Annotated in this window: 47 protein-coding genes and 4 pseudogenes (1 of these 51 running past the window's edge); 25 read left to right on the top strand and 26 right to left on the bottom strand. The window is 66.1% G+C overall.

The genetic code is table 11. The features are described 5' to 3' along the window. From AC1DD3_RS17145 to AC1DD3_RS17155, 3 genes and pseudogenes are all read left to right on the top strand, one after another. Positions 1-149: pseudogene (locus tag AC1DD3_RS17145) on the top strand (DUF222 domain-containing protein); the annotation flags it as partial. A gap of 39 nt (positions 150-188) precedes the next feature. Further along, positions 189-667: pseudogene (locus AC1DD3_RS17150) on the top strand (M24 family metallopeptidase); the annotation flags it as partial. A gap of 379 nt (positions 668-1,046) precedes the next feature. Beyond that, entirely contained in the window at positions 1,047-3,410 is a 2,364-nt protein-coding gene (locus AC1DD3_RS17155; RefSeq protein ID WP_476882141.1) for a SulP family inorganic anion transporter, read from the top strand. Between the two features lie 25 nt (positions 3,411-3,435). Here AC1DD3_RS17155 and AC1DD3_RS17160 read toward each other — a convergent pair. The 3 genes and pseudogenes from AC1DD3_RS17160 to AC1DD3_RS17170 form a co-directional block, all read right to left on the bottom strand. Next, positions 3,436-3,734: pseudogene (locus tag AC1DD3_RS17160) on the bottom strand (dihydrodipicolinate synthase family protein); the annotation flags it as partial. Further along, entirely contained in the window at positions 3,731-4,747 is a 1,017-nt protein-coding gene (locus AC1DD3_RS17165) for an NAD-dependent epimerase/dehydratase family protein (RefSeq protein WP_230121026.1), read from the bottom strand. The pseudogene AC1DD3_RS17160 and the gene AC1DD3_RS17165, both read right to left, overlap by 4 nt. Before the next feature lie 28 nt (positions 4,748-4,775). Continuing rightward, a complete protein-coding gene (locus AC1DD3_RS17170; protein ID WP_476882142.1) occupies positions 4,776-6,302 on the bottom strand; it encodes a Gfo/Idh/MocA family protein in 1,527 nt (508 codons plus the stop codon). 185 nt (positions 6,303-6,487) lie between these two features. On the opposite strand from AC1DD3_RS17170, the gene AC1DD3_RS17175 reads away from it, so the two are divergent. Next, positions 6,488-7,501, top strand: a complete 1,014-nt coding sequence (locus AC1DD3_RS17175; protein ID WP_230121023.1) for a LacI family DNA-binding transcriptional regulator — start codon at positions 6,488-6,490, stop codon at positions 7,499-7,501. A gap of 21 nt (positions 7,502-7,522) precedes the next feature. Here AC1DD3_RS17175 and AC1DD3_RS17180 read toward each other — a convergent pair whose 3' ends face one another. Further along, entirely contained in the window at positions 7,523-8,113 is a 591-nt protein-coding gene (locus AC1DD3_RS17180; protein WP_476882143.1) for a TetR/AcrR family transcriptional regulator, read from the bottom strand. 121 nt (positions 8,114-8,234) lie between these two features. Here AC1DD3_RS17180 and AC1DD3_RS17185 point away from each other — a divergent pair, with 121 nt between their 5' ends. Both AC1DD3_RS17185 and AC1DD3_RS17190 read left to right on the top strand, forming a co-directional pair. After that, positions 8,235-9,515, top strand: coding sequence for an MFS transporter (locus tag AC1DD3_RS17185; RefSeq protein WP_230121019.1), 1,281 nt, complete (start codon positions 8,235-8,237; stop codon positions 9,513-9,515). Continuing rightward, positions 9,516-12,056: a beta-glucosidase gene (locus AC1DD3_RS17190; RefSeq protein ID WP_476882144.1), complete on the top strand. Its 2,541-nt coding sequence runs from the start codon at positions 9,516-9,518 to the stop codon at positions 12,054-12,056. 93 nt (positions 12,057-12,149) lie between these two features. On the opposite strand, the gene AC1DD3_RS17195 is transcribed toward AC1DD3_RS17190, so the two are convergent. Beyond that, on the bottom strand, positions 12,150-12,845 hold the full coding sequence (locus AC1DD3_RS17195) for a FadR/GntR family transcriptional regulator (RefSeq protein ID WP_230121016.1): 696 nt from the start codon (positions 12,843-12,845) through the stop codon (positions 12,150-12,152). A gap of 80 nt (positions 12,846-12,925) precedes the next feature. Between AC1DD3_RS17195 and AC1DD3_RS17200 the strand changes: the two genes are divergently transcribed. Continuing rightward, the gene (locus tag AC1DD3_RS17200) at positions 12,926-14,257 is read left to right on the top strand and encodes an alpha-hydroxy acid oxidase (protein WP_290369798.1); all 1,332 of its coding nucleotides are present in this window, start codon (positions 12,926-12,928) and stop codon (positions 14,255-14,257) included. Between the two features lie 20 nt (positions 14,258-14,277). Here AC1DD3_RS17200 and AC1DD3_RS17205 read toward each other — a convergent pair whose 3' ends face one another. Both AC1DD3_RS17205 and AC1DD3_RS17210 read right to left on the bottom strand, forming a co-directional pair. Continuing rightward, complete coding sequence (locus AC1DD3_RS17205; protein ID WP_230121014.1) at positions 14,278-14,931, bottom strand: ArsR/SmtB family transcription factor; 654 nt, start codon at positions 14,929-14,931, stop codon at positions 14,278-14,280. A 76-nt stretch (positions 14,932-15,007) separates the two neighbouring features. Next, complete coding sequence (locus tag AC1DD3_RS17210; protein WP_476882145.1) at positions 15,008-16,219, bottom strand: acetoin utilization protein AcuC; 1,212 nt, start codon at positions 16,217-16,219, stop codon at positions 15,008-15,010. A gap of 120 nt (positions 16,220-16,339) precedes the next feature. Here AC1DD3_RS17210 and AC1DD3_RS17215 point away from each other — a divergent pair, with 120 nt between their 5' ends. Then, positions 16,340-17,773, top strand: coding sequence for a TrkH family potassium uptake protein (locus AC1DD3_RS17215; protein ID WP_230121010.1), 1,434 nt, complete (start codon positions 16,340-16,342; stop codon positions 17,771-17,773). Next, a complete protein-coding gene (locus tag AC1DD3_RS17220; protein ID WP_230121008.1) occupies positions 17,766-18,452 on the top strand; it encodes a potassium channel family protein in 687 nt (228 codons plus the stop codon). The genes AC1DD3_RS17215 and AC1DD3_RS17220 overlap by 8 nt, the downstream gene beginning before the upstream one ends. 179 nt (positions 18,453-18,631) lie before the next feature. Here the strand turns inward: AC1DD3_RS17220 and proC are convergent, their stop codons facing one another. From proC to AC1DD3_RS17245, 5 genes are all read right to left on the bottom strand, one after another. Further along, positions 18,632-19,465 carry a pyrroline-5-carboxylate reductase gene (proC, locus tag AC1DD3_RS17225; protein ID WP_230121007.1) on the bottom strand — a complete coding sequence of 278 codons (834 nt, stop codon included), beginning with the start codon at positions 19,463-19,465 and terminating at the stop codon, positions 18,632-18,634. Between the two features lie 496 nt (positions 19,466-19,961). After that, complete coding sequence (locus AC1DD3_RS17230; protein WP_230120999.1) at positions 19,962-20,954, bottom strand: Ppx/GppA phosphatase family protein; 993 nt, start codon at positions 20,952-20,954, stop codon at positions 19,962-19,964. Between the two features lie 80 nt (positions 20,955-21,034). Beyond that, positions 21,035-21,484, bottom strand: a complete 450-nt coding sequence (locus tag AC1DD3_RS17235; RefSeq protein WP_230120997.1) for an SseB family protein — start codon at positions 21,482-21,484, stop codon at positions 21,035-21,037. A gap of 183 nt (positions 21,485-21,667) precedes the next feature. Then, entirely contained in the window at positions 21,668-24,406 is a 2,739-nt protein-coding gene (gene topA, locus AC1DD3_RS17240) for a type I DNA topoisomerase (protein WP_230121455.1), read from the bottom strand. Between the two features lie 126 nt (positions 24,407-24,532). Then, positions 24,533-25,228 carry an ArsR/SmtB family transcription factor gene (locus AC1DD3_RS17245; protein WP_230121456.1) on the bottom strand — a complete coding sequence of 232 codons (696 nt, stop codon included), beginning with the start codon at positions 25,226-25,228 and terminating at the stop codon, positions 24,533-24,535. Between the two features lie 286 nt (positions 25,229-25,514). On the opposite strand from AC1DD3_RS17245, the pseudogene AC1DD3_RS17250 reads away from it, so the two are divergent. Further along, positions 25,515-26,567, top strand: a pseudogene (locus tag AC1DD3_RS17250) (MFS transporter); the annotation flags it as partial. 141 nt (positions 26,568-26,708) lie between these two features. On the opposite strand, the gene AC1DD3_RS17255 reads toward AC1DD3_RS17250, so the two are convergent. Beyond that, positions 26,709-28,346, bottom strand: a complete 1,638-nt coding sequence (locus AC1DD3_RS17255; RefSeq protein WP_230121457.1) for a DUF7059 domain-containing protein — start codon at positions 28,344-28,346, stop codon at positions 26,709-26,711. 42 nt (positions 28,347-28,388) lie between these two features. Between AC1DD3_RS17255 and AC1DD3_RS17260 the strand changes: the two genes are divergently transcribed. The 4 genes from AC1DD3_RS17260 to AC1DD3_RS17275 all read left to right on the top strand — a co-directional run bounded on the left by AC1DD3_RS17260 (position 28,389) and on the right by AC1DD3_RS17275 (position 31,483). After that, positions 28,389-28,949, top strand: coding sequence for a hypothetical protein (locus tag AC1DD3_RS17260; protein WP_230121458.1), 561 nt, complete (start codon positions 28,389-28,391; stop codon positions 28,947-28,949). Positions 28,950-29,154: 205 nt separating this feature from the next. Continuing rightward, positions 29,155-30,312, top strand: coding sequence for a PheS-related mystery ligase SrmL (srmL, locus tag AC1DD3_RS17265; RefSeq protein WP_476882146.1), 1,158 nt, complete (start codon positions 29,155-29,157; stop codon positions 30,310-30,312). Positions 30,313-30,400: 88 nt separating this feature from the next. Next, positions 30,401-30,844 carry a hypothetical protein gene (locus AC1DD3_RS17270; RefSeq protein ID WP_230119343.1) on the top strand — a complete coding sequence of 148 codons (444 nt, stop codon included), beginning with the start codon at positions 30,401-30,403 and terminating at the stop codon, positions 30,842-30,844. Positions 30,845-30,913: 69 nt separating this feature from the next. Then, a complete protein-coding gene (locus tag AC1DD3_RS17275) occupies positions 30,914-31,483 on the top strand; it encodes a hypothetical protein (RefSeq protein ID WP_230119344.1) in 570 nt (189 codons plus the stop codon). Between the two features lie 50 nt (positions 31,484-31,533). On the opposite strand, the gene trhO is transcribed toward AC1DD3_RS17275, so the two are convergent. Next, the gene (gene trhO, locus AC1DD3_RS17280; protein ID WP_230119345.1) at positions 31,534-32,427 is read right to left on the bottom strand and encodes an oxygen-dependent tRNA uridine(34) hydroxylase TrhO; all 894 of its coding nucleotides are present in this window, start codon (positions 32,425-32,427) and stop codon (positions 31,534-31,536) included. Positions 32,428-32,578: 151 nt separating this feature from the next. On the opposite strand from trhO, the gene AC1DD3_RS17285 reads away from it, so the two are divergent. Together AC1DD3_RS17285 and AC1DD3_RS17290 are read left to right on the top strand one after the other, a co-directional pair. Further along, positions 32,579-33,271, top strand: coding sequence for a GNAT family N-acetyltransferase (locus AC1DD3_RS17285; protein ID WP_230119346.1), 693 nt, complete (start codon positions 32,579-32,581; stop codon positions 33,269-33,271). A gap of 90 nt (positions 33,272-33,361) precedes the next feature. Beyond that, entirely contained in the window at positions 33,362-35,758 is a 2,397-nt protein-coding gene (locus tag AC1DD3_RS17290; protein WP_230119347.1) for a DEAD/DEAH box helicase, read from the top strand. On the opposite strand, the gene AC1DD3_RS17295 is transcribed toward AC1DD3_RS17290, so the two are convergent. The 7 genes from AC1DD3_RS17295 to ssd form a co-directional block, all read right to left on the bottom strand. Continuing rightward, positions 35,755-36,123, bottom strand: a complete 369-nt coding sequence (locus AC1DD3_RS17295; RefSeq protein ID WP_230119348.1) for an Rv3654c family TadE-like protein — start codon at positions 36,121-36,123, stop codon at positions 35,755-35,757. The genes AC1DD3_RS17290 and AC1DD3_RS17295 overlap by 4 nt on opposite strands. Further along, complete coding sequence (locus AC1DD3_RS17300) at positions 36,120-36,518, bottom strand: TadE family type IV pilus minor pilin (protein ID WP_476882147.1); 399 nt, start codon at positions 36,516-36,518, stop codon at positions 36,120-36,122. Before AC1DD3_RS17300 ends, AC1DD3_RS17295 begins: the two co-directional genes overlap by 4 nt. A gap of 80 nt (positions 36,519-36,598) precedes the next feature. Continuing rightward, positions 36,599-36,883 carry a DUF4244 domain-containing protein gene (locus AC1DD3_RS17305; RefSeq protein ID WP_230119349.1) on the bottom strand — a complete coding sequence of 95 codons (285 nt, stop codon included), beginning with the start codon at positions 36,881-36,883 and terminating at the stop codon, positions 36,599-36,601. Between the two features lie 239 nt (positions 36,884-37,122). Beyond that, on the bottom strand, positions 37,123-37,737 hold the full coding sequence (locus AC1DD3_RS17310) for a type II secretion system F family protein (protein ID WP_230119350.1): 615 nt from the start codon (positions 37,735-37,737) through the stop codon (positions 37,123-37,125). Between the two features lie 105 nt (positions 37,738-37,842). Further along, complete coding sequence (locus AC1DD3_RS17315; protein WP_230119351.1) at positions 37,843-38,748, bottom strand: hypothetical protein; 906 nt, start codon at positions 38,746-38,748, stop codon at positions 37,843-37,845. Beyond that, the gene (locus AC1DD3_RS17320) at positions 38,745-40,082 is read right to left on the bottom strand and encodes a TadA family conjugal transfer-associated ATPase (RefSeq protein ID WP_230119352.1); all 1,338 of its coding nucleotides are present in this window, start codon (positions 40,080-40,082) and stop codon (positions 38,745-38,747) included. The genes AC1DD3_RS17315 and AC1DD3_RS17320 overlap by 4 nt, the downstream gene beginning before the upstream one ends. 59 nt (positions 40,083-40,141) lie before the next feature. Then, positions 40,142-41,488, bottom strand: coding sequence for a septum site-determining protein Ssd (ssd, locus tag AC1DD3_RS17325; RefSeq protein WP_354962158.1), 1,347 nt, complete (start codon positions 41,486-41,488; stop codon positions 40,142-40,144). A gap of 282 nt (positions 41,489-41,770) precedes the next feature. Here ssd and AC1DD3_RS17330 point away from each other — a divergent pair, with 282 nt between their 5' ends. Both AC1DD3_RS17330 and AC1DD3_RS17335 read left to right on the top strand, forming a co-directional pair. After that, positions 41,771-43,579: a bifunctional 3'-5' exonuclease/DNA polymerase gene (locus tag AC1DD3_RS17330; protein WP_230119353.1), complete on the top strand. Its 1,809-nt coding sequence runs from the start codon at positions 41,771-41,773 to the stop codon at positions 43,577-43,579. 246 nt (positions 43,580-43,825) lie between these two features. Next, entirely contained in the window at positions 43,826-44,023 is a 198-nt protein-coding gene (locus AC1DD3_RS17335) for a YegP family protein (RefSeq protein WP_230119354.1), read from the top strand. A gap of 72 nt (positions 44,024-44,095) precedes the next feature. Here the strand turns inward: AC1DD3_RS17335 and AC1DD3_RS17340 are convergent, their stop codons facing one another. The 3 genes from AC1DD3_RS17340 to AC1DD3_RS17350 form a co-directional block, all read right to left on the bottom strand. After that, positions 44,096-44,773, bottom strand: a complete 678-nt coding sequence (locus AC1DD3_RS17340) for an NUDIX hydrolase (protein WP_230119355.1) — start codon at positions 44,771-44,773, stop codon at positions 44,096-44,098. Beyond that, on the bottom strand, positions 44,770-45,606 hold the full coding sequence (gene nth, locus AC1DD3_RS17345; protein WP_476882160.1) for an endonuclease III: 837 nt from the start codon (positions 45,604-45,606) through the stop codon (positions 44,770-44,772). The genes AC1DD3_RS17340 and nth overlap by 4 nt, the downstream gene beginning before the upstream one ends. Positions 45,607-45,739: 133 nt before the next feature. Further along, positions 45,740-47,332: a hypothetical protein gene (locus AC1DD3_RS17350; RefSeq protein ID WP_230119356.1), complete on the bottom strand. Its 1,593-nt coding sequence runs from the start codon at positions 47,330-47,332 to the stop codon at positions 45,740-45,742. 396 nt (positions 47,333-47,728) lie between these two features. Here AC1DD3_RS17350 and acs point away from each other — a divergent pair, with 396 nt between their 5' ends. The 5 genes from acs to AC1DD3_RS17375 all read left to right on the top strand — a co-directional run bounded on the left by acs (position 47,729) and on the right by AC1DD3_RS17375 (position 53,952). Continuing rightward, the gene (gene acs / locus AC1DD3_RS17355; RefSeq protein ID WP_476882161.1) at positions 47,729-49,741 is read left to right on the top strand and encodes an acetate--CoA ligase; all 2,013 of its coding nucleotides are present in this window, start codon (positions 47,729-47,731) and stop codon (positions 49,739-49,741) included. Positions 49,742-49,906: 165 nt separating this feature from the next. Beyond that, positions 49,907-51,217, top strand: coding sequence for an ABC transporter substrate-binding protein (locus tag AC1DD3_RS17360; protein ID WP_476882148.1), 1,311 nt, complete (start codon positions 49,907-49,909; stop codon positions 51,215-51,217). Positions 51,218-51,233: 16 nt separating this feature from the next. After that, positions 51,234-52,205, top strand: coding sequence for a carbohydrate ABC transporter permease (locus tag AC1DD3_RS17365; protein WP_230119358.1), 972 nt, complete (start codon positions 51,234-51,236; stop codon positions 52,203-52,205). After that, positions 52,202-53,113, top strand: a complete 912-nt coding sequence (locus AC1DD3_RS17370) for a carbohydrate ABC transporter permease (protein ID WP_230119359.1) — start codon at positions 52,202-52,204, stop codon at positions 53,111-53,113. The genes AC1DD3_RS17365 and AC1DD3_RS17370 overlap by 4 nt, the downstream gene beginning before the upstream one ends. Positions 53,114-53,169: 56 nt before the next feature. Then, the gene (locus AC1DD3_RS17375; RefSeq protein ID WP_230119389.1) at positions 53,170-53,952 is read left to right on the top strand and encodes a DeoR/GlpR family DNA-binding transcription regulator; all 783 of its coding nucleotides are present in this window, start codon (positions 53,170-53,172) and stop codon (positions 53,950-53,952) included. A 52-nt stretch (positions 53,953-54,004) separates the two neighbouring features. Here AC1DD3_RS17375 and AC1DD3_RS17380 read toward each other — a convergent pair whose 3' ends face one another. Together AC1DD3_RS17380 and AC1DD3_RS17385 are read right to left on the bottom strand one after the other, a co-directional pair. Next, positions 54,005-55,024, bottom strand: a complete 1,020-nt coding sequence (locus tag AC1DD3_RS17380) for a LacI family DNA-binding transcriptional regulator (RefSeq protein ID WP_476882149.1) — start codon at positions 55,022-55,024, stop codon at positions 54,005-54,007. 14 nt (positions 55,025-55,038) lie between these two features. Continuing rightward, on the bottom strand, positions 55,039-56,241 hold the full coding sequence (locus AC1DD3_RS17385) for a Gfo/Idh/MocA family protein (RefSeq protein ID WP_476882150.1): 1,203 nt from the start codon (positions 56,239-56,241) through the stop codon (positions 55,039-55,041). A 224-nt stretch (positions 56,242-56,465) separates the two neighbouring features. Here AC1DD3_RS17385 and AC1DD3_RS17390 point away from each other — a divergent pair, with 224 nt between their 5' ends. Continuing rightward, positions 56,466-57,410: a carbohydrate ABC transporter permease gene (locus AC1DD3_RS17390; RefSeq protein WP_230119390.1), complete on the top strand. Its 945-nt coding sequence runs from the start codon at positions 56,466-56,468 to the stop codon at positions 57,408-57,410. Positions 57,411-57,422: 12 nt separating this feature from the next. After that, a protein-coding gene (locus tag AC1DD3_RS17395) for a carbohydrate ABC transporter permease (RefSeq protein ID WP_230119362.1) crosses the window boundary here: on the top strand, positions 57,423-57,671 show its 5' end (the start). 654 nt of this gene lie beyond the right edge of the window; 249 of the gene's 903 nt are visible here — the first part of the coding sequence; its start codon is at positions 57,423-57,425; its stop codon lies off the right edge, out of view.

Raw genomic sequence — 57,671 nt, forward strand, 5'->3', positions numbered from 1 at the left:
ACGGCGTCCTCCTCTGCACCCACCACCACCACCTCATCCACAAAGAACAATGGCAAATCCACATCACCACCGGCATCCCCTGGTTCATCCCCCCACCCCACATCGACCCCACCCAAAAACCCCGACGCAACCACCACCACCGAACATAAGACGCTGCCCACCCGGCACCCAGCCCAAAGCTTCGTCGCTTACCGATTGGCCGCAGGGCAATGCTGGTGGCCTGCGCCAGGCGTGACGGCCTCGTGGCCAATGCGACCCGCTGTGTCCGCTTCGATGCGTCCAGCCCCGAGGAACGGGACGCTGAGGCCAGAATCGCTGCAGTCGACGCGGACGTCTTCGCTACCACGGTGCCAGGGGGCCGGGCTGGCCGGCATATTCACGGAAATCCAGTCGGCTTACGTCCGCCACGGCTTCGGTCCGGAGCAGTGGGAACTGCATCACCAAGGCGGTCCGGCAGGGTATGCCGGGCGCGATCCGGGTCACGGCAGGCGCAGGGTATGCCGTGGTGGTCAACCAGCCCTTCACTTGGAACCCGTCCGGTCCGGGCGTGAAAATCGAGGACACCATCCAGCTGACCGGCAACGGGCTCAATGTCCTGACTGCACACCCGCGCTGGCCGTCCGCTCCGGCTGACGGCATCGAAAGACCGCTGACGCTGCAGTTGTGAAGCTCATTTTGCGGCTGCGAGGCCAGGCACGGGCAGAATTTTTTTGCGGCGGGGAACCGTCAGATGAGCTGAATTACTAACTTGACTTGATTTTGTTCCTGAATTCCGAGGCGAAGCCCGACCATCCCCATGCGCCTACTCCTCATCTGCCGTCCACCCCGGAACCACGGCAGGAAGCCATCGGGCAAGCGATGAAGCCGCCTTCACCGAACCCGAGGTGGCGGCGCCTCTCATCACGTCAAAAGGAGCCGTTCACACTTTATTAAGCCCGGGTTTACGGCTTCACTCGGGTGTTTCTTCTCACGATGGAGACCCTTGCGGCCCTCACAGCGGCATCAATAGCGTGGACAAGGACCCGCCAAACGAGCCAAGGACTGAAATGCCCTCAACAGCCGCCACGGATCCAATCCCCCTACACACCGGAAGCCGAATTCCCCTACGAACCGTCCTCACATCCGGACTCCGCTGGGACTTGCCAGCGTCCCTGGTGGTGTTCCTCGTTGCGGTTCCGCTGTCGCTTGGCATCGCCGCGGCCTCCGGCGCCCCGGTTATGGCCGGCCTGATCGCTGCAGCCATCGGAGGCATCGTGGCCGGCACCCTCGGAGGATCGCCCCTGCAGGTCAGCGGCCCGGCCGCAGGACTCACCGTCATCGTCGCCGGTCTCATCGACCAGTTCGGCTGGCCAGCCACCTGCGCCATCACCGCGGCCGCCGGAGTTCTTCAGGCCCTGCTCGGCTTTGCACGAGTTGGCCGCGTGGCACTGGCCATCGCCCCCGTCGTCGTCCACGCCATGCTGGCCGGAATCGGCATCATCATCGTCCTGCAGCAGGCGCATGTCATGCTCGGCGCCGAGGCCGGCGAATCAGCATGGCAGAACGTCAAGGCCCTTCCGTCCACCATCGCCTCGCTGGACCACCAGGCCGCTGTCCTCGGCGTCACCGTCATCCTCCTTGTGCTCGGCTGGAAGCACATGCCGGCCGCCGTGCGCCGGGTCCCCGCGCCACTGGTGGCAGTGGTCGCCGCCACGGCTCTGTCACTGCCTTTCAAGTCCGACGTCGACCGGATCACCTTTGACGGGTCGCTGCTGGACGCAGTGTCGTTGCCTCAGCTGCCGGGCGGACACTGGGGGGCCGTTGCGGTCGGCGTCATTACTATCGCCCTGGTAGCAAGCGTGGAGTCGCTGCTCTCCGCCGTCGCCGTGGACAGGATGCACCACGGCGCCCGGACGGATTTCAACCGTGAACTCCTCGGCCAGGGAGCCGCGAACGTAACGTCCGGAATGCTGGGCGGCCTGCCCGTCACTGGTGTGATCGTGCGCAGCGCGACAAACCTTGAAGCAGGGGCACGGACCCGCAAGTCGGCCGTCCTTCACGGCATCTGGGTCCTCGTCTTCTCGCTCCTTCTTGCGGGGGTTATCGAACTGGTTCCGGTGGCCGTCCTCGCAGGCCTGCTCATCATTATCGGCATGCGGCTGGTGAAGGTGGCTGACTTCAAGACCGCCCGCATGACCGGCGACCTGGCGGTGTATGCCGTCACGCTTCTCACCGTGGTGTTCGTCAACCTCCTCGCAGGCGTGCTCACCGGACTCGCCCTGGCCGTGGCGCTCGTCCTGTGGCGCGTGGTCCGGGCCAGCATCCACGCGGAACCTTTGGGCGAGAGGGACGAACGGCGCTGGCGGGTGGTCATTGACGGCTCCTGCAGCTTCCTCTCCCTTCCCCGCCTGAGCCATGTGCTGGCTTCAGTCCCGTCGGAGTCACACGTGACCGTGGAGCTTGAGGTGGACTTCCTTGATCACCCCGTCCACGACACCTTGGAGGCCTGGCGCCGGCGGCACGTCAGCAACGGCGGCACCGTGAAGATCGAGGAAAGCGGTACAGCCACACTGCACGATGCCCAGGCCGGCCCTCCGGCGCGTGGCAGCTCGCGTTCCGCCCTCCGCTGCGGCTTTGCCCCGTGGCACAGCTGGCAGCAGCATGAACGGCCGGCCCACGCGGGCGCGGCGGCCGAGGCTCCAGCTCCGCTGCGTCCGGTACTCGAGGGCGTGGACAACTACCACCGGCGCCACGCGCACCTGCTCCGTCCCCACGTGCAGGAACTGTCCACAGCCCAGAACCCCGACACCTTGTTCCTGACCTGCGCAGATTCCCGGCTGGTGCCGAACCTGATCACGAGCAGCGGCCCCGGCGACCTGTTCACCGTCCGGAACGTCGGCAACGTGGTGGGAAACGACCGGCTCGATCCCTCGGTTGAAGCAGCTCTGGACTTCGCGCTCAACGAACTTTCCGTCAGGTCCGTGGTCATCTGCGGGCACTCAGGCTGCGGTGCCATGACGGCCCTGCTGGCTGAGCCCGCAGCGGGTTGGGACACGAAGGCCGGTGACGGTCGGGAAGAGGCCGGGCGCAGCCCCGTCGACGCCTGGCTCGATCACGCCCGGCCCAGCCTGGCCGCATTCCGCGCCGGCCATCCGGTACAGGCCGCCGCGGCAAACGCGGGATATGGAGAGGTGGACCAACTGGCAATGGTCAACGTGGCCGTCCAGCTTGAGCAACTGCAGCGCCATGCCGACGTTCAGGCGGCACTCCGGTCCGGCGAGCTGCACCTCACCGGGCTGTTCTACGACATCGCCACAGCCCAGGTTCTGCAGGTCACCCCGGCCGGTATCAGCCATCTGGATCCGCTGCCGCGGAGTGACGACGGCGGTCAACTCACCGGGTCTGCAGCGGCGCCCGCGTTGAGTAGCTAAGCGTTGACTAGCTGAAGCTGAATCCAAGTCCGTCGACGCCAGCCACTTCGGCAGCCCGGGTTGCCGAAGTGGCGTGCCCCAGCGGTCCGCCCGCTCCGGCAACGACCGGCACCCGGCCGGCAACGACCTCGACGGCGGCTGCCACCACAGTGCCCACTTCGTCGATGCCCAGCGCGTGGAACTCGCCCGTGCCGCAGGCGGCGAATACTCCAGCGGGTCCGAACGGCAGCCGGGAGCTGATGTGTTCCTTCAGGACGGCCACGTCCACGGTGCCGTGGGGGCGAACGGGGTGACAGGGAAGAAAAGTACGCCGTCGAACTTCATGGTGTCTCCTTGAGTCCGGTTCCTGCCGTGGCCATGGCCGTGGGGGCCTCATCGTTGAGGCGTGGTGGGGCTGGGTTTCCTAGTGCCGGGTCACCTAGTCCTGGGTTTCCTAGTGCTGGATTTCTCAGTTCTGTCCGCCAGCTCCGTGTGGGCTCCCAGCCGAGCAGTTCCCGGGCTTTTGCGATGGAAAAGGCAGGGCGCGTGCCGGTCAGGGCTGCTGCCAGTCCGGCACTGCCGGGGAGGAAACGCGGGATGAGTTCCGCCAGGGGCTCGGTGGCGAGGGCGTCTGCCGCGCCCACAAAGAACGTCTGGCCGTTGGGGATGGAGTCCATTTTTTGCAGGAGCAGGCCCAGGAAATCGGCCACGTCGCGGGCATCGACGTAGTTGAACAGAGCGGGTGCGGCGAGAACGGGGTCGGCCAGCCGCTCGGCCAGGGTATGGCCCTGCTGGGTTGGCGCGCCCTCCCACTCCTCGGGCGAGATCACGAGACAGGGACGGAACGCGGCGTAGCGGATCCTTCCGCCCTGCGCCGCGGCAAACATCTGCACCGTCTGTTCGGCGATCAGCTTGGACAGGGCGTAGGCGTTCCAGGGTTTGGGTGTTGTGTCCTCGTCCAGCGGGAAGGCATCCGGCAGCCAGCCGGCAGGTGAACCGTAACCCAGCACGGTCGGGCTGCTCGCGGTGACGATTTTCGGGACCCCCGCCTCCGTGGCGGCGCTGAGAACGGCGTAGGCGAGCCGGGTGTTGGTGCCGAAGATGACGTCCTCCGGCGCGCTGAAAGGTACGGCAATCGCCGCGAGGTGGATGACGGCGTCGGGCGCTGAGTCCCGCAGCAGACGCAGGGCCTCCCCCGGCGCTAGAAGGTCAGCGGTGAGCTGAACGGCGCCGGCGGGCAGCCGGTTTGCGGGCACGGCGTCCCGGTCAACTGAGATGACATCGTGGCCGGCCCCGGCGAGGCCTTCGACGACGCTGCGTCCCAGACGGCCTGCGCCGCCGGTAACTAAAATCCTCATCGATTTTCCTAACTTGTGGTCCGCCGGCTCAGCGGCCGCGGTGGAGGTCCGCGCCGAGGTTGAGCTCGTCAATGCGGACGGGGAGGGACGAGGCCAGGGATTCATTTCCGGCAATGCCCACGGATACCGAGCGGAGTCCGTCCAGGTAACCGGAGGGACGGCCCAGCGGATCCGGGCCAGGACCGTTGAAAAGGTCCGAGAGGAGCAGGATGTCGCCCCCGCCGTGGCCGCCCTCGCCGTTGATGATCGGCATCTCGTAGGCAGCCTCCCAGTGGCGCTGTACCACCAGTCGCTCACCATTGCGGCGGACGGCGTCGTCCTCCTCGACCGGTGTGGCGCTTGGGTCCACCACAGTCTTCTTGCCGTTGCCGTGCAGCACGGCGGACCGCTCCACCACCTCCAGCTCGACCCGGCCTTCAGTGCCGTTGATGGCCACCCGGTACCCTTCCCAGGGGCTGTGGGCGTTGAGCGAATAGCTCAGGGTGGGCCCGCCGTCGTAATCCACCACGACCGCGAGGTTGTCCTCGATGGTGATCCCGGCGGTAAACACGTCCTGGTCACGGCGGTAGCCGTCATAGCGCTCATTCTCGTAGTAGAGCTCCCGCAGCTTTTCGTCCTCACGAAGGTCCAGGAGGAAGGGGTCGGCGCCGGCCTCACGGTCCGTGACGGCGCCGGCCTCACGGTCCGTGACGGCGCCGGTGGCTCCCGTGGCGGCGGCGCCCGTGGCCGGGATCCCGGCGTCGGGATTGCCTGCTGCGGGACTTGGGGTGCCGCGTTCCGGCCGGACGCCCAGGCCTCGTTCGGCTGCGTTCTTGTCGCCGTAGAACTTCAGGCCGCCTGAAGCAAAGACGCGCACAGGGACATCGTCGATCCACCAGTTCACGAGGTCGAAGTGGTGCGAGGCTTTGTGGATGAGGAGCCCGCCCGAGTTGGCCTTCTCGCGGTGCCAACGGCGGAAGTAGTCCGCGCCATGGACCGTGTTCAGCATCCACGAAAAGTCCACCGAAGTGACCTTGCCGAGCACTCCGCTCTGAATGACTTCTTTGAGGGCGCTGTTCCGGGGCGAGTAGCGGTAGTTGAACGTCACCACAACGTTGCGCCCGGTCTTCGACACAGCCGCGGTGATGCGCCGGCAACCTTCGGCGTCGATGGTCAGCGGCTTCTCCACCACGACGTCGGCTCCCGCCTCCAGCGCGGTGACGATGAAGTCGGCGTGCGTGTAGTCGGGCGTGGTGATGATGACCCGCGCAATGTCGTGATCAGCGATGAACTCAGCGAGCCTGGACGGTTCAAAGGTGGCCAGGGGTTCCGGCTTTCCGCCCGCCAGCTCGCTGGCCAGGTCCTGGAAATACTGCACCCGGCCCGGATTGACGTCGCTGAGGGCCACGAGTTCGGCCACGTCGGCGTGCTGGCCCAGAATGGCGCGGACATACATTTCCGAGCGGGATCCGGTGCCGACGAGGGCGAAACGGGTGCGCCCCTGGCCCTCACCCGCTGCAGCGCCGGAGGCCTCAGCCAGCGCGGGCGTTTCTCCAGCAGTATCGACGTTGACCATGGATTGCCCCTTTCCAAAGGCAGAGGTGCCAACCGGTTGACGGGCTGGCCTGGAATGGGAAGAATCGGATGAGAAAGCGTTTTCTCATTGCCTTATATGCTTTGTATCAAGTCATCAGCAGGTACGTCAACCAAATATCCGCAGCTCCGGCGGGATCTGATGTTGCCAGCCAGGGAAGGGACCACATGGGCCGGAGATCAACCACTCGGCGGATCGGCATAGCCGACGTTGCGCTGAAGGCGGGGGTGTCGCACGCGACGGTTTCGCGTGTCATGAACGGCAACCTCACGGTGGACCCTGCCATCGCTACCCGGGTCCGGGAGGCGGCCGCCGAGCTGAACTACCAGCCAAACCCGGTGGGCCGCAGCCTCGCACTGGGCAAGACCGACACCATCGGCATCGTGGTGCCGGACCTGGCCAACCCCACATTCCAGGCCATCCTCCGGGGACTCAGCAGGGCCGCTGCCCGGGACGGTTACCGCGTGCTCATCGCCGATTCCTCCGAAGTCTCCAGCGAGGAGGCCATCCTGGCCGGAGAGGCTCGACGGCGGTGCGACGGTCTGGTGCTTTGCGCACCGCGCATGGGGGATGCCGAACTCGAGGAGCTGGCGCCGTCGCTGCAACCAATGGTGCTGATCAACCGCACCACCACCGAAAGCAGGGTCCCCAGCCTCATGGTGGATTATGGCCAGGGAATCCAGGAGCTGGCCGAGCACCTCGTGGAACTAGGCCACACCCGGATTGTCTTCCTCTCAGGCCCGTCACGCAGCGCCTCCAACGCGTTACGCGTGCAAGGGCTCGAGAAATTCCAGGCCGGGCACCCCGGCATCGAACTCCAGATGATTGACGGCGGTTCAAATTTCGAGGCCGGGCACGGTGCAGTGGATGCCGTGCTGGCCAGCGGCGGCACCAGCGTGCTGGCATTCAACGACCTTGTGGCAATGGGCCTGCTCAGCGGACTGCACGAGCGCGGCGTCCGGGTGCCCGAGGATATCTCAGTGACAGGCTTTGACGACATCCAGTTCGCCAGGTACACCACCCCGCCCCTGACCACGGCGGCGGTGCCCATCACGGAGCTCGGCGCTCAGGCCTGGCACCGCCTGCGTGCGCTGATCCGCAACGAAGGCTCCCAGGATGCCGTGAATATCTTTCGGCCGCAGGTGGAGGTCCGCGGCAGTACGGGACCGGCCAAAAACTAAAAAAAACTCGGACGGGGCGAACTAGGACGCCTGCGGGGCGAGCAGGACGCCGATGAGCTCCCCGAGCCCCTGCGCCATGTCCACATTCTTGTCATACAGCCATTGCAGCTGCAGCCCGTCGAAGGCCGCAATGACCAGGCGCGCCAGGGACTCGGCCGCAACGTCCGACCGGACCTCCCCGGACTGCTGCTTGTGCCCGATATCCGCCGCGAGCTCTTCGACCAACCGGGCGTACCTGTCTTGGAAATAGCCATGGGAAGCATGCCCTGGATCATTTGCCGTAGCTGACGCCACGGCGTACAGCGTGGTCAGCCCAGGGGCGTCGCGGTTCCGTTCCGCGACGGGCACCAGCGCCGCCAGTCCGTTTTCCCCGGCGCTGCCCAGCTCCCGGCCGCGCCGGTCGCGCTCGGCGAGTACCGCCGTCAGGAGTTCCTGCTTGCCGGTGAAGTAGTGGAAGAGCGTGGCCTCCTTGACTCCCACCAGCTCCGCCACCCGCTTGAGGGCCGTGCCTTCAAAGCCTTCGGTGGCAAACACGTCGGTGGCCGTCTGGACGATCTGCTCACGGCGTTCCGCGCCTTTTGCATACGGCCCGCGGGGCTTCGTTGTAGACATTCCGCCAGTTTATTTCACGTTCGGCTATGTCACCTGAGACAAAACCTAGTCAGACTTGGTTTTTACTTGTACGCTATTTCTCGAAGACCCAACGGAGGGTCACTTTTCGTCAGGAGGCACCGTGGCCGTCACGACCATTACCCAAGATTCCGCGGCTCTGGCCGCCCCATCCCCATCACCCCGCCCTTCAGTCACCAAGGCACCGCGCGCCTACGTCATCGGCATGCCGATCGCCAGTGCGGGCCTGTGGATGGCGCTGCTCGCGCCTGCCATCGTGGTGCTCGCCATCAAGGTTTCCGAGATCACCACGCCGGACACCCGGGCTGGCGCACTGAGCCTCGTGGCCGGCGTCGGAGCCGTTGTGGCACTGCTGGCCAATCCGCTCATCGGCCGGCTGAGCGACCGCACGACGTCCAGGTTCGGCATGCGCAAGCCGTGGATCATCGGCGGTTCACTTGTCGGTCTGGGTGCGCTGTTCCTCCTGGGTGCGGCTGCGGACGTGTCCGGGGTGCTGGTGGCCTGGATCGTGGCGCAGCTCGGTTTCAACGCGGCACTGGCCGCGCTCGTGGCCACACTTCCTGACCAGGCCGCACCCCAGGAGCGTGGCCGGCTGTCCGGCCTGATCGGTATGACCCTGTCCATCGGACTCGTGTCCGGTGCCTACTTCGCGCAATTGTTCGAGAACGCCTTCCAGATGGCCATCGTCCCGGGCATAGTGGGCACGGCAGTGGCGATCGGATTCGCCTTCACCTTCAAGGACCGCGTCCTCACCGAGAAGCCCGCGCCTCTGAACCTGAAGGAAGTGTTGGGATCCTTCCACTTCAACCCCCGCATCCATCCCGGCCTCGGCTGGGCCTGGCTCACCAAGTTCATGGTCTACGTGGGCTACTGCGCCGCACTGCTGTACCTTCCCTATTTCTTTGCCGACCAGCTCCACGTTGCAGAGGAGAGCATCGCCAGCCTGGTGTTCCAGGCAACCCTCGTCAGCTCGGCGGGCACCGTGGTCACGAGCCTTGCCGGAGGATGGATCAGCGACAGGATCGGCAAGCGCAAGGCCCTCGTCATCGCCTCCGCCCTCATCATGATGACGGGCCTCATCATCATCGCCACGAGTTCCAGCACAGACCAGGTCATGGTGGGACAGGCAATCGTCGGCCTGGGCCTCGGTTGCTTCGGTGCCGTCGACGTCGCCCTGATCGCCGACCTGCTTCCCGGCACACAGACTGAGAACGCCAAGACCTTCGGCGTCTTCAACATCGCCCAGGCACTCCCCCAGTCCCTTGTTCCGGCTGTCGCCTTCCCCGTCATCGCGCTCGGCGGCTACACAGCACTGTTCCTCGGCGGTGCCGTCGTGGGAATCATCGGCGCCGTCCTCGTAACCCGCATCAAAGGAGTCAAGTAAATGAACCCCACACTCTCGACGCAGAAGCCCGGCGCATCCGACGAGTCTGCAGCCAGCCCCGCAGACGCGCCGCTGGACGCACCCTTGGACCCGTCCGCCGAGGCCCGCCTGCGCGAGCTCGCAGCAAGCCTGAGCCTGGAGCAGCAGGTCAGGCTCCTCACCGGCGCGGACGTCTGGTCCACTCACGCCCTGCCGGAAATCGGCCTCAAACGCATCGTGCTCTCCGACGGCCCTGCCGGTGTCCGCGGCGAAGACTTCGACGAGCGGCACGATTCCGTCTCGCTGCCGTCGTCGTCCGCCCTTTCCGCAACCTGGAGCGTGGACGTGGCCCGCCGCTACGGCCAGGTGCTGGGCCAGGAGGCGCGTCGCAAGGGCGTCCACGCCGTGCTCGGCCCCACCATTAACCTGCACCGCTCACCGCTGGGCGGCCGGCACTTCGAGTGCATGAGCGAGGACCCCCGCCTGACCGCCACCATGGCCGCCGGCTACGTGTCCGGGGTGCAGTCCATGGGCGTCGGCGCTACCCCGAAACACTACCTGGCCAACGAGGCCGAAACTGAACGATTCACGTCGGACTCCGTAGTGGACGAGCGCCCCCTCCGCGAGCTGTATCTTGCCGCCTTCGAGGACGCCATCACCGAGGCCCGCGCCTGGCTGGTCATGAGCTCCTACAACTCCATCAACGGCACCACCGCAAGCGAGAACAAGCTCCTCGAAACACCGCTCTCCACCGAGTGGGGCTTTGACGGCGTCGTGGTCTCCGACTGGACCGGCGTCCGGTCCGTGGCTGCTGCGAACGCGCACCAGGACCTCGAGATGCCCGGACCGGTGGGCCACTGGGGCGCAAGACTGATTGCCGCCGTACACGACGGCCGCGTCAGCCGGGAGGCGATCCTGGAAAAGGCCACGCGGATCCTGCGCCTGGCCGCCCGTGTCGGTTCGCTTGCGGGCTTCGAGCCCGCCGTCACGGAGTTCCCCCGAGCGCTCGACGGCGCCCAGGTGGCCCGCGAGGTGGCCGTCCGCGGTGCTGTGCTGGTCCGCAATGAAGGCGGCCTCCTCCCCCTCGACGCTGCGTCGTTGACCAGCGTGGCGGTGATCGGCCACAACGCCGAAGAGGCCCGAACGCAGGGCGGCGGCAGCGCCACGGTCATGCCCAGGTACAACGTCTCACCGCTGGAAGGCCTCCGAAAGGCATTGCCGGGCGATGCTGCCGTCACCTTTGCACGCGGCGCCAAGGTTGCCGAGGGAATCCAGCCGTTTGCCCGGAGGTCGCTGCACAATCCGGTCAGCGGCGTCCCGGGGATGCGCGTGACCTTCCTTGACGCCGACGGCAGGGAGATCTCCGGCGAGGACCGGCTGGCCTCGCACCTCATCTGGTTCGGCGTCGGCATTCCGGACGGCACGGCCTTCGTCCGGATGCAGACCGAATGGACTGCTGAAACTGCCGGCACCCATCACGTGGGCGTGGGCACGGTAGGCCGCATCCGGCTGTCGGTCGACGGCGCGGACGTGTTCAGCGGAGAACTGGAGGACGACACCGATGTCCTCGGAGCCGCCCTCTTCGATCCGCCCCAGACAGTTCATGCCATCGAGACCACGGCGGGCCAGCGCACGGCCATCGAGGCTCTCTATGAGTTGCCGCAGCAGCAGGAGATCCCGCTCATCGCCATCCTGCTCGGCGAGGAAACCGTCGTCGATGATCCCCAGGCGGAGATCCGGGCCGCAGTCGAAGACGCCCGCACCTCGGACGTCGCCGTGGTGGTTGTGGGCACCAACGCGGCCATAGAGTCCGAGGGATTCGACCGCAAGGACCTGGACCTGCCGGGTCACCAGAACGAGCTCGTCGAAGCTGTGGCCGCCGTCAATCCACGCACCGTTGTGGTGGTCAATTCCGGTTCTCCCGTGCTGATGCCGTGGATCGACAAGGTCGGCGCTGTGCTGCTCGGCTGGTTCGGCGGCCAGGAGTTTGGCTCCGCGGTGGCGGACATCCTGCTCGGCAAGGAGGAACCAGGCGGCCGCCTGCCCACCACCTGGCCCGCCGCGGTTGAGGACGTGCCGGTTCTCAACACCACACCCGTGGACGGCAAGGTGGTGTACTCCGAGGGCATTCACGTCGGATACCGCGCCTGGCTCAAGCAGGAAGCCGCCGGCGGTGCCGCGCCCCTGCTGCCGTTCGGCTTCGGCCTGGGCTACACCGCGTTCGAGCTTGGCCGTGCGCACGCGCCGCAGTGCGTTTCCGCCGGCCAGAACGTGGTGGTCAACATTCCGGTCCGCAACACCGGAGCCCGGACGGGCCGCGAAGTGGTGCAGGTCTACATTGCCCGTGCGGACTCCGCAGTGGAGCGCCCGGTCCGCTGGCTTGCAGGCTATGCCGGGACGCATCTGGCCGCCGGCGGCACAGGCAGCGTCGAGGTCCGGATCCCCGCCAGGGCGTTCGGCCATTACGACGGCGGATGGCAGTTTGAGCGCGGGGCGTTCCGGCTGCTGGTGGGCCGGCACGCGGCCGACGACTTCCAGGAGCTGGAGATCGAGGTCCGCTAGCCAGCCCTTCCCTGCCATGACAATTGGCGGCAGTGTCCGTCGTGAACACTGCCGCCAACTGCCTTCTGGGCGAGCTGCTTTATGGGCGAGCTGTCAGCCGTGGCCGCGCCCAAGGCCGGATTCTTTGTAGTACCCCTCGATGTGGGCGGCAACCAGCTCAGCTGCGCGGCCGCCGTCGCCGTTCCTGATGGCTTCCAGAATCTCCCTGTGCTCCGAGCGCAGCCGGGCAGCGGTTGCATCCCAATCGGGAAGGTTCGCCGTCAGCTTCGCGGCGTAGCCCTGGATGGCTTCGCGCAGGGACCCCATCATGGCGCTGACCACGGCGTTTCCTGCGGCGTCGGCGAGCGCAATGTGGAAGCGGACATCGAGGGCCAGGAATTCGTCCACTCCCGGTCCGGCGGAGTCCATGTCATCGAGCAGTTCTGAAGCGTGAAGGAGCTCCGGGGCATCAGGCTTCGCCCGGGCCGCAGCCCAGGACTCAAGCAGCACGCGGGTCTCCACGACGTCTGACACCGGCAGGTGCTGGGTGGCCACGTGCAGCCGCAGGGCCGAGCCAAGCGCCGCAGTCGGGTCGGAAATCACCACCGTCCCGGCCTCGGGTCCCGAGCCGACGCCGGCGCGCACCACGCCCATGGCCTCCAGGATGCGGATGGCTTCCCGGACCGAGGTCCGGGACACGCCGAGCTGCTCGGCCAGGCTGCGCTCCGCAGGGAGGCGCCCGCCCACCGCGAGCTGCCCGCCCGAGAGCTGGTCCTCGATCCACTGCATGACAAGTTGGTGCGTGCGCATGCGCCCATCCTAGTTGATGTGGTTGGACCACATGGACTAGAGTGTGGTCCAACCACATGATTCCGCACTCGGAGGCAGCAATGACGCAGACAGTTGAATCGACCAATCCGAAGGCACCCACCACGCCGAAGGAAACGGCGCCAGCGGGCACGGAGGTCAGTACTCCTAAGGCTCCCCGCATACCCGATGCCCTCAAGCGCCGGGTGCCCAAGTATTCGGACCTTGCCCCGCTGATGCAGTTCAAGAAGCCCGAGTTCAGCAAGGCGGCACGGCTCAACAGGGCAAGCACCATCTGGGAACTCCGCGATATTGCAAAGCGCCGCACGCCCAAGGCCCCCTTCGACTACACCGACGGCGCGGCTGAAGCCGAGATCACCCTGCGCCGCGCCCGCGAGGCTTTCCTGAACATCGAGTTCCGCCCGGGCATCCTCCGGAATGTTTCCAGCATCGACCTGGGCACCGACATTTTGGGCAAGCCCTCACGGCTCCCGGTCGGCATCGCCCCCACCGGCTTCACCCGGATGATGCAGTCTGAAGGCGAATACGCCGGCTCGCAGGCAGCCGAAGCCGCCGGCATCCCCTACACGCTGTCCACCATGGGCACCGCGTCCATTGAGGACGTTGCCGAGGCGGCGCCCAACGGGCGCAACTGGTTCCAGCTGTACCTGTGGACGGACCGGGACCGCTCCCTTGAGCTGATCGAGCGGGCTGCCAGGGCTGGCAACGACACCCTCATGGTCACCGTGGACACCGCCGTCGCCGGCGCCCGGCTCCGTGACGTCCGCAACGGGATGACCATCCCGCCGGCACTGACACTGAAGACCGTGCTGGATGCCTCCTACCGTCCGGCCTGGTGGTTCAACTTCCTCACCCACGAGCCGCTGACGTTCGCCTCGCTCTCCCGCTACACGGGCACGGTGGCTGACCTGATCAACTCGATGTTCGACCCCACCCTGACCTTCGAGGACCTCGACTGGCTCCGCGAGACGTGGAAGGGCAAGCTCGTGGTCAAGGGCATCCAGACCGTGGATGACGCGCGCAAGGTAGTGGACCACGGCGCCGACGGCGTGATCCTTTCGAACCACGGCGGGCGCCAGCTGGACCGGGCGCCCATACCGTTCCACCTGCTCCCGGACGTCAAGGAAGCCTTCACCAAGGACAACAGTGACGCCGCGATCATTCTCGACACCGGGATCATGAGCGGCGCGGACATCATTGCAGCTCTGGCCCTCGGCGCGGACTTCACTTTGATTGGCCGCGCCTACCTGTACGGGCTCATGGCGGGCGGCCGGGCCGGAGTGGACCGCGCCCTCCAGATCCTGGAAAAGGACATGACCCGGACGATGGCCCTCCTCGGGGTCAACAAGCTCTCAGAACTTACCCCGGACCACGTGCGGATCCTCGGCAAGTAAGCCGCCCGCCAGCCCTTGGGCTATTTCTTGCGGCCGAACTTCGGCAGGTTTGCCAGGAGGTCGGCCGCCTTCTTCGCACCGCGGCCCACGGTGCGTCCGATCTGCTGCGGAACGGTGTCGTCGTGGGCGGGGCCCCCTGGAACCACGACGGCGGGGCTCAGCTGCCCGTGGGCGGGTCGCCCGGGTGCGTCGAGGGCAGGTTCTGCAGCGCCGGCCGCTGTGCCGGCGGGACCGGCCGCGGCGGAACCGGCGGCGGCAAAGGCTTCCGGGACGACCGTGGCCGGAGCAGCCGCCGGCGAGGCGGCGGCACGGGCAGTTCCGGCGCTCTGGGGCAGCGCGTTCGCGCGCTGCGGTTCCTCGTCGGACCCGCCGTGGGCCGTGGTCTCGGGCGACGTGGCCGCGGCAGCCGACGGGCCGACGTCGAAGGTTTCCAACCAGCTGGCGATCCCCGCCAGCGGTTTCGGGTTGAGCGCGTAGTAGCGTTTCTGGCCCTGCGCGCGCATGCTCACGAGGTCGGCCTCGCGCAGCACCTTGAGGTGTTTGGAGATGGTGGGCTGGCTGGCGGCGAGCTCCTCGACCAGCTCCCCCACTGCTTTGTCCCCCTCGCGGAGGGACGCGAGAATGTCACGCCGTGTTGCCTCAGCAATGACGGCAAATACGTCGTCTGTCACCATGAGTCCAACCCTAGCGACATATACGCCGGATGGCATCTACTATTTCGCCCATCCGATGGCTCATGTCCGAGCCGTCTCAGTCGAACCAGGGATCCAGGCCGTACAACGGGAACACTTCCTTGCGGGTGGCCATCACGGTGCGGTCCACGTCGTCGTTGGGATCGAACCCGACCTCCCACGACCGCCACCAGACGTCAGCGTCGTCGCCCATGAACGCGGGGGCTGCAGTGCCGTACCGCTCGTGGACGTACGTCCGCCACGCTTCCGGCACCGGCGTGCGCAAAGGCACGGGGCGGCCCGCGGCGATGCCGATCAGGTGGCTCCACGTCCGCGGCACCACCCCGGTGATGTGGTACCCGCCGCCGCCGGTGGCAATCCAGCGGTTGTCGCAGTGGCGCGCGGCGAGGTTCCCGACGGCGGTGGTCGCCTCGCGCTGGCCGTCCACGCTGACGTTGAGGTGCGTCAGCGGATCCAGGCGGTGGGAGTCGCAGCCGTGCTGGCTCACGATCACGTCCGGTTCAAAGGCCCCAACCAGCTGGGGAACCACCGCGTGGAACGCGCGAAGCCAGCCGGCGTCGCCCGTGCCGGCCGGGAGGGCAACGTTAACGGCGCTGCCCAGGGCGTTCGGGCCGCCGATCTCGTTGGCGAAGCCGGTGCCTGGGAAGAGCGTCATCCCCGTTTCGTGCAGGGAGATGGTGAGGACCCGGGGATCGTCCCAGAAAATGCTTTGCGTCCCGTCCCCGTGGTGGGCGTCGACGTCGATGTATGCCACGCGCTGCACGCCGCCGTCGAGCAGTTTCCGGATGGCGAGCGCAGCGTCGTTGTAGATGCAGAAACCGCTGGCCCGGTCGCGTGACGCGTGGTGGAGCCCGCCGCCGAAGTTCACAGCGTGCACCGCTGAGCCGTCCAGGATCGAGCTGGCCGCGAGCAGGGATCCCCCGGCGAGGCGTGCGGCGGCCTCGTGCATTCCCGCGAAGGCCGGGTCATCCTCGGTGCCCAGCCCGTGGGCCTCGTCAGTGGCTGTGGGATCTTCGCTGACGCGGCGGACCGCCGCAACGAACTCGGGGCTGTGGACAGTGGTCAGCTCGCCGTCATCGGCAAGCTCCGGGGCCGCCAGCCTGACGTGCGCAAGGTCCAGCAGGCCCAGGCTCCGGGCCAGCCGTTCGGTGAGCTCAAGCCGCTCCGGCGCCATCGGGTGGCCCGGACCAAAGTTGTACGCCGTCATGGCGGCGTCCCATACCACCGTCGTTGGCAGTACGGGGAGGCTGAGTCCGGGCAGGAAAGTCATCACTCACAGGCTACCCGAGCGGGGTTACCGCCGCGGCGCTCCGCGCCCGGCCCGGCCATATGGCGGACTTTAGTGGTTTACTACTGGAGGAAGCAGATTCAACCGAGGAAAAAGCCACACATGACGCAAAGCCAGTCGAGGTCCAAGAGCCCGGCCAACTGGCAACCCGCAGCGCCGGAGCGGGACGGCCTGTGGATCTTCACCGGTATTCGCGACTTTATCGACAACATCGCCAACACCTCCCCCGCGCGCCTGGCTCTCACGGCGTTCTTCGTGGTCATCGTGCTCTTCACCGGCCTGCTGTCCCTGCCGGCGGCGTCGGCCACGGGCGAGTACACCCCGCTCCACCAGGCCCTGTTCACCGCCGTCTCGGCCGTGTGCGTGACCGGCCTGACGGTGGTTTCGACAGCGGCCCATTGGTCGTTCTTCGGGCAGCTCGTCATTCTGGTGGGCATCTTCGTGGGCGGCCTCGGCACCCTGACGCTGGCCTCGCTGCTGGCACTGATGGTGAGCAAAAAGCTAGGCGTCCGCGGAAAGCTGATCGCCCAGGAGGCGATGAACAACGCAGGGCGCCTGGGCGAGGTGGGCACGCTGCTCCGGATCGTGATCACCACGTCCGTGGTCATCGAGGGCACGCTGGCACTGGCCCTCGTTCCACGGTTCCTCACTCTCGGTGAACCGTTCTGGCAGTCCGTCTGGCACGGCGTCTTCTACTCGATCTCGGCCTTCAACAACGCCGGCTTCACCCCGCATTCGGACGGCATCGTCCCCTACGAGACGGATCTCTGGATCCTTATCCCACTCATGCTTGGCGTGTTCATGGGCAGCCTGGGCTTCCCCGTGGTCATGGTCCTGCAGCAGAACGGCCTCAACTGGAAGAAATGGAACCTGCATACCAAGCTGACCATCCAGGTGTCGTTTATTCTGCTGGCGGCCGGAACGGTCCTGTGGGGCCTCATGGAGTGGGACAACGCCCGGACCATCGGGGGGATGGACATCGGGGACAAGATCACCCATGCGCTGTTCGCCTCCGTCATGACACGCTCCGGGGGCTTCAACCTCGTGGACCAGAACCACATGGAGTCCACCACTAAACTGCTCACCGATGCGCTCATGTTCGCCGGGGGCGGTTCCGCCTCCACGGCGGGCGGCATCAAGGTGACCACCATTGCCGTGATGTTCCTGGCCATCGTGGCAGAAGCCCGCGGTGACGCGGACGTCAAGGTTTACGGCCGGACCATCCCCCAGGGAACCATGCGCGTGGCCATCTCCGTCATCGTCGCAGGCGCTACCCTGGTTTCCGTCTCCGCTTTCCTGCTGCTGCACATCAGCGGGGCGACACTGGACCGGGTGCTGTTCGAGACCATTTCCGCCTTCGCCACCGTGGGCCTCAGCACGAACCTCAGCGCCGAACTCCCGCCGTCGGGCGTCTACGTGCTCTCCGCCCTGATGTTCGCCGGCCGCGTCGGCACCGTCACGCTTGCCGCTGCCCTGGCCCTGCGCCAGCGCAGCCAGTTGTACCACTACCCGGAAGAGAGGCCGATCATTGGCTAATTCGTCAGGGGCCGTCAACCGGCCCGCCCACAATGCTCCCGTTCTGGTGATCGGGCTGGGCCGCTTCGGCTCCTCCACTGCCGAGCAGCTGGTCAAGCAGGGCCGCGAGGTGCTGGCGATCGAGCGCGACCGGTCCCTGGTGCAGAAGTGGGCGCCGGTCCTCACCCATGTGGTGGAGGCAGATGCGACCAACATTGACGCGCTCCGCCAGCTCGGCGCGCAGGAGTTCAGCTCTGCTGTCGTCGGCGTGGGCACATCCATTGAATCCTCGGTGCTGATCACCGTGAACCTCGTGGACCTGGGCATCGAGCACTTGTGGGTCAAGGCCATTACGCCGTCGCACGGCAAGATCCTCACCCGGATCGGCGCCAACCACGTCATCTACCCCGAGGCCGACGCCGGGGTCCGTGCCGCGCACCTCGTGTCAGGCCGCATGCTGGACTTCATTGAGTTCGATGACGACTTCGCGATCGTCAAGATGTACCCTCCGCGCGAAACCGTGGGCTTCACCCTGGACGAATCCAAAGTCCGTTCCAAGTATGGCGTGACCATCGTGGGCGTGAAATCTCCCGGCGAGGACTTCACCTACGCGCGCCCGGAGACCAAAGTGTCTTCCCGCGACATGCTGATCGTGTCCGGGCATGTGGACCTGCTGGAGCGCTTCGCCGCACGGCCGTAGCCGATGGCAGGACGCACCGGACCGGTCACTGGACGCGCCATCGCAGGATGGACCTGACCCCGGCAGAATCACTTCCCAAATGCACAAACCCGGGCACCGTGGTGCCCGGGTTTGTGCATTTCTGCTGCCGCGGTGCGTGGCCGCGTGTGTGTGCTGCCGGCTTAGCCGAGCTGCTTGGCCTAGCCGAGCTGCTTGGTCATCTCGGCGGCCCGGTCCGCCGCGGCTCGGGCCCCGGCCGCGATGATGGCCGGCATGCCCTTTTCATCGAAGGTGGCGATGGCGCGTTCGGTGGTGCCGTTGGGGCTGGTCACGGCCTTGCGCAGTGCGGACGGCTCGGCGCCGGGTTCTGCCAGCATGAGTCCCGCGCCCGCCACGGTCTCGCGGGCCAGCAGCAGCGAAAGTTCCTCGTCAAGGCCGAGCTCGACGCCGGCAGCCGCCATGGCCTCCGCGAGGTAGAAGGCGTATGCAGGGCCTGAGCCGCTGATGGCCGAGAGGGCATCCACCTGCTCCTCAGGAATTTCGACGACGGTGCCCACCGCGGAGAGGATGTCCTTCGCCTTCTGGAGCTGCTCGGGCGTGCAGTGGGTACCGGCCGACACCGAGACCACACCGCGACCCAGCCTGGCAGGAGTGTTGGGCATGGTCCGGATCACGGGCTGGCCCTGTGGCAGGGCGGCTTCAAGCTGAGCGATCGAGACAGCCGCAGCCACGCTGATGACAATGGTGTCGGGGGAAAGCGAATCGCTGATTTCGCGGGCAAGCTCGGTGATGCCCACAGGCTTCACGCCGAGGAGCACCACTGCGGAGCCCTTCGCCGCCTGTTTGTTGTTGTCAGGCTCCTCTGCACCGGCGATGGCGGTAATGCCGTGGTGGCGTTCCGCCAGTTCGGCGGCCCGCTCTGCGCGCCGGACGGTGGCCACCACGTCCATGGGATCGGTGCCGCCGTGTAGGAGGCCGCCCATGATGGCCTCGTTCATTGATCCACAGCCAAGGAATGCGATTCGGTTGCTCATGGCTCCATCATTGCAGTTCACCGCCGCGGATGCAGGCCGGCAGGATTCACAGCGGGCTCCCATGTTCACTGAAGCCTGCACACATCATTGGGTCATAACTTTGGAAGTACCTCATTGAGGGTGCGAGTGATAAGGCAAGCATGGGGATGTTTGCCTGGCACCGACGGTCTGCAGCGGTTTACCCATTTTCCTGCAGCGGGCCGCCGGTGCCTTCGCTTTTAAGCCGGCCCTGAGGGTGGCGCGGATTCCCAGCTCCCTTTCAGGTAAATCCCCCTGAACGCACATTCTCGTTCGCTAACGTCGTAAGTGCCTCACAAGGTGCGAGTGATGGAGCCGGTCCTTCGGGATCGGCGCGGCGCCGGTCGGTTGCAGGAGTGTTCCCCCAGCTCCTCTTGCAAAACCGTCCGGCGCTTCACCGCTTAAGGGCGGGGCTGCTCATGAAGGGGCAGGACAGCCCATTAGGGGCAGGCAGCTCAACCCTGCCGTGTAAAGCTGCTCAGCCGGCAGCCAGCGGCTCCGACTGCTGCGTCCCGACGTGCGGAGCAGGCTCCAGCGGGCCGTCAAAGACCAGCTGGTCCAGGCGCCGCAGGATGAGGCCTTCCCGCAGGGCCCACGGGCAGATCTTGATCTTCTTGAATTCGAACAGCTCAAGGGCAGCTTCAGCCACCAGCACGCCCGCGAGGAGCTGGTTGGCGCGCGCCTCCGAGACACCCGGAAGGTGCAGCCTGTCCTCGCTCTTCATGGCCGAGATCCGCTGGGCCCACAGTCCGAGGTCGGTGGCGTGCAGCTCGCGCTTGACATACGGACCGGCCCCGCTGGGGGCCGCCCCTGCGATCCTGGCCAGCGAACGGAACGTCTTGGACGTCCCGGCCACGACATTGGCCCTCCCGACCGCGTCGAAGCTCTTGGCCGCGGGCTTGAGGGTTGCCCGGATGTAGCGCCGGAGGTCCTTGACACTCCTGGCTGAGGGCGGATCCTCGTGCAGCCAGTCCCGCGTGAGGCGGCTGGCGCCGAGAGGCACGGACGTGGCAAGCTCCGGGAGCTCATCCTCGCCGGATGCCATCTCGAAGGAGCCCCCGCCGATGTCCAGGTTCAGGATGGTGCCCGCCCCCCAGCCGTACCAGCGGCGGACGGCGAAGAACGTCATGGATGCTTCCTCGCTGCCTGTCAGTTCCTGCAGCGTCACAGTGGTCTCGTGCTTCACCCGGGCCAGCACTGCCGGCCCGTTGGTGGCTTCCCGGATGGCCGAGGTACAGAATGCCAGCAGGTCGTCGGCCTTATGCCTCGCGGCAAACTCCCACGCCTCAAGGACGAACTCGGTCAGCTCGTGCTGCCCGGCGTCGGTGATGTTGCCGTCGCCGTCGAGATACTGCACGAGGGACAGCGGCCGTTTGTGGGAAGCGAAGGGCACGGGGCGCGCGCCGGGGTGCGCGTCCACGAGCAGGAGGTGGACAGTGTTGGACCCGATATCAAGGACGCCTAGCCGCATCCTGCCATTATTCCCCGAGGAGCAGCGGAGGCTGCAATCGGTTCAGGCACATTTCTGGCCTGCACAGACGCAGAAGGGAGCTATTCGCCTTCGAGGCCGGCGGGGTTGGTATCCGCCTCATCGGCGCGCTTGAAGTCGCGCTTGATGTTGGCGATGCCCTCGGGGTTGATTTCGAACCCATAGGCAGCCCCCGGGTTGATGACCATGCCCAGCTCGTCGCCGATGTTCGCGATGATGGCTGCACCCTGGGTCCCGAGCACATTCGGGGCCGCCTCGAGGTACTCCGGGTCGACGCGGCTTGGGTGTGAGAACACGGCCAGGACCGGCTGGCCCTCGGCGTTGCCCAGCACCAGCGGCTCAACCTGGGAATCTTCGCCTTCGAGGGCGTCGGAGCTGATGATGTAGACCTCGTTGTTGAGGAACGACAGGATGACGTCCACAGGGTTGGCGTCCTGCCGGTCCCCCTGGGCCAGCTTCTCTTCGAGGTCGTTCAGAGGCGTGGTGTCTGCGGTACCGGTCTGTTCAGTCATGTATCTACTCGATCACGTTGCGGAGCCGGGTGCAATTCCGGCCCGCCCGCGCTCCACCCGCCCGGCCCACCGCCGGTCGAGCGCGTCGAGACCCAGGTTTCGCTCCCCACCCGCACCCTAACCTCGCAAGCTCGGTCAGGGAACCCTGCGGTCGTGGCCCCAAGCTCAACCGGCGGCCAGGCGTTACTTCTTCGCTGTCGCCTTCTTGGCCGGAGCCTTGCGTGTGGTGGTGGTCCGTTTGACCGGGCCCTTGGCCCGCTTTTCGGCCAAAAGCTCGACGGCGCGTTCCCGAGTGAGTTCCTCCAGTGAGGTGCTTCGGGGCACGGTGATGTTGGTGACGCCGTCAGTGATATACGGGCCGAAACGGCCTTCCTTCACCACGATGTTCTTCTCCGAGACCGGGTCCGGGCCGAACTCCGCCAGCGGCGGCACGGCCGCGCGTGCACCGCGCTGCTTCGGCTGCGAGTAGATCTCCAGAGCCTGTTCCAGTGTGATGGTGAAGATTTCCTCTTCAGAGCCGATGGACCGTGAGTCCGTTCCCTTCTTCAGGTACGGGCCGAAGCGGCCGTTCTGTACGGTGATCGGATTTCCTTCGGCATCCTGGCCCAGGACCCGCGGAAGGCTCATGAGCTGAAGAGCCTCATCGAGGGTGATGGTGTCAACGGTCATGGACGCGAACAGCGAACCGGTACGCGGCTTGGCCTTCACAGGCTTCTTCGGCGGTTTGGGCTTGCCGTTCTTGTAGTACTCCACCGGCTGGTTGGCCAGCTGCTCTTCCGTCATCTCCGGAATGACCTCGGTGACGTAGGCGCCGTAGCGGCCGTTCTTAGCCACAACGGTGTGTCCCGTGTGAGGATCGGCGCCGAGGACCCGCTCCTCGGGAGCCGCGGTCTCCATCAGCTCAATGGCCTTGGCAGCGGTGAGCTCGTCCGGGGCCAGGTCTTCGGGGACGTTGGCACGGGCGGACTCGACGACTTCGCCGGTCTTGGGGTCAACCGTGGGCACGGAGCTTTCGAGGTAAGGCCCGAACTTGCCGACGCGCAGCGTGATGCCCTCGGCGATGGGCACCGAGTTGATTTCACGGGCGTCAATTTCGCCAAGGTTGTTCACGATGCTCAACAGGCCGGGGTCGGCGTCTTCACCGTAGTAGAAGTGCTTTAGCCAGGCTGCGCCGACGGCCTGGCCGTTGGCGATCTTATCCAGGTCGCCTTCCATGTCCGCCGTGAACTCATAGTCCACGTAGTCGTGGAAGTGCTGTTCAAGCAAACGGATCACCGAGAACGCGATCCAGCTGGGAACCAGGGCAGACCCCTGCTTCCGCACGTAGCCGCGGTCCTGGATGGTGGAGATCGTGGAGGCGTACGTGGACGGGCGCCCGATGCCCTTCTTTTCCAGCTCCGCAGTCAGCGACGCTTCGGTGAAGCGCGGCGGCGGCGAGGTTTCGTGGCCTACGGCCAGGATTTCCGACGCGGTGAGGGCGTCGCCCTTGGCCACGTTCGGCAGGCGGCGTGCTTCCTCGGACTCGTCGTCTCCGCGGCTTTCGTCCTTGCCTTCCTCGTAGGCGGCGAGGAAGCCGGGGAAGGTGATGACGGTGCCGGACGCCGAGAACTCGGCGTCGCGGCCTTCGGCCGCGCCACTTACAGCCACCGCACCAAGCCGGATGGTGGCCGTGGAGCCCTTGGCGTCGCCCATCTGGGAGGCGACGGTGCGCTTCCAGATGAGCTCGTAGAGCCGGAATTCGTCGCCGGAGAGCTGCTTGGCTACCTGCGCCGGCGTGCGGAACGAGTCACCGGCGGGGCGGATGGCCTCGTGGGCTTCCTGCGCGTTGGCCGCCTTGCTGGTGTAGACGCGCGGTGACTGCGGAATGTACTCGGGGCCGTACAGCTCGGAGGCCTGGCGGCGCGCGGCCGTAACGGCTTCGTCGCTCAGCGCCGAGGAGTCGGTACGCATATAGGTGATGTAGCCGTTTTCGTACAGGCGCTGGGCGATCTGCATGGTGCTCTTGGAGGAGAACCGGAGCTTGCGCCCGGCTTCCTGCTGGAGCGTGGAGGTCGTGAACGGGGCCGCGGGACGGCGGGTGTACGGCTTCGTGTCAAGCGAGCGGACACGGAATTCGGCGTTCTGGAGCCCGGCCGCGAGCGACGTGGCGAGTTCCTCGTTGAGGTGGGCGGCATTGCGCGAGGTGAGTTCGCCGGCGTCGTTAAAGTCCCGGCCGGTGGCAACCTTGGCGCCGTCAACCGCGGCGAGCTTGGCTTTGAACGAGCCGGAGTCCGCGCCGAACTGGCCGGTCAGGTCCCAGTAGGACGCCGACTTGAAGGCCATGCGTTCCCGTTCACGGTCAACCACCATGCGGGTCACCACGGACTGCACGCGCCCGGCGGACAGCCCGCGGGCCACCTTGCGCCACAGCACCGGGGAGATCTCGTAGCCGTAAAGGCGGTCCAGGATGCGGCGGGTCTCCTGGGCATCAACCAGCGCGGCGTCGACGTCGCGCAGGTTGTCCATGGCGCGGTGGATCGCTTCCTTGGTGATTTCGCCGAAGGTCATCCGGTACACCGGGACCTTGGGTTTGAGGACCTCCAGCAGGTGCCACGCGATGGCTTCGCCCTCGCGGTCCCCATCGGTTGCGAGATAGAGAGCGTCGGCGTCCTTGAGCTGGGCCTTGAGTTCGGCCACCTTTTTCTTCTTGTCCGGAGACACCACGTAGTACGGCTTGAATCCGTTTTCGACGTCGACGGCGAACTTGCCCACGGAGGTCTTCTTCAGTTCTGCCGGGAGTTCGGAAGGCTGCGGCAGGTCGCGGATGTGACCGATGGAGGCCTCTACGATGAAGCCCTCGCCCAGGTACTTGGCGATGGTCTTGCTCTTGGCCGGAGACTCCACGATCACGAGTTTCTTGCCGGTTTTGGCCTTGCTTGGCACAGTGCTCCTACAGAAAAAGGTTGCTCGGGCAGATGAGCCCATATTGGCCTAGTTCACCATATTTTGCAGAATCATGCGCTGTCATGTGGAAAACACGTGGCCGCTGTCACTGCCAAGCAAACCTAATTAACCGCCGGCGGCGGCACCATCGCGGCCACTTCCCGACGGGGACCGGTCGTCCGGAATCATGGACCACATGGTGGCAATCCGCTCGGCCCCGGGCGGAACGTCATTGGGGTCCTCAAGCTCGTAGTCGCGCAGCAGTTCAAAGACCTTTTCGGTGAGTTCACGGCGCTGTCCGGGCGTCAGGTATAAAAGGTCAGTGGCCAGCACCACCGCCATCGAAGGCTCGGCGGACTCGCCGCTGTTCCGCTGCTCGTCCCGGGTCCTGGCGTATGCGTTGGCGCGGCGGCGGAATGCCTGCAGTTCGAGGTCGACCACGGCGAAGTCGGGGCTGGCCACCCCGCCGCCCGAGTTGATGGTGAAGTCGCTGCCGGCCGCCTTCCAGCGCCGTTCGCGCGCATCCCCCGCGGTCTCCGCCGGCACCACGATCCCCCACTTTTGCAACGCCCTCAGGTGGTAGCTCATCGCACTCGGCGTGAGGCCAGTCTGCTGCGCAAGCTCGGTGGCCGTGCGGCTGGACTGGGTGGAGTACAGCTCCGAAATGACTTCCAGCCGGGCAGCATGGGCCAACGCCCGGATTGCCTTGGGGTCGGTGATCTCCACTTTCTTTTCCGGGCGGGGCCTGCGCTTAGGATGCTTCTCCTCGGCGGGGGAAGTCGTCTTGTTGGCGGGCTCCGCCGAGGGCGTGTCTGTACTCACCCTCCAAGTCTAGCCAGCACGGTCAGGTTATGAAAGAAATGCTTGACATCACTAATCCTGAAAGAGTACTTTCACAGTTATGAAAGAAACCCTTCATAGCTCGCCGGATGCGGCTGATGCTTCTCGTGCTGAGGGTGCGCCTGCCACGGCTTCCTCCGCGGCCCCTTCCCCGGCTGATTCTTCTGCGTCGGCTGCGCAGGCCCTCTGGCGCAACCGTGACTTCGTGATCGCGAGCAGCGCGCGGTTCATGGCAACGGCAGGCATGGGCGCCGTCGTCGTTTCGGTCATGCTGCATCTTCAGGAGACGGCGGCGAGCGGGAGCGCTCCTGTTCCCGGCCCGTGGCTCGTGGCCGGCTATCTTCTGTGCTCGGCACTGCCGCTCGTGATCCTTGCCCCGTGGACGGGGCGCCTGGCAGACACGAAGGACTCAAGAACGCTGGCGGTTGGGTCATCGGTGGTCAGCGCGGTGGCAGTGGCGGTTATGGGCGTCGGAATGGAGTCTTCCGACATCCGCATCCCCGTGCTGTTCGCCATGACTTTCCTGCTAGATGCGGCCCAAGCGGTGGCTGGGCCCACCTGGCAGGCGCTGTTGCCCCGGATCGTCGGGGAGGACCGGACGCCTCGGGCACTGGGCACGATGCAGGCGACGATGATGATTGCCGGGATGGCGGGCCCGGCCGCGGGCGGGCTGCTGAGCGGCTGGGGAGGCACCGGGCTGGTCTTCGCTGTGGCGAGCGGCTGTTACGTGGCCATGGGCGCGGGCGCGGCCCTGGTAGGAACGAGGAGGGCAGGTGCCGTTGAGCAGGCCGGCAGGGCGAAACCTGCGCTCCTTGACGGGTACCGGTTCATCCGCAGGGACAGCCTCGTTTGGGCGCTGGTGCTGGGTGCCCTCTTCTACATCACGGTGGGCGAGGCAACCAATGTCCTGGAGGTGTTCCTGGCCCGCGCCGAACTCGGCGCCACGGAAACCCAGTACGGCCTGCTGGCAGCCGCATTCGGATTGGGCATGGCGGCGGGAGCCGCCCTGGCCGGCCGTATCCGCACCGAAGGGTCGAGGCTGCGGATACTGCTGGCGGCCATGGTCCTGACATCGGTGTTCCTCGGGATCATGGGGCTCGCTCCGGACGTCCTCTGGCTGTTTGCGGCCTACACAGCCATGGGCCTGGCCTGCGGCGCGTTGAATGCCTGCTTCGCCGCCATCACCATCCTGCGCGTTCCGGAGAGCGGCCGGGGGCAGGCTATGGCCATCGTGGGCGGCCTGACCCGGGCGGTGTCCATCGCCGCGCTGGCACTGGGCGGACTGCTCGGGGCCGTGGTCCCGATCCGGGCCAGCTTCCTCGTCACGGGCGCAGCGGGCGTCGCCGTTGCGTTGGCGCTGGCGGCCTACGTCCTGCCCCGCTTCGGCGGCAAAGGCGCCGCACCCGGCGCACTACCGGACGGTGCGGCGGGCGGTGCAGCACCGGGCGTGCCACCGTCCGGGCTAGAACCCCTCCAGGGGAAGCAGGAAACCGTCGCGGACCAGGTTCGCCACGTCGGTGAGCAGCCGAGCCCGGAAGGCATCGCCGTCGAATCCCTCGTGCCCGCCCAGCAGGGCCTCAAGGGCGCCGATGATCTGCCCGGCGGAGAGGTCGCCGTCGCACGCTGAGACGAAGCCGGCAAGTTCGGTGCTCAGCAGGTTGGTCCGCCGGAGCCCGGCACCCTGGCGCAGGAGGATGACGCCAGGGTGCTCGGCGCCCGGTCTCTGGTGGCGTTCTTCGGTGACGTCGTCCGCCACCACGAGGTGCGCGGCGGAGATTTCGTTGGCTGCCAGCCAGTCGGCGCGGCCGACGGCGGCACCCAGGTGGGGCCCCACCGGCTGCTCGATCGGATACGTGATCTCCTCGAACCGATAGACCCTGCGCGTGCCGGCAGCAGGCCGCCGGAGCCAGATCATTCCGAAGCCCACCCCGTCCACGTTCCGCGACGCGAAGTCGTCCAGGTAGGCGGCGTAGGCGACCTGGTAGTGCTTCCGGTCGCGGTTTTCCGAGGCATCCTGCAGCCAGGTTTCGGCGTACTGCTCCGGCCCCACCTGCTCGCGCTGGATGAACCACACGTCAGTGTCCGGGCTGGTCCAGCTTTGCGGCCGTTCCTCCCATGACTTCCCCGCCGTGATCTCCCAGTTGCCCAAAAGCTGGGCTGTTCCGCCTGGCGCCAGCACGTCCGGCAGGGAACTGACCAGTGACGCCACGATGTCGTCCCCCGGCAGGCCGCCGTCGCGGTAGGTGAACTGGTCTCCGGCGGCCTCTCCGGTGGTCCTCGGCGTGATGACGAAGGGCGGGTTGGACACCACGACGTCGAACAGCTCTCCGGCCACCGGCTCCAGCAGCGACCCACGAAGCAGGCTTACCCGGTCCTCCGGCCGCGCCGGGTCCACGTGGAGGGCATCAGCGTTGAGCAGGATATTGAAGCGTGTGAAGGCCAGGGCGCGCTCCGAGATGTCGGTGGCGGTGACGTGCTCACTGTGGTGCAGCAGGTGGAAGGTCTGGATGCCGCAGCCCGTTCCCAGGTCCAGGGCCTTGGCCGCGTGGCGCCGGATGGTGGTTTGCACCAGCGTGGTGGAGGCCTGCCCGATGCCCAGGACGTGGTCGTGCCGGAGCACGCCGGGGCGCTGGTGCGCGGCGAGGTCGCTGGCCACCCAGAGTTCCGCCCCGCCGCTGCCGTCCTCATTCGAGTCCCAGCCGTACGGCCGGAGATCCGCCGCAGCCGAAACCACGGCCGCCGCAGCCTCCGCAGCCTCCGCCAGCCCGAGCGCTACCAGACCCTCCGTCCGGGTCCGCGGGAGGGCGGCGTCGAGTACCTTAACGTCCTGCGGAACGGCCAGCAGCCAGAAACGCACGACGGCGGCGAGCGCCGCGGTGCGCGGCTCGCCCTGGGCAGCTGCTTCGGTGACGATCAGCGCGGGGATGAGCTGGTCCCGGTTCAGGGCCGTGTACGCGGACGGGCCCAGCAGTTCGGCCACACCGTCCACCGTGTAACCAACTTCACGCAGGTCCGCGGCGAGTGCGTTCAGGAGGTCGGGGCGGTCGCTGCGGGGAGCGTCGGGAGTGTTGCCGGCGGTGAAGGGCTTGGATTCGGTCACCGGGCCAGTCTATTTGTCGGAACGGAAGACTAGAGTGGGGCCATGTTCGGCACCCAGGCAACGGCGGCTGATCCAGGATGGCTTCAGTACGTGGCGGCATTCACTCCGCTCAGCACGTTGGTGGCGGCTGCCATCGCCGGCTGGATCGGCTGGCGGACGCTCGCCCAGCGGCGTGAAGCGGACCGCCGGGACCAGTGGTGGCAGCGCACCCAGTGGGCTATCGATCTAGCGATGGACCGCGATTTCAGCAGGGCCGTCGTAGGCCTCATTGCGCTCAAACACTTGGCCGGCAGCGATCTGTGCACCCCGGAGGACTACGAGATGCTGGACAAGATCGGCGGTGCCAAGATCGATGCGCTCACCCTGTCGGAAAAGGCCGCTGAGCGGGAGGAGCAGAATGCGCCAGCTGGCCACGGCCCCGCGACGCCACCTTCGGAACCGGGCTCCTCGGAGCGAGCTCCGTCCGCACGGGCTGAACTGATCCCCGTCCGTCTTGAGTCCCGGGACGAGCAGGTCTTTGCCAGCTCGGCCGGCATGGCAGAGGCGCTGCGGGAGGCAGACAGACTTGTCTCTTTTGTGGCACCGCGGCACTCCGGCCACTGACGGGGACAGCCGGCCCGCGAACCTGACGGCGGCCCGCGGGCGTACCATAGCCGTATGCAACTGCAGCAGCGATTTATCAGCCCTCGGCCGCTTTCCGGCCGCACGGGCTTCCTGTCGCGCGACTAACTGCAGCAGCCGGGGTCCGTCCGGTGCAGCGGCTGAGGGTGAATCCGCCCCCTCCCGCCCCAGATTTGAAGGACCCGTCATGAAAAAGTATCTCTCCCCCACCGAGCTCAACTCCGCCCTCGCCCTCCGCGATCTCTCCGACCCGGCGGAAGGTCCCCACGCTATGCAGTTGCTGCTCGACCGCATCACTACAGCCCTGGAGCGGCTGTGGAACATCGGTTCGGACACGCACCGTGCCAGCCCCCTGGTGGCCACCTCGGACAACTATGACCGGCTGGGGTATTCGGCTGGAGACGTCACCCGTGATTCGCGCTACTCCCGCCACGTCAGTCCCACCGTGATGCTGCGCAGCCACACATCGGCCGGAGTTCCGGCGCTCCTGGACTCGCTCCGCGGGGAACTGGGCCACTACGACCGGCTGCACATCCTGCCAGGGCTGGTGTACCGGCGCGACGCGGCAGACCGCACTCACGTCGGCGCCCCGCACCAGGTTGATTTGTGGCGGATCAAGTCCCGCGGACTCCTGGGTGCCGGTGACCTCCAGACGATGATGGCCGCAGTGGTGGAAGCTGTGCTGCCGGCCGCGGAGAATCCGGATGTGCAATGGCGTGCGACGCCGTCAACCCACAGCTACACCGCGGCAGGCCAGCAGCTGGATGTGCTGGCCACCATGCCTGACGGCACCCGCGAATGGCTGGAGCTGGCGGAGTGCGGCCTGGTTGCGGCGCCGGTGCTCCGCGGTTCCGGCCTTGACCCGCGGCGCTGGGCCGGACTGGCTCTGGGGATGGGTCTCGACCGGGCGCTCATGCTGAACAAAGGCGTCGGTGACATCCGCCTTCTGCGGTCCGGCATTCCCGCGGTCCGGTCACAGCTCCTGGACCTGCAGCCGTACCGGGCCATTTCGGTGATGCCCGGTGTGAACCGGGACCTCTCCCTGGTCATCACCGACCCGGCCGACGCCGACGCCGAACTCCTGGGTGACGCCGCCCGCGCTGCGCTCGGCAGGGATGCAGATGTCCTCGCGGCCTTGGAAGTCAGGGCGGTGACGCCGACGGCGGAGCTGCCGCCGGCCGCCGTCGACCGTCTCCACATCAGGCCCGGCCAGGTGAACGTGCTGCTGCGCCTCGTGCTGCAGCCTCTGGACCGGACGCTCACCCACACGGAGGCCAACGGGCTCCGCGACCGCGTCTATCTGGCGCTGCATCAGGGCCAAGTACTGGAACTGATCGCCGGATAACCGGCCGGAGGGGTGCCGCCAGGTGGGCTGACTCCGGAGGCGTCTGAAGGGGACGGAACCTTGGGCGTGCAGCAGGTAGGTTGGAGGCATGGCTGAACGTTTCTCTTCGATGCTCCGTGTCCTGTCAGGGGCGGCTGCGGTTGCCTCCATCCTGCTGGCCGTGCCGGCCTGCTCACCCGTTGTGTCGATTGAAAACGCCGACGTTCCTGCATGGAAGGCCACCGCGCTGCCGTCTGCCGGCGGCACGGTCCTCGAGGATGCCGGCAAGATCCTCAACCGGGACCGGATCAACCAGGAGGCGGCCAGCGTTCCGGCCGGCCGCTACACGCTGACCGTGACCTGCGAAGGCGGAGGGAAGGCGTTCTTTGCCGTGTCGCTGGCGGGGAAGCCCATGGTGGACGCCGGGGCTGCGTGCAACGGCAGCCGCGAGATAACGAAGATCACGGTAGCCCAGCCGGGGCCGCTGGAGATCAGCGCGTCCAGCGTTGACGCCCCGCTGATTTACGCGTATCAGTTGGTGCCGGCGAAGTAGCCGGCGCGCTTTTTCGGGGAGCTGCTTCCGCCTATGGCCTCGTGCCACCGGCGGGCATAAAGTCGGTGTATGCCCTCTGTGCGGATGGTCTCCGTGCATCATCTCTTCAGGCGGGCACCGCGGGTGCCGCTGGTGCGGACCCCGGCAGCCGCCGTCGTGCTTTCCCTTGCGCTGGCTGCGGGTGCCTTTCTGAGCGGCTGCGAATACAGCTACGACGACGGCCGGGGCGAGCTGCCGGCCGGCACCTTCCCCGCCGTGACGGATCCGGCGCTGCCGCGGGACCCGCTGGAGAACCTGCCCGTGGCCGGCGCCGAGCTCGATGCGTGGGCGAAGGAGGTACTGCCGGATGCAGAGGGGCAGGTTTTCCGCACCAGCTACGGGACTGTCGAGGGCGGGGAAGAGAAGACAGAGTCCACGGGACAACTGCCCAGCGGCACGTATTCCCTGACGCTCGCCTGCCGCAGCGAGCGGAGAGTCAGCTTCACGGTGCGCGACTCCGAGTTCGCCCTCGTGGACCTGAGCCTGCGCTGCGGGACGTCACGGGTCAATGTGGTGCACGTGTCGAAGGATTCAGTGCTGCACGTGACCGTGGAGGCGAGGGACGACGCCAACTTCGCCTACCGCGTTAGCCGGATCTGACCGGGGCTTCCGGCCGTCCGGCAGCGCAGCTGTAAGGCGCCCCGCAGCCGTCAGGCAGCGCAGCCATCCGGGCAGCGCAGGGTCTCGGGGCTGGAGGCGCACTCGGCGCAGTACAGCGTGAGCGTGCGACAGCTCAGGTTGGAGCAGTTTTCGAACTTGCTGGTGGGCGCGGCGCAGCGGACACACTCGCCGACGGTCTTGGCATCTTCGCTGAATTCAAGATGCATCCGCTTGTCGAAGACGTACAGCGAGCCCTCCCACAGGCCCTGGTCCTTGAACGTTTCGCCATACCGGACGATGCCGCCGTCGAGCTGGTAAACCTCCTTGAATCCGCGGTTCACCATGAGGCTGGAGAGCACCTCGCAGCGGATTCCGCCGGTGCAGTAGGTGACTACCGGCTTGTCCTTGATGGAGTCGTACTTGCCGGACTCTAGTTCCTTGATGAAATCGTGGGTGGTGGCGACGTCCGGGACAATCGCGTCCTTGAATTTTCCGATCTGCGCCTCGAACGCATTACGGCCGTCGAAGAAAACGACGTCCTCGCCGTTCTCCTTCTTCGCGTCCACCAGTTCGTGGAGTTCCTCCGGCTTGAGGTGCGTTCCGCCGCCCACGACGCCGTTTTCGTCGACCCTCAGCTCGCCCGGGGCGCCGAAGGAGACGACCTCGTCGCGGACCTTGACGCTCAGCCGCGGAAAGTCATCGGCCCCGCCCTCCGACCATTTCACGTCGACGCCGTGGAACCCCTTGTATTCGCGAGTCGTCTTCACGTACTGCTTGACGGCGTTGAGCTCACCGCCCACGGTGGCGTTGATGCCGTCCTTGGAAATCAGGATGCGTCCCGTCAGCCCCAGCTTCTCGCAGAGGGCGCGCTGCCAGAGCCTGACGGCGTCGGGGTCAGCGATGGGGGTAAAGCCGTAAAAGAGCACGATTCGGTTCAAAGCCACGTATTTAAGGGTACTGGCTGCGGGGAAGGCAGCGGAATCGGAGGTGCGGGGCGGGGACGCCGTCGCGGTGCAGCCGGCTTCACCGATCACAATTGCATAAGCAAGTGTCAAAGCCCTGTTACTTGTGACAACGCTGGAATAGTCTCATCACATGACGCCAGAAGCCATGGTTGGAGACATCACTCATCTGCTGGAAGTCTGGGTAGCTGGCTGGGCTGGTTGCCGGGGCTATGAGACGCGCACTGAGGGGCGCTTTCCTGCCGCCCTGCGCGCAGACACTACCGGGGACTGGGAATATTTCGCTTCCGATCCCTCCGACACCGAGTTCGCCACGCTGGCAGCCACGACGGCCGAGGCGCCGGCACGGGTGCTTACCATCCTGACCAATGACGTTGGTCGCTACAAAGTCCTGGCACAGCAGCATGGGCTGAATGTGACATCAGCGTCCCAGAGCATGATGGTGGTGGACATGGAGACCCAGGACGCCGAGGATCCGTGGCTTTCCGACGACGAACTGAAACTGGAAACATCCGAGTCCAACGGCGTGCACCATGCTGTGGTGCGGGCAGGCGATGCCCTCGCAGCCAGCGGACAGGTGTGCGTCATCAACGGGACCGCAGTCTTCGACAAGATCGTGACAGAGCCGGACTTCCAGCGCCGTGGACTGGGCAGCTTCATCATGAAGGCCCTCGCTGCCCAAGCGTTTGCGCACGATGTGGAAGACGGCCTGCTGCTTGCCTCACTGGACGGGCAAAAGCTGTATTCACACCTTGGCTGGACCTCGGTGTGCCATGTCCTGTTGCTCTCTGCCTCCAACGAGGGCGCCGACCTCTCGGTGGCCTGACGCTTCTCTTGATCTGACGGCGGTGCCCGCATTCGCGTGCTGATTCTTGCATTCCCGTGCTGATTTTTGCGCGGGTGAAAGAATATTGGGGTGAACCCCCATGACTCGCTGATTCCCCTGCTGGGCCGCGGCCCGGACCCGGAACAGCTGCGGCATGTGCGGACCATCCCGGCGCGCGCGGCTGTGCACGAGCCGTGGCCGGAGTGGGCCCATCCTGAGGTCGTGGCTGCGTACGGCAAACTGGGCATCCACCAGCCGTACCGGCATCAGATCCAGGCGGCCAACATCGCGCACGCCGGCGAACATGTGGTGATAGCTACGGGCACGGCCTCCGGAAAGTCGCTCGCCTACCAGCTCCCGGCCCTGGACGCGATCCACCGCTCAGAACTGCGTGTCCTCTCCGAGCCTGGCAAGATCCATGACGATGGCGCCGTGACGCTGTATTTGTCCCCGACCAAGGCGCTGGCAGCGGACCAACTCGCAGCCATCCGCTCGCTGAAGCTGCCCACCGTCAGGGCAGAAACCTACGACGGCGACACGGACCCGGCCTCACGGCGCTGGATCAGGGACCACGCCAATTTCATCCTGGCCAACCCGGACATGTTGCACTTCGGGATCCTGCCCAACCATGCCTGGTGGGCGGGGTTCTTCCGGCGGCTGCGTTACGTAATCGTCGACGAGGCACACAGCTACCGCGGCGTTTTCGGTTCCCATGTGGCCAACCTGATGCGCCGCCTCCGGCGTATCTGCGCCTATTACGCCGGCGCTTCTTCCCCCGGCCCGGTCTTCATTGCGGCGTCTGCCACGGCTTCTGAACCGGAAACGTCCTTTGGCAGGCTCATCGGCGCCCCGGTCCGGGCTGTCTCAGAAGATTCCTCACCGCACGGTTCCACCACCGTGGCGTTCTGGGAACCGGCCCTGACTGAGGTGCGGGGCGAGAACGGTGCCAAGGAACGCCGGACGGCAGTGGCCGAGACCGCAGACCTGCTGGCGAACCTCGTCTCATCCCGGATCCGGACCATCGCCTTCATCAAGTCCAGGCGCGGCGCGGAAACCATTTCCTCCATCACCAAGCGGCTCCTCGATGAAGTCGATCCCAGCCTGCCCCAGAGGGTTGCCGCCTACCGTTCGGGCTACCTTCCGGAGGAACGGCGTGCCTTGGAAAAGGCATTGCGGTCCGGCCAACTGCTTGGCATCTCCAGCACGTCGGCCCTAGAGCTGGGCATCGACATCTCAGGGCTGGACGCGGTGCTCGTAGCCGGCTGGCCGGGAACCAGGGCATCCCTCTTCCAGCAGATCGGCAGGGCGGGGCGCGCCGGACAGGATGCCATCGCCGCGTTTGTGGCCAGCGATGACCCGCTGGACACGTATTTGGTGAACCATCCTGAGGCGATCTTCGATGTGTCGGTTGAGGCCACGGTGTTTGATCCGTCGAATCCGTATGTGCTGGGCCCCCACCTGTGCGCAGCAGCAGCCGAACTACCGTTGGGGGTTGCGGAGCTGCCTCTGTTCGGCGGCACCGCAGAGAAACTGCTCGGTCAGCTAGTGGCGCAGGGTTATCTGCGGAGGCGCCCTGCCGGCTGGTTCTGGACGCACCCGCAGGGCGCGGCTGCCATGGTGAACCTGCGGGCCGACGGAGGCGGTCCGGTAAGTATCGTGGACGCCGATACCGGATCCCTGCTGGGGACCATGGATTCGCCGCAGACCCACTACCAGGCCCATACCGGAGCCATCTACGTTCATCAGGGCGACAGCTACGTCGTGGAGGACCTAAACGAGGACGATCACTGTGTTGTGGTGCGGCGCGCGAACCCGGACTACTACACCACGGCCCGGGACATAACGCAGATCGAGGTGCTTGAGACCGAGCGCACGGCCCAGTGGGGCGACGTCGCCGTGCATTTCGGCGATGTGAAGGTGACGACTCAAGTGGTCTCTTTTCAGCGCAAGGCCCTGATTTCGAATGAGGTCCTTGGCGAGGAACCCTTGGAACTCGGGGCACGGGACCTTTTTACCAAGGCGGTCTGGTTCGTCATGGACAACCGGTCCCTGACAGGTGCCGGCCTGATCGAGGCACAGTTCCCCGGCGCGCTCCATGCAGCAGAACATGCAGCCATCGGACTCCTGCCCCTCGTGGCGTCCAGCGACCGCTGGGACATCGGGGGCGTCTCCACAGCGATCCACGCCGACACGGGCGTGCCCACGATTTTTGTGTACGACGGGCATCCCGGCGGTGCAGGCTTTGCGGAACGGGGCTTCGAGAAGGCCAAGGTGTGGCTTGCCGCGACCAGGGACGCCATCAAGGCCTGCGAATGCGAGTCCGGCTGCCCGTCCTGCGTTCAGTCCCCCAAATGCGGCAACAAGAACAATCCACTGGACAAGGACGCAGCCGTCACATTGATTGACGTTCTGTTGCGGGATGCAAAGGAGTCCGCTGCCCCGCCCGAGGCGTATGCCGCGAGTGCTGTCGTGCCAACCGCGGGCTAAGGCGGCGGCCCCGCCCGGGCCCGCCCGGCTGCTGATCCGAGGATGGTGCCGGCCGTAAGTTGGGTGTGGACTTCGACGGATTGACCACCTTCCTCAGCGCAGCTGAGCAGCCTGGCCCCGTGCCGGCCTGCTACCTCTGCAGCAAGAATGCATGGTTCACCCGCCGTCACGCCGCGCAGTGCATCCGCTGCTGCCAGAGCCGCGAGGTCGGCCGCGGCTGCCGCTTTGGAGGCCATCACGGCCGACTGCGCCAGCAGGAGCAGCATGGACATGGCCAGGATGACCACCATGCCTAGACCCGCTGCGAGCACTGTGCCGGACCCCCGCTCGGAATCAGGCTCCTCCGCCTGCTGACGCCGCTTCACTCCGGTCTCCTTATAGTCGTTTGTTTCTCCGGGCCCCCTGGCTTGCCTTCGAGTCTCCCCGGTGTCCGGGTGGACTCCGCCGTTTCAGCACGGGCCTCGGCCTTCGCCGTCAGTGTCCAGGGCACTACGTTTCCCATAGGCCCTGCCATCCGTACCGACACGGTCACGCTCAGCCATTCGCCCTCGGTGTCCACAACCGAAGAGGCCGAGCCGCCAGCCAGCTTTCGGACAATTACATCGATGGCAGCAGGATCCTCTCCGCGGGCAAGTGCTCGGGCGCCGGCCCTGGCCGCCTCCTCCAGCCGGAGTTGCGTGACCCCCGCCGCAGACCCAGCCAGAAGCATAGTCAGCAGCATCAGGACAGCAGGCAGTGCGACCGCGAATTCAGCCGTCACGGCCCCGCGGTTGTTCGTTTTGCGGCTGCCGTTTGTGCTGCTCTCCGTCGCAACAGGTGGCGGGGTCTGCGGCAGGAGCCTCACGGCAAGGCCAGCGCCGTGCGGATCAGGTTGAGCAGGAAACCGCGGACTTCGTCGCTGCGCAGGATGAACACCAGAAGCCCGGCGAATCCGACTGCGGCCAGCGTGGCTATGGCGTACTCCGCCGTCGCCATTCCGGCATCCGAGCCCATCAGGCGCCGCCGCGGGCGCATCTTCACCCGGGGCGCTGCGCTGGCTCCAGGGTAAATTTCCCGGACCCCGGCCTCGTTGCCTTCCTGACGTGCAGGCTGGGCTCCGCCGAGATTGTTTTGATTCAGGGACATAAGTCTTCCTTTCTGCTTGGCCGGCGGTCTTGCCGGCTACTCCGACTGTTCCGGGTGGCGGGCCGACCGGTAAGTGAGAAATTGGCCTAAGTGGAAAAGCGGTGGCCGGGCCACCTTGTGGAGGGAAAGTGTCCGGCGGAGGGAAAGTGCTGGCGCAGGAAACGTAGGCGCCCGGGTTCCCGAGGGCACCAGCGCGAGCAGGCACTCACGTTCCCGAGGGCACCAGCGCGAGCAGGCACTCACGTTCCCGAGGGCACCAGCGCGAGCAACACCGGGACCACTCCCAGACAGATGAATGCCGGGAGGGAGCACAGACCAAGGGGGATCACGAGCTTGACGCTGAGGGACGCTGCGCGTTTTTCAGCGGACCGGAACCTCTCACGGCGCATCCTGGCAGCCTGGGCGTAAAGGATCGCGGAAGACGGCGCGCCAGTCAGCGCGGCAAACCCCAAGGCGTCGCGAAGTGCCAGTATCTCCGCTGAATGCCCCTCTGAGCTCCGCCACGACGTCTCCCAATCCGCCCCGATGGCCAAGGCTGCAACCACAGGCCTCAGGGACCTGCTGTACTCCGCGGAGGCAGCTGCCGCCACAAGCTCCAGGGACCGTCCGATTCCTGATCCCGCATCGAGCATGGCGGCGATCAGTTCAAGCATCATCGCCGTGTCACGCAGACCGGGCTCCGGCCCTGAAAAACTCGTCCTTCCCGAGCTCTCATGGGATCTCTCGCCGTCCAGCAACACCCCGACCTTGGAGAGCAGCCGTCTTCGCGCGCGTGAGTGGCCCGTTAAGGCGAGCGCAGCGGCGAAAGCCAGCAGCGCGGCCATCAGCACGGCGGAAAGCATCGGCCCCGTCATGTCCGTAGCCCCGTCACTCCAGCGGTCCTGTCACTGGGCCGGCATCGGCGTCCGTGCCACTTCCCCGACCAATCAACGCGACGGCGTCGTCAAGCCGCGGCGCCATCATGACACTGCCGTTCCGGCCGCTGCCCGGACCAGCCTGGCAGACCAGATCCGGCCTGCAACGGTGAGCACGGTCCCCGCGACAAATGCGCTCACGCCAAGGGGTGTCCCCACCAGCATCGCCAAGGGATCGACGCCGAGGCAGATCCCCAGCCCGAGTCCGAGCAGGGGAAGCCAGGTCAACAAAGTGACTGTCGCTTTAGGACCTGCGAGGGCGGTCTGGCGGGCAGCCTCTGCGTCGTCTTCAACCTCGAGTTGTGCCGCGAAGCGGGTCAGGACGTCCGCCAATGGACAGCCACTGGCCTCGGCGATATCGAAGCAGGCCGCCAGCTCCGCCCAGATCCGCGGTTCGTGGCTGCCCGCTGCGTGGACAGACGACGGTACCGCGAGACGTATTGCTTCCGCGACCGGGGATCCCCGCATTGCTGCCCCGCGGGCCGCCGCGAGGACTCCCGCCGATCCGGGGCTCAGCCGTGGCCCGTCGGATTTCCTGTCCAGCCCGTCAGGTTCTGCGTAAACCACCCACAACTCGTCCCAGAGGCGCGACGGTGTCCGCCCGCCTTTCAGCAGTGCGGCAAGCTGCTGGACCACCACAGTGAGCGATACGGCCGCGTCCGTCCGACCGCGGCCTGCGCGGCCCAAAAGCGAAGCACCACGGTGGTTCTGGCCTCCGCCGGCACCGCGCCACTTGCCCCTGCGCCGGTGCTTCTGGTCAAGGCCAGCACCGGCGCCGAGCAAAGGTCCCGCTGGCCTTCGGGAAGCTCCGGGGTCACGGCCCGAGGACGCGCCGCTGCCGCGGGTGACACCCCCAGCGAAGGCCCTCCGGACACGGCGACTCAGGCCGCGCGGGGGACGCAGGATCAACCACAGGGCAAGAGCCAGCACTCCAACGAGTACGGCAATCATGCCGCAACACCGGCAGGTCCCCGGATCCACTCGCGTACCTGCTCGGTGTCCGTCGGCTGGGTGCCGTCTAAAGTGTGGGCGGTTGCCGGAGCAGAAGCCTGAGCAAGATCCAGGACCGTAGGCTGTGTCTGTCCAAGGGCCAGCTCCGGATCGATGCCGAGGCGGTGGGCCAGCATCGCCCACGCCGGTCCAACGACGAGCCGCCCGCCGGCATTCTCGAGGGCTGCGGAAACGCCAAGACTGCCAGCTGTCTCCTGCAGCACCCCGATGCAGGCCACGTGACGCCCTTCCCGGGTTCTCGCGACGTGTACCACTACGTCCAGAGCGCTGGAGACCTGCAGCCGTACGGCGTCCTGCCCCAGCCCCGCCAAGGCTCCCAAAGCAGTGAGTCGGGCAGGCACAGCGCCGGCAGCATTGGCATGGATCGTCCCTCCGCCGCCGGTGTGGCCGGTGTTCATGGCTGTCAGAAGCTCCCGCACTTCTGCGCCACGGCATTCTCCCACCACCAGCCGGTCGGGCCGCATTCTCAGCGCCTGGCGCACGAGTTCGCCCAGGTCCACTTCGCCGCCGCCCTCGAGGTTGCCGTGCCGCGACTCAAGCGACACAACGTGCGGGTGAACCGGGTTCAGCTCCGAGGCATCCTCGATCAGAACCAGCCGCTCACCTGGATCGCAAAGTCCCAGCAGGGTGGACAGCAGAGTCGTCTTTCCCGAACCCGTCGCCCCGCTGATCAGGAAGCTCAGCCGTCGCTCCACCATCTGTTCCAAAACAGACTGGATCAGCGGCCCGAACATCCCCCCGCGCCTGAGTTCGTCCAGGGAAAAGACGCGTTCGCGACGGATCCGCACGCTCAGGAGTGTTCCGGCGGTGGAGATCGGCGGCAGGACAGCGTGGATGCGGTAGCCGCCGTCGAGCCGTACATCCACGCACGGTGAGCCATCATCCAGGCGCCGGCCGCCAGCTGCAACCAGCCGGGACGCCAGGGCCCGGAGCTGGGGTTCGCCGGCGAAGGCTACCGGCGCCCGTTCGATGCCCCTGCCGCGGTCGAGCCATACGGAATCCGGCGCGTTGACGAAGATGTCGGTAACGGAAGGATCCCTGACCAGCTGCTGAAGCGGACCGAGACCGTTCAGCTCGGCGCTGATCCGTTCAACTGCCGCCAGGGATCCAGCCGTGCCAAGCAGTTTTCCGGTCGCCTGCACCGCGGCGGCAACGCGAGACGGCGTAACCGGTCCAGCGTCGGCCATGACGGACTCGCGCACAGTCTCGAGCAGTCCCGAATCAAATTCCCTGGCCGCTCGCCGTCGGCCTCCGGCTTCCGGGTGCCCGGGCATCGCCCCTCCACTCCCGGGACCGAAATGGGCACCAGCCCCAGGGGCACTTGAATGCGCGCTCACTGGGCGTCCCCGGTCATCAGTTCACCATCAAGTAGGTCCAAGACTGAGGCGGCGAACCGCCGGACGCTCCTCCGCTTGCCCTGCTCCAGCAGGCGGCCAAGCTCGGCTGCGCCGGCGGTGCCGCGCACTTCCGGCAAGACACCGTGCAGCGGGAGCCCCACAGACTCAGCGATCAGGGTTCCGTCCAGGGCAGCCCCGGCTTTGCCCCGGATCACGAGCGCTGAATCCACCGGCGGAAGCTCCTGAAGGAGCCGGGCACAGGCGACAGCGGCCTTCAGCTGGGCCGGAACAACCACGAGCAGTCGGTCGCAGTCCCAGGCAAACGTCCGGAGAGGTTCGACATTTCTGCCGATGTCCACGATGACGAGCTCGTAGCCCCGCCTCGCGGCGTCCAGCACTCCGCCCACAGTGGCCGAATCCACGACAGGCGGCCTTTCCCTGCTTCCCGGCCAGGACAGGAAGGAGAAACCTCCAGCCACAGGCAACGCATCCGCAAGCTGGCCAGGGTCGATGCTGCCGCTGGCATCCGCCAGGTCCGGCCAGCGGAGCCCCGGCGATTCCTCCGCTGCCAGGGCAAGCTCGAGTCCCCCGCCCCAGGGGTCTGCATCCACGAGCAAGACCCGTGCGCCAATTCCGGCGGCGGCCTGCGCGATCCAGATGCCGGCGGTGGTGGCGCCCGCGCCCCCGCACCCGCCGGTGACGCCCAGAACCAGCCCTCCTGCCTCCGGTGAGCGTGAACGACTGAGGTACTCTGCGAGCCAGGCCGCCGCGTCGGGAAGAACCGCCACGCGCTGTGCGCCCAAAACCGCACCAAGGTGCCACAGGCTGTCCCCCTCTCCGCTCAGGCCCACCAGCACGGCGGGCGCCCGGCGCCGCGGGGGCAGCTCACGGATGTCGCTTCCTACCAAGACGGCTGCCGCTGAATCCCAGTACGGTGCAGCCTCCGAGACGCCGGCGACGACGCGCAGCCGTCCCCCTGCCGCCGCCACGATCCGCTCCACCTCCCCCTGGAGAAATTCAAAGGCGGTTACCAGCAGCACCTCCTCAGCTTCGACGGGGAGCCATGCGCCCGGCGTGTCGCCCGGGTAACGCAGTCGCGCGGCACGTCCGGGGGGCTGCGCCGAAGCCCGCCCGGGTCTTGAAAACCGGGGCGCAGAGGGAACCGGCGTCATACTGGCCGGGCGCTCCGGAGCGAAAGTTGGCCGCCGCTCCGCCGAATCGGCCGTGTCGTCGAGGGGCAGTCCTGGCGGGCCGTCCTCCCAGCCAACGTCCGCCTGCGCGGCCGGCAGTGCGGTGTCCGGTTCAGATGGAGCTCCCTGGTTCCGTGCGTGATGCCTGCTCATGGAGCAACTCTGGCTGGGAGCAGTGCCGCAGGGCAGTCGTGGATGACCGTATGTGGACAACTCCGCGGCGCGAGCCCTGTGGAGGAAAAGTCGCAGTACGGGGAGTGATGCCGCACCAACGACCGGTCCAGCCAAGGACCCGCCAAGGGCATCCCAAGCAGCAACGAACCAGCCCCCCCAAAGCAGCCACGAATCAGCCACGAAGCAGCCACGAATCAGCCCAAGGGACGCGAATACGCACCGCAGCACCGAAGTGGGTCAAACTCAGGGCAGAATTGATCCATGTATCTGTTGCTGGCCGCCCACCCCGACGGCGCAGTGATACAGGAACTCACCGCCGGCGGGCTGCCGAATCCGCGCAACCCGGAACCACAAATCGTCAGCCGCACCGCGGACCGCGACAACATGACCCACCACGTCGGCCCACGGCCCGACGGTATGCCCGCCAGACCGGACACAGCCGGGAGCCCCGCCGGGGCCAACAGCGCAACCGGGCTCGCCGCCGCCGTGCGTGATCTCGAAAAGCGGCGCCCACGATGGATCTGGCACCGCACGCAGGACTGGTATCCGGCGCTGCTGGCTGCCGGCGTTGAGCTGGAACGGTGCTACGACCTCGCGCTGTGCGGCGCCATCCTGGCGCATTCGGAGTTCACCGCCCACACGGCGTATGCACAGAACGCGGAGAAGCTGACGCAGGACGACGACCTCCAGCAACCCCCGCGGGCGCTTCAGCCGCCGCCGCCTCCGGCAGACCAGGGGTCGCTCTTCGACGATCCCGGCATGAACGCTGAACCGCGGCACACCGCCGAAGAATTGCGTGCCGAGTACGCGGCCCAGCAGGAAGCCGTGGCTGCCGCCAGCGCGGACGGCAACCGAAGGCAGCGGCTACAGCTCCTGCTCGCAGCGGAATCGGCGGGTGCCATGATCGCGGCCGAGATGCAGCACGCGGGCGTGCCGTGGAGGGAAGAGCTGCACGAACGGATCCTCGCCGACTACCTCGGTCCGCGGCCGCCGGCCGGCCAACGCCCCGCCAAGCTGGAGGCGCTCAACACCGAGCTCCGCCGGCTGCTGAACTCCCCTGGCCTGAACCCGGATTCGCCCCAGGAGCTCATGCGCGCCCTGCACCGGAACGGCATCGAGGTGAAGTCGACGCGGCAGTGGGAGCTGAAGGAGTCGAACCATCCCGCCATCGAACCCCTGCTGGCCTACAAGAAACTCTCGCGGCTGCACACGGCCAACGGCTGGACGTGGCTGGACGCCTGGGTCAGGAACGGGCGCTTCCAGCCCGAGTACGTGGTGGGCGGTGTGGTGTCCGGCAGGTGGGCGTCGCGCGGCGGCGGTGCCCTGCAGATCCCGCGGCAAATCCGCGGCGCGGTACACGCCGACCCTGGCCACAAGCTGATCGTCGCGGACGCCTCGCAGCTGGAGCCGCGCGTTCTCGTGGCTCTTTCACAGGATTCCACGATGGCCGAAGCGGCCCGCGATCAGGACCTCTACGCGGGCATCGCGGCAAAGGGATTCGGCGGCGACCGCGCAAAGGCCAAGATGGCCCTGCTCGGAGCCATGTACGGCGCCACCTCTGGCGAGGCCGGCCGGCTCATGCCGCAGCTGGCGCGCACCTATCCGCGTGCCGTCGGCTTCGTGGAACAGGCCGCCCGCGCCGGGGAGGCAGGGAAGACTGTCACATCGCGTTTGGGCCGCAGCAGCCCGCCGCCGTCAGAGGGGTGGTTCCGGAGCCAGCAGTCGACCACCGCGGAGGAGCAGCGCCGGGCGGACTCGATTGCCCGCTCACGCGGCCGGTTCACCCGCAACTTCGTGGTGCAGGGCTCCGCAGCCGACTGGGCAGCCTGCTGGCTTGCGGAATTACGACGCCGGTTGCGCGCCATGCGTGCCGACGGCTCCGCATCCGCTGAGCTCGTCTTCTTCCTCCACGACGAAGTCATGGTCCATGCCCCGGACGCCGCTGTGGACAGCTGCATCCGTGCCGTAGAGGACGCCGCCAACGCCGCGAAGGAGCTTCTCTTCGGCCGGATTCCGGTGGAGTTCCCGGTGAGTGTGGCGGTGGTGGACTCGTACGACAACGCGAAATAAGGCGGGTGCCGGCGGCCACCGGCGGTGTGGAGATCTTTGTCGCCGGGCCTCAACGGCGGACACTAGCCTGTCTGCGGCGGGAACCAAAGTCACACGGTGACTGCACCGGAACGGATCGTTTCAGTGAGTAACGTACCCGCGGGTAGTTCGCGTCCGTGCGGCGCGTCACACTACCCTGAAGTGACCGGGCAGTGGCAGTTAGTTGGCCCGGCAAGTGCAACGAAGCATCATCAGGGGGTCCAGCCAGTGGCGGGCAGATTTGAAGTACATCAGGACGACGAGAAGTTCTACAAGTTCCGGCTCAAAGACGGAGACGGCAAGATTGTGGCGGTGTCACCGCGCTTCAGGAGCCTTTCAGGCGTCGTGGCAGGCATCGACGCGATGCGGGAGAACGCCGCAACGGGGCTCGTGGTGGACCTGCGGAAGCCGCACCACCAGAGCTAGCAGAACCCGGACAGGGCCGGCTGCACCGGCATCCCAGCGTACGCCCAGGCTCGGTTTCAGTCATCGAACGAGCTACAGCATCAGCGGGTGCAGCCGCGTCCGGTCCCAGGGAACCGACCAGCCCAGCTGGTCAAAGAGCTCATTCAGGATCATGCCGGTGAACCCCCAGACCACAACGTCCTTAACGGTGAACGCCGGGCTCTGGAACGTCTGGCTCATCCGCGTGACGGTGGCCATGGCACGGTTTTCCGGATCAAGAAGGTCCCGCACCGGAACGCGGAAAACCTGGGCAGACTCTCCGTAGTCCACCACCCGGACCGGAGACGGTGAGGCCCACCAGCCAAGGACGGGCGTCACGAGGTAGTTGCCCCGGGGCAGCGCCAACTCCGGCAGCGCGCCCAGCACCTCAACTCCGCCAGGGTCCACACCGGTCTCCTCCTCAGCCTCACGGAGAGCCGCAGCAATCGGCGACTCGTCCGGGTCGATGCCGCCTCCCGGAAACGCGACCTGCCCTGGATGGTCATCCAGGGTGTGCGCCCGTTCAAGGAGCAGGACATCCAAATCTGCGGGGGCCAGCGGTTTTCCTGACTCCGCCGGAACGTCATCCAGTGCACCGAACAGGATCAGCACCGCGGCTTTGCGCGCCACCGAGGGGTCGACTGTCAGTGTCCGCCAGTAGGGATTGCGGGCCGGTCCGGTCCCGGCGCTGATCAAATCAACCAGGTCCACCAAGTCCTGGCGTGCGGTCATGGGGTCCTCCGCTGCGATTCCATCCGGATTTCGGCTGCACGGTGCGTCTCAGCCAGTAGCTTCCCCAAGAGCTCTTCGTTGCCGGGGGCAAGCTCGTACTTGAGCAGCTTCGCCGCCTTCGCCGGATCCGTCTCGCCCGTGCCGAAGCTCGGACACCAGTTCGCCACGGCGCAGGCACCGCAGGCCGGCTTCCGCGAGTGGCAGACCCGCCGGCCGTGGAACACCACCCGGTGCGACAGCATAGTCCAGTCCTTGGGCTCGAAGAGTTCGGCAACATCCGATTCGATGCGCACGGGATCGTCGGAGTCGGTCCAGCCGAAGCGCCGCGCGAGGCGGCCGAAGTGCGTGTCCACCGTAATGCCCGGGATGCCGAAGGCGTTCCCCAGCACCACGTTGGCGGTCTTGCGACCGACGCCGGGAAGCGTCACCAGATCCTCGATCCTGCCCGGCACCACGCCGTCGAATTCATCCACCAGTCGCGTCCCCAGTGCCATGAGGTTCCTCGACTTGGCCCGGAAGAAGCCTGTCGGCTTGATGATGGCCTCAAGCTCCTCGGGATCGGCCTCGGCCATGCTGCGTGCGTCCGGATAACGGGCAAAGAGCAGCGGTGTGATGAGGTTGACCGTCACATCGGTGGTCTGGGCAGAGAGTACCGTGGCCACGAGCAGCTCAAACGGACTCCGGAAATCAAGCTCCGCGTGGGCGTAGGGATACTGCTCCGCGAGCGCCCGGTTGATCCGCCGTGCCCGCCGCTTCAGCGCCAGCGCAGACCCGCCGGAGGGCTGACCGGTACCAGCCGCCGGGGCCCCGGCCGGCGGGGACCCGGGCTGCACAATTCCCACAGCGGGGTCCCCGACCAGCAACGGCCCGCCCGTATATGCCTCGGCAGGGATATTTGTCTGGGCAGGAACGCCGCTCCGTGGGGCGTCGCCCCTGGGCGACTTGGCGGTGGCCACGGGCAGCCGGCTAGCCGCGCTCGATGTTGCTGAGGTCGCGCAAGACTCCCACGCGCCCGTCCGTGTGCTGGACCAGGAATTCGTCTCCCCTGTCCTCAAGCGCCAGAACCCAGCCGCCGGGTTCGATCCCGAACAGCGGTGCACCGGTGCGCTCATCCACGGCCGTGCGGTGCTGCGCTACTGCGAACCAGAAAGCCTCGTGGGCAGGCGGCTGCTCCGTTTCCTCGGGACGGCTGGCCGGATCCACGGTGGCGCCGATCGGCTCCTGTGATTTCACCGGTTCCTGAGCCTTCACCTGGGGATGCACAGCGGTGGCCGGAGTGGCAGAGGCCGCCGGCGCCGCGCTCGCGGCGGCCGTCGCACCGGCTGCTGGAGCCGAGCCGGTGGCCAGAGCTCCATTGACCGGAGTTCCGTCCAGCTGGGTCTCTTCGGCAGCCGGCGATGCCGCTTCCGTGGCTGCGGGACGCTCGGCGGCGGACGCTGCGGCGGAAGGCACGACGGCGGCGGCTTGCGTTTCGGCGGACGCTGCGGAGGACGGCACGACGCCGGCGGCTTGCGTTTCGGCGGACGCTGCGGCGGCGTTGGTGGCAGACCATGCGCCCGGCGACGGGGCTGCCGCCACTCCGGCGGCTGTTCCCGTGTCGTGCGACCCCGTCACATGCGATCCCGACACAGGAGGCGCACCGAAAGTCTGGCCGGCGGCGTACTGGCCGCCCGCCGTCGGGCCCTGTACTGAAGAGCCCTGTACTGAAGAGCTCTGCGCGGACGAGCCCTGTACCGAAGAACCCTGCACAGACGGCTTAGCATCAAAAGGCTTTGCATCAGACGGCTTGACATGAGACGGCTTGGCCGGCTTCGGGGCCTTGGGTGCCCTGGGCTTCTGCACCGGAACGGCGGATTCCCGGGCCATGACATGGGCGGGAACTTCGGCGCGGTCCAGGAAGTCGCCGGCGAAGAAGGGGATGAAGCGGGCCAACACCGTGGCCGCGAGCAGCACGAGGGAACCGATCAGGGCAACGAGCAGGCTGGGTGTGAAGGCACCGGCGATTGAAAGGAAGAAGAAGGCAACGGCAAACGAAGCCACCACGGAGCCGAACTGGTCGATAGACAGCGAACCGATCCGCACCTTGGTCTCAGGGGCCAGGCGGCGGGCGACGAACAGTGCCGCTACGATGAGCGGCAGGACGATCCCGAGGCCGAGGAAAAACAGGCTGCCGAGGTTCCACAGGTTGTACCTCAAGGCGAACATAGGAATCAGCGATGCGACAAAGAGAACCAATGTGGCCGCGAAAACGGTCAGGTCGCGGACAGTGAAGGGACCTGCGACTGCCTCGTTCTTGGCTCCGGTCCGCTTGCCACCGGCGCCGGCGTTCGACTGGAATGATGCGTTTCCGGCCGTCTGCCCGCCCTGTGGCTTCACCGAGTGGGAGCCGTGGCCCGCATCCAGCGCCCCGCCCCGCTGGGAATCCCCCTGTTGTGAATCTCTCTGGTTCCCTCCACCATTTTGGCCGGGAGCCTGTTGGGCAGAGCCCTGATGACCCGGGTCGCGCTGGGCTGGACCCGGCTGGGCCAGACCCGGCTGGTCGTGGCTTTGCTGATTCATACTGTTCTCCTTAGCGTGGCGGCACCCGAGCGGCTGTCAATGCAGGGCGACACCTAACGGCCGGCGGGCCGGACCTCAAGCGGCCAGGCTGCCTCCGACCTATGTCACGAGTCCTTCTCAGCCTAGCCAAGTGCATGGATGATCACTAGCTGACGGGCCGCGGCGGGGTGCCTGCGGAATGACCGCGAGGGGACCACTCGTCGCTAAATCTGCACCGCTCACTGTTCACTGTGTGACGCGGCACACGTTGTCACAGCAGGAAGCGCTAGGCTGATTTCGGAACAGCTCTTTGCGGTACGTCCGTGATCTGCCGCCGCCCGATGCCGCGCTCCGCGGCTGGGTGCGGCGATGACGGCGCAGCCGCGCGGCAAAGATCTACGAATGATGAGGTTCACCATGTCCCAGGACACTCCCGGCTCGACGGCTACGGCTGCCCCCACCAGCCAGCAGGGCGACGCTCTCGAAAACCTGCTGCATGAGAACCGTAAGTTTGCCCCCTCCGAGGACTTCGTCGCGAACGCCGTTGTTGGCGCGGAAGTCTATGCGGAAGCGAATGCCGACCGCCCCGCTTTTTGGGCGAAGCAGGCACGTGAGTTGCTGACCTGGAGCAAGGATTTCGACCAGGCACTTGACTGGTCCAATCCGCCATTCGCCAAATGGTTCGTCGGCGGCGAGGTCAACGCCGCGTACAACGCGCTGGACCGGCACGTCGAGAACGGCCTTGGCGACCGGGTGGCCATCTACTTCGAGGGCGAGCCGGGAGACACCCGCACGTACACGTATGCGCAGCTCACCGACGAGGTGAAGAAGGCTGCGAACGCCTTCGAGTCCCTCGGCGTTGGCAAGGGTGACAGGGTGGCCGTGTACCTGCCGATGATCCCCGAGGCTGTGATCACGCTGCTGGCCTGCGCCCGGATCGGTGCCGTCCACTCGGTGGTGTTCGGCGGCTTCTCCGCCGACGCGCTGCGGTCCCGCATCGAGGATGCCGAGGCCAAGCTCGTGGTGACGGCGGACGGCACGTACCGGCGCGGAAAGCCCAGCGCCCTGAAGTCCGCCGTGGATGAGGCGTTGTCCGCAGACGGGCACAGCGTGCAGAACGTAGTGGTGGTCAAGCGCAACGGCCAGGATGTGGACTGGCACGAAGGCCGGGACCACTGGTGGGCCGACACCGTCGGGGCCGCCTCCGCCGAGCACACCGCCGTCGGGCATGACTCCGAGCACCCTTTGTTCATCCTGTACACCTCCGGCACCACGGGCAAGCCCAAGGGCATCCTGCACACCACCGGCGGGTTCCTGACCCAGACCGCGTACACGCACAGGGCGGTCTTCGACCTGCACCCGGCAACTGACGTGTACTGGTGCACGGCCGACGTCGGATGGGTCACCGGCCACTCCTACGTCGCCTACGCCCCGCTCATCAACGGCGCCACCCAGGTCATGTACGAGGGCACCCCGGACTCCCCGCACCAGGGCCGCTGGTGGGAGATCGTTCAGAAGTACAAGGTCTCCATCCTCTACACCGCTCCCACCGCGATCCGGACCTTCATGAAGTGGGGCCGGGACATCCCGGACAAGTACGACCTCTCTTCCATCCGAGTCCTGGGCTCCGTGGGTGAACCCATCAACCCCGAAGCGTGGATGTGGTACCGCGACGTCATCGGCGGAAACGGCGGCAAGCAAAACCCCGCACCCATTGTGGACACCTGGTGGCAGACCGAAACCGGCGCCCAGATGATCGCCCCGCTCCCGGGAGTCACGGCCACCAAACCGGGCTCCGCCCAGGTGCCGTTGCCCGGCATCGCAGTGGACGTTGTGGACGAAAACGGCGCCTCGGTGCCCGACGGCCACGGCGGCTTCCTGGTGATCCGCGAACCCTGGCCGGCCATGCTCCGCGGCATCTGGGGAGACCCCGAGCGGTTCAAGGAAACCTACTGGTCCCGCTTCGAGACCATGTACTTCGCCGGCGACGGCGCCAAGAAGGACGAGGACGGCGACATCTGGCTCCTGGGCCGGGTGGACGACGTCATGAACATCTCCGGGCACCGGCTCTCCACCACTGAAATCGAATCCGCCCTGGTGAGCCACCCCGCGGTGGCGGAGGCCGCCGTCGTTGGAGCCGCCGACGAAACCACCGGCCAGGCGGTCGTCGCGTTCGTGATCCTCCGCGGCGACGCCGTGGACACAGGTGAGGAAATCATCCAGGATCTCCGCAATCATGTCGGCAAGGAGATCGGCCCTATCGCCAAACCCAAAACCATTCTCGTGGTCCCCGAACTGCCCAAGACCCGGTCCGGCAAGATTATGCGCCGCCTCCTCAAGGACGTCGCCGAAGGCCGCGACGCCGGTGACGCCACCACCCTGGCCGACAACACCGTCATGGCCCAGATCGCGGCTTCGCTGAAGAAATAGTCACAAATCCGCACTTGCAGGGCCTGTCCGCACCGGCGGACAGGCCCTGCTGGTTTTTGCGACAACACGAATGTTGTTTTCCGATCTTTCCTGTTCCCTTTTGAGAGGTTATAGTCTGTCGTATGTGAGGTGTCTCACACGCAGCTGAATTTCAAAGGAGAGATCATGGCAGCACATCCGGAGCAGTCCGCAGCCGCCGGCCCGGGCCGGCGCACAATCCTCAAAACCATGGGAGTCGGAGCTGCCGGAGTGGCGGGCATTCCGTTCCTGGCCGCCTGCACCGGGGGCAGCGGCCCCTCCAGCGGAGGCACGGAATCGTCAGGGCTCACCTTCGGATCAGGTTCCTCGGACGAGGTGCCCAAGAAGGCGTACGAAGCGGTCACGGCGGCCTTTACCAAGAAGACCGGCAAGAAAGTCTCCACGAACGTGGTGCCGCACAACGATTTCCAGAACAAGATCAATTCCTACCTCCAGGGCTCACCGGACGATACCTTCACGTGGTTCGCCGGCTACCGGATGCAGTTCTACGCAAGCAAAGGACTCCTCGCGCCCGTGGACGACGTGTGGGAAAAGATCGGCGGCAACTTCTCGGATGCCCTGAAGAATGCGTCCACCGGCCCGGACGGCAAGATGTACTTCGTTCCCAACTACAACTACCCGTGGGGTTTCTTCTACCGGAAGAGCCTTTGGGCGGAGAAGGGCTACGAGGTTCCGGCGACTTTTGATGCCCTGAAGGCCCTCGCCACCAAGATGAAGGCGGACGGCATCATCCCCATCGGCTTCGCTGACAAGGACGGCTGGCCGGCCATGGGCACGTTCGACTACATCAACATGCGCCTCAACGGCTACCAATTCCATGTGGACCTCTGCTCGCACAAGGAATCCTGGGATCAGAAGAAGGTGACCGATGTCTTCGACACCTGGTCCGCGCTCCTGCCGTTCCAGGATCCGGCCGCACTGGGCCAGACCTGGCAGGACGCCGCCAAGGCCCTGGCAGCCAAGAAGACCGGCATGTACCTGCTCGGGTCCTTCGTCACCCAGCAGTTCACGGATCCCGCCGTGCTGAAGGACATCGATTTCTTCCCGTTCCCTGAGATCGCCGCCGAGGGCCGGGACGCCGTCGAGGCCCCCATCGATGGTTTACTGCTGTCCAAGAAGGGCGGCGAGAACTCTGCGGCGCGCCAGTTCATGGAGTTCATGGGCACGGCCGAGGCCCAGGACGCCTATGCCGCGGTGGATTCATCCAACATCGCCACGGCGAAGGGCACCGACGCTTCCAAGTTCACCGACCTTAATAAGAAGTGTGCCGAGACCATCGCCAACGCGAAGTCCATCAGCCAGTTCTTCGACCGCGACGCCCTTCCCGCCATGGCCAACAATGTGATGATCCCCGCCCTGCAGACCTTCATTAAGGACGGCAAGATGGACGTCAAAAACCTTGAGGCCCAGGCCAAGACGCTGTACGCAGCCCAATAGCAGGTCGGGGACTCCCATGAGCACTACAGCAAGAGACCTGGTTCCACCGGAATCCAGGGCACCGTCCGGGGCGCCGGCCAAACGGGTCAGGAGCGGCAAGGTCCGCAGGCTATCCCGGCGCGACAAAATCGTCCTGACCCTCATGGTCGGCATTCCCACGCTCATCCAGCTGGTGTTCATCTGGCTGCCAACCCTGTTGTCGATCGGTCTCAGCTTCACCCGCTGGAACGGGCTGGCACTGACGGACATCCGGCCGGCCGGCGCCGCGAACTACCAGTACATCTCCCAGGACTACCCTCCGTTCTGGCCCGCCATGCAGCACAACGTGCTCTGGCTGGGTTTCCTGGCGCTGGTGGCCACCCCACTGGGACTGTTGCTGGCGGTGCTGCTTGATCAGAAGATCCGCGGAAGCAAGATCTACCAGAGCATTTTCTTCGCTCCGGTGATGCTCTCCCTTGCACTGATCGGCATCATCTGGCAGCTCTTCTACCAGCGGGACAACGGCCTGCTGAACTTCGTGCTGGGCACGTCGGGCACTCCGCAGGCCGTTGACTGGTTCGGTGATTCCTCCGTGAACATCTGGGCGGCCCTGATCGCGGCCACATGGCGGCATGCGGGCTACGTCATGCTGCTCTACCTGGCCGGCCTCAAGGGTGTCGACCCCACCCTCAAGGAGGCAGCAGCCATCGACGGGGCCAATGCGGGCCAGACGTTTTTCCGCGTCGTCTTCCCTGCCATGCGGCCCATCAACATCGTGATCGTCGTGATCACCATTATTGAATCGTTGCGGGCCTTCGATGTTGTCTACGTCATCAACCGCGGCACCAACGGCCTCGAGCTCATCAGTGCCCTGGTGATCCAGAACCTCGTGGGCGAGGGGCAGGTGATCGGCGTCGGATCGGCCCTCGCCGTCGTTCTGCTGGTCATTTCCCTGGTCCCGATCGTCTTCTACCTCAGCCGCACCTTCGGCAAGGAGAACAAAGCATGAGCACCACAGCCACCCGCGCAGGCCTTCCAGCTGCGGAGGCGCACCGTTCCGGCAGCAAGCCGAAACGCCATTACGGCACGCACATCTTCCTCTCGGCCATGGCCGTTATGTGGCTCGTCCCGCTGGGATGGGCGCTCTTCACGGCCCTGCGGCCCATCGCCTCGACCAATGAACACGGCTACTTCAGCTTTGCCGGGGACTTCAACTTCGACAACTTCGTCCAGGCCTGGACGCAGGGCGGCTTTGCCAAGTACTTCTGGAACTCAGTGATCATCTCCGTTCCGGCCGTGCTGCTGGTCCTGTTCCTGGCGTCCATGATGGCATTCGCCGTGAGCCGGGTGAGCTGGAAGTTCAACGTCACGCTCCTCATCATGTTCACCGCCGGCAACCTGCTGCCGCCCCAGGTGCTGGCGGCACCGCTGTTCGAGATGGCCAAGCATTTCGAGGTGCCGTATGCCTTCAGTGATTCCGGCAACATGCTCAACACCTACATCGTGGTCATTGCTGTGAACACTGCATTCCAGATGGGCTTCTGCACGTTTGTGTTGTCGAATTACATGAAAGCCTTGTCCGCTGACCTGACCGAGGCTGCGCTCGTGGACGGGGCAGGAATCTGGCGGCAGTACCGGGAGATCATCATGCCGCTGTGCCGCCCGGCCTTCGCTGCCCTCGGCACGCTGGAAGTCATCTTCATCTACAACGACTACTTCTGGCCGCTCATTTTCATCCAGAGCGGGGACCGGCTTCCCGTCACCACGGCCATCAACAACCTCCAGGGCGAGTTCCTGAACAACTACAACCTCCTGGCGGCCGGAGCTGTGATCACTGTGATACCGACGCTGATCGTCTACCTGCTCCTGCAGCGGCAGTTTGTTGCGGGCCTGACTCTTGGTTCCAGCAAGGGGTAGGCGAAGATGGGCACTAGCAGTCGAGCTTGCCGCTTTCCCCGATTGAGAGGTTCCTGATGCTTCCCGCCGCCCGTCACCAGTCCATAGTGGACGCAGTCCAGCGAGAGCGGGTGGTCCGGGTTTCAGATCTGGCCCAGCAGCTGGGCGTGTCCCTCATGACTGTGCGGCGGGACATCGAAATGCTCGAGGAAAGCGGGCAGGTGGAGCGCATTCACGGCGGCGCCAAGCTGCCCGGCGACGCCAGCACGCACGAGCCCGGCTTCGAACTGAAGTCCACGCAGCTTACTGCCCAGAAACGGGCCATTGCCGTGGAGGCCGCAACACTGGTGCATGAGGGCATGGCCGTGGCCCTCAGCGCCGGCACCACAACGTGGGCACTGGCCAAGGAACTCGTGAACGGGCCGCGCATAACGGTGGTGACCAACTCCATCCGGATCGCCGACCTCTTTCATCATGGACCCGCGTCCGGTGCCGCACGCTACAGCTCCACCGTGATCCTGGTCGGAGGCGAACGCACGCCGTCGGACGCCCTGGTGGGGCCCATCGCCACGGCAGCGCTCAGGCAGCTGCACCTGGACCTGTTGTTCCTCGGCGTGCACGGCATGGACGCCGAGGCCGGCTTTACCACCCCCAACCTGCTCGAGGCCGAAACCGACCGGGCCTTTGTGGCCGCATCACGAAAGGTGGTGGTCCTCGCGGACCACACGAAGTGGGGCACGCAGGGCATCAGTACCATCGCCGAACTCGAGGAAGCCGACGAGGTGATCAGCGATTCGGGCCTTTCCGGCGAGGCCCAGCGGATTCTCCGGGACCGGGTGAGCAGGTTGCGGCTCGTTTAGGTTGCCATCCCGGCTGCGGCCTGACGCAGCGGGAACTCCGCCTGAACTTTCCTCAGCCGCAGCCGCAGGATTGCCTGACCAGCAGTCGCGTCGGGAAGATGCGGTGCTGCGCGGGTTCGGCACGGTCAGCGCCGACGAGCGCGCGCACCGCGGCCTCCGCCATTGCCCGCACCGGCTGTTCCACAGTGGTTAGCGGCGGCCACGAATACTCCGCCTCCAGCGAGCCGTCGAAAGATGCCAGTGCCACGTCGCCGGGCACTGACAGTCCCGCTTCGTGAAGGGCCCGGATAATGCCGATCGCCTGCATATCGGAGCTGGCAAAGATGGCAGTGGGCCGGTTGCCCGTCCCCAGGAGGCGCTTGCCGGCCGCGTAACCGCCGACCCGGGTGAACTCGCTGCGCGCTATCGGCCCTTCCGGCAGACCGGCGTCCTTGAGGGCCTGCAGCCACCCATCTTCACGTGCATCCCCTTCATTGCCGGTGGTGGTACCCATGGCCAGGCCGATGTTGGTGTGGCCGTGCCAGATAAGGTGCTCCACCGCCGTGCGGGCTCCTTCGGCCAGGTCCACACCCACAGTGGTGAAGCCTGCGGACCTCTCGCTGTGGCTGAGCAGCACGGACGGTATCTCCGCAGCCTGCAGGTCAGTCAGATCCGGATCCAGCAGCACACTCGCCAGCACCACGCCATCCACTTGCCTGGCGGCCAGGTTGCGGATGTTCCTCCGCTCCTTGGCGAGGTTGCCGTCCGAATTCGTTAGGAACAGCGCGAAGCCCAGCTCTGCCGCCGCGTCCTCCACTGCATGGGCCAGCATCGAGAAGAAGGGGTTGCTGTTATCGGGGATGATCAGGCCTATTGTCTCCGTTGAGCCCAGCTTGAGCGCACGGGCTGCGGCGTTCGGCCGGTAGCCAAGCAGGCGGATGGCGTCCTGGACCTTGGCCTCCGTGGCCGGCGCAACCTTCTTGGGCCCACCATTGACAACGTAACTGACGACGGCGGTGCTCACCCCGGCGTACCGGGCAACATCCTTGCGGGTCACCTGGGTACGGGGGGCGGGCACTGCCGGGGTGGTCATAGTGTCCATGCTAGCTACAGCGACGCCGGGGCATCGCCGAAATCTCGGATGATCAGGCGTTCGCCGCCGCGGAGGGCGGACTCGTGGGCCACGATGCCCGGCAGCGTGAACCGTGCCGCGGTCCAGGCGTTGACCGCCGGAAGCGTGCGGTTGTTGACCGCCGTGACGAAGTCATCCACAAGGAAGTGGTGGCTGCCCTCGTGTCCGTTCGGGGCTCCCCGGAATTCTTCGGGGAGACGCTCGCTGTCGTGGACGGGTGCAAGACCCGACACGAAGGCATCACGGAGTTCAGGTGCCACATTGGCCAGCGATGGATCATCGAGGGACATGCTGGGCCTTGACTCCATCTGCCCCGAAATGTCGTGGACGTTGGCCTTGTCCTGCCAGACCGTGACCTTGGCCAGCTGCTCAAAGCTGGCCTCCGTGCCGAAGAACCTGAACCGGGACTCGCGGATGTGGGACGGGTATCCCACGCGGCGCATCTCGTTGGTTCGCATCACACCGCCGTCGTTCAGTTCAAACAGTGCCGTGGCGTTGGAAAAGTCATTGCCGAACATGCTGACGTCCCGGTCGAACACTCCGTCCTGCCGGTCATCCCTCACACCCACGCAGCTGACACTGACAGCGTGCGTCGGCACCGCGCCCAGCACCCCTCCAATGGCGTGCGTCGGGTACAGCATGGGCGGATAGCTGGCCGTCTCCTTCCAGCGCTCGCCCCCGCTGTACTGGTAGGCGTCGTAGAAGCCCAGATCCATGTCGTGGACGTAATCGCCCTCCGTGTAGAACACCCGGCCGAATTTTCCGGCCGCATGCTGCTTCCGGGCGTAGACGGTGGCCGGGTTGTAGTAACTGGTCTCACCCATCATGTAGACGTTCCGGGTCTCCCTCACGGCTTCGATAATGCGGGCGATCTCCTCCTCGGAAATCGCCATGGGCACCGCCGAGTACACGTGCTTGCCGGCCCGGAGGGCCCGCTCCACGAGGGGACCGTGCGTCCAGCGCTGCGTGAAGATGGCGACGGCGTCGACGTCGGAGGCTAGGAGATCCTCGAAGCTCGCCACGGAACCTGCCAGGCCGTAGTGCTCGATTGCTTCTGCCGCCCGTTCCGGCCGCTCATCCACCACATAGACCTTGCTCACGCCCGGGTGCAGGTTGAAGAGGTGGGCGAACTGGCCGCCGAACTGGCCTACGCCAACTACTCCGATTGAAAACGTCATTGTTTGGTGCCTCTCAAGGTGGTGGAACTGGCATCCGTTGGGCTGACAAAGGTCCCGCCGGGGGTTGCGCTCAGTCTTACACCGGAATCTACTCGAGTCAACGTCTTCAACGTTGCAGAAGAAATTCCCCGAGAAATCCTCAGATTTAACTTGTTCTCCGAAATCTACTCGTGTAGATTCAGTGGCGATTGTTAGTCACATCACACACTCAGGAAGGGTCGATGATGACCACCCTTACCAAGAATCCGCCCGCTGCAGCGCACAAGGCGCCGCAGCGTTCCAACCGGGGCCGTGGCATGGCAAAGCTGGGCGACCTCAGGATTGCGCTGCTGTTCATCCTTCCGGCGATGATCGGCTTCGTTGCTTTTTTCCTGGTGCCGACCATCCGGGGCATCTACTTGAGCTTCACCGAGTACAGCGTGCTGGGCGAACCGGAGTGGATCGGCCTTAAGAACTACACGTCGATTTTTGCGGACGAGCTCTTCTGGAACGCCATGGCGGTGACCGTCCAGTACGTCGCAATCAACATCGGCCTGCAGACAGTCATTGCGCTCGGCCTGGCGCTGCTGATGCACCGCGTGGCAAAGTCCACGTTCGTCCGCGGCGCGTTGCTGCTTCCGTTCCTGGTAGCCAACGTGATCGTTGCCCTGCTGTGGTTCTGGATGCTCGATTACCAGCTGGGTATCGTGAACGAGATCATCAACTGGATGGGCCTTCCCCGCATTGCCTTCTTCGGTAGTGAGCAGTGGGCCATCCCCACTATCGCCTTCGTCAACGTCTGGCGCCACATGGGCTACACCGCCCTGCTGATCTTCGCCGGCCTCCAGTCCATTCCCAACCACGTTTACGAGGTCGCCTCGCTGGACGGCGCCTCGCCGACCAGGACGTTCTGGAGCATCACCATGCCGCTTCTGCGCCCGGTTCTGGCACTCGTGCTGGTGGTCACCGTCATCGGGTCATTCCAGGTCTTCGACACCGTCGCGGTCACCACCGGCGGCGGTCCGGTCAACGCCTCGCGCGTCATCCAGATGTACATCTACCAAAAAGCCTTCGGCGAATCGGACTTCGGGTACGCCTCCGCCCTGTCCGTCATTCTCTTCGTGATCCTCGCACTCGTGGCCTTCATCCAGATGAAGTTCCTCAAGGGCAACGAATCGGATCTGGACTAAGGAATCCCTGCCATGACCACTCAAACACTCGCCCCCCGCAAGCCCATCAACTGGCGCCGCGCAGGCGCCTGGACGCTCGTCGCCCTGGCGCTCATCGTCACCATCGTCCCGTTCCTGTGGATGCTCCGGACGGCCCTGTCCAGCAACCACTCGCTCGCCTCCAACGCTGCGAACCTCCTTCCGGCCGACTTCAGCTGGGGCGCTTTCAAGCGGGTCTTTGGAATGCAGTCCGCAGAAGAGGCCATTGCCGAAGGAGGCTCC

It is taken from the genome of Arthrobacter sp. 05T444, assembly GCF_056395905.1.

Bases quoted from the DNA above. Each gene is read 5' to 3' on its own strand.
- AC1DD3_RS17155 (WP_476882141.1), top strand. From the start codon at position 1,047: ATGCCCTCAACAGCCGCCACGGATCCAATCCCCCTACACACCGGAAGC.
- AC1DD3_RS17165 (WP_230121026.1), bottom strand. From the start codon at position 4,747: ATGAGGATTTTAGTTACCGGCGGCGCAGGCCGTCTGGGACGCAGCGTC.
- AC1DD3_RS17170 (WP_476882142.1), bottom strand. From the start codon at position 6,302: ATGGTCAACGTCGATACTGCTGGAGAAACGCCCGCGCTGGCTGAGGCC.
- AC1DD3_RS17175 (WP_230121023.1), top strand. From the start codon at position 6,488: ATGGGCCGGAGATCAACCACTCGGCGGATCGGCATAGCCGACGTTGCG.
- AC1DD3_RS17180 (WP_476882143.1), bottom strand. From the start codon at position 8,113: ATGTCTACAACGAAGCCCCGCGGGCCGTATGCAAAAGGCGCGGAACGC.
- AC1DD3_RS17190 (WP_476882144.1), top strand. From the start codon at position 9,516: ATGAACCCCACACTCTCGACGCAGAAGCCCGGCGCATCCGACGAGTCT.
- AC1DD3_RS17195 (WP_230121016.1), bottom strand. From the start codon at position 12,845: ATGCGCACGCACCAACTTGTCATGCAGTGGATCGAGGACCAGCTCTCG.
- AC1DD3_RS17200 (WP_290369798.1), top strand. From the start codon at position 12,926: ATGACGCAGACAGTTGAATCGACCAATCCGAAGGCACCCACCACGCCG.
- AC1DD3_RS17205 (WP_230121014.1), bottom strand. From the start codon at position 14,931: ATGGTGACAGACGACGTATTTGCCGTCATTGCTGAGGCAACACGGCGT.
- AC1DD3_RS17210 (WP_476882145.1), bottom strand. From the start codon at position 16,219: ATGACTTTCCTGCCCGGACTCAGCCTCCCCGTACTGCCAACGACGGTG.
- AC1DD3_RS17215 (WP_230121010.1), top strand. From the start codon at position 16,340: ATGACGCAAAGCCAGTCGAGGTCCAAGAGCCCGGCCAACTGGCAACCC.
- proC (WP_230121007.1), bottom strand. From the start codon at position 19,465: ATGAGCAACCGAATCGCATTCCTTGGCTGTGGATCAATGAACGAGGCC.
- AC1DD3_RS17230 (WP_230120999.1), bottom strand. From the start codon at position 20,954: ATGCGGCTAGGCGTCCTTGATATCGGGTCCAACACTGTCCACCTCCTG.
- AC1DD3_RS17235 (WP_230120997.1), bottom strand. From the start codon at position 21,484: ATGACTGAACAGACCGGTACCGCAGACACCACGCCTCTGAACGACCTC.
- AC1DD3_RS17260 (WP_230121458.1), top strand. From the start codon at position 28,389: ATGTTCGGCACCCAGGCAACGGCGGCTGATCCAGGATGGCTTCAGTAC.
- srmL (WP_476882146.1), top strand. From the start codon at position 29,155: ATGAAAAAGTATCTCTCCCCCACCGAGCTCAACTCCGCCCTCGCCCTC.
- AC1DD3_RS17270 (WP_230119343.1), top strand. From the start codon at position 30,401: ATGGCTGAACGTTTCTCTTCGATGCTCCGTGTCCTGTCAGGGGCGGCT.
- AC1DD3_RS17275 (WP_230119344.1), top strand. From the start codon at position 30,914: ATGCCCTCTGTGCGGATGGTCTCCGTGCATCATCTCTTCAGGCGGGCA.
- AC1DD3_RS17285 (WP_230119346.1), top strand. From the start codon at position 32,579: ATGACGCCAGAAGCCATGGTTGGAGACATCACTCATCTGCTGGAAGTC.
- AC1DD3_RS17305 (WP_230119349.1), bottom strand. From the start codon at position 36,883: ATGTCCCTGAATCAAAACAATCTCGGCGGAGCCCAGCCTGCACGTCAG.
- AC1DD3_RS17310 (WP_230119350.1), bottom strand. From the start codon at position 37,737: ATGACGGGGCCGATGCTTTCCGCCGTGCTGATGGCCGCGCTGCTGGCT.
- AC1DD3_RS17315 (WP_230119351.1), bottom strand. From the start codon at position 38,748: ATGATTGCCGTACTCGTTGGAGTGCTGGCTCTTGCCCTGTGGTTGATC.
- AC1DD3_RS17320 (WP_230119352.1), bottom strand. From the start codon at position 40,082: ATGCCCGGGCACCCGGAAGCCGGAGGCCGACGGCGAGCGGCCAGGGAA.
- ssd (WP_354962158.1), bottom strand. From the start codon at position 41,488: ATGAGCAGGCATCACGCACGGAACCAGGGAGCTCCATCTGAACCGGAC.
- AC1DD3_RS17330 (WP_230119353.1), top strand. From the start codon at position 41,771: ATGTATCTGTTGCTGGCCGCCCACCCCGACGGCGCAGTGATACAGGAA.
- AC1DD3_RS17340 (WP_230119355.1), bottom strand. From the start codon at position 44,773: ATGACCGCACGCCAGGACTTGGTGGACCTGGTTGATTTGATCAGCGCC.
- AC1DD3_RS17350 (WP_230119356.1), bottom strand. From the start codon at position 47,332: ATGAATCAGCAAAGCCACGACCAGCCGGGTCTGGCCCAGCCGGGTCCA.
- acs (WP_476882161.1), top strand. From the start codon at position 47,729: ATGTCCCAGGACACTCCCGGCTCGACGGCTACGGCTGCCCCCACCAGC.
- AC1DD3_RS17360 (WP_476882148.1), top strand. From the start codon at position 49,907: ATGGCAGCACATCCGGAGCAGTCCGCAGCCGCCGGCCCGGGCCGGCGC.
- AC1DD3_RS17365 (WP_230119358.1), top strand. From the start codon at position 51,234: ATGAGCACTACAGCAAGAGACCTGGTTCCACCGGAATCCAGGGCACCG.
- AC1DD3_RS17370 (WP_230119359.1), top strand. From the start codon at position 52,202: ATGAGCACCACAGCCACCCGCGCAGGCCTTCCAGCTGCGGAGGCGCAC.
- AC1DD3_RS17375 (WP_230119389.1), top strand. From the start codon at position 53,170: ATGCTTCCCGCCGCCCGTCACCAGTCCATAGTGGACGCAGTCCAGCGA.
- AC1DD3_RS17380 (WP_476882149.1), bottom strand. From the start codon at position 55,024: ATGACCACCCCGGCAGTGCCCGCCCCCCGTACCCAGGTGACCCGCAAG.
- AC1DD3_RS17385 (WP_476882150.1), bottom strand. From the start codon at position 56,241: ATGACGTTTTCAATCGGAGTAGTTGGCGTAGGCCAGTTCGGCGGCCAG.
- AC1DD3_RS17390 (WP_230119390.1), top strand. From the start codon at position 56,466: ATGACCACCCTTACCAAGAATCCGCCCGCTGCAGCGCACAAGGCGCCG.